This is a genomic window from Ectorhizobium quercum (genome assembly GCF_026552795.1).
In the GTDB taxonomy this organism is placed as follows: Bacteria; Pseudomonadota; Alphaproteobacteria; order Rhizobiales; family Rhizobiaceae; genus Ectorhizobium; species Ectorhizobium quercum.
In genome coordinates this window covers 622,694-680,364 of the sequence record NZ_JANFPI010000002.1, presented here as the reverse complement: position 1 = coordinate 680,364, position 57,671 = coordinate 622,694, and the positions used below count along the sequence as shown (strand labels likewise).

At 65.6% G+C, this 57,671-nt stretch carries 46 protein-coding genes (2 of these 46 running past the window's edge); 31 read left to right on the top strand and 15 right to left on the bottom strand.

Annotation, left to right across the window (positions count from 1 at the left end; genetic code table 11):
* From NOF55_RS07830 to NOF55_RS07805, 6 genes are all read left to right on the top strand, one after another.
* Positions 1–312, top strand: partial view of a polysaccharide deacetylase family protein gene (locus NOF55_RS07830; RefSeq protein ID WP_306410783.1) — the end only. 612 nt of this gene lie to the left of the window's left edge; only the last 312 of its 924 coding nucleotides appear in the window; its start codon lies off the left edge, out of view; the stop codon is at positions 310–312.
* Between the two features lie 13 nt (positions 313–325).
* Positions 326–1,501, top strand: coding sequence for an amidohydrolase (locus tag NOF55_RS07825; RefSeq protein WP_306410782.1), 1,176 nt, complete (start codon positions 326–328; stop codon positions 1,499–1,501).
* A gap of 175 nt (positions 1,502–1,676) precedes the next feature.
* A complete protein-coding gene (locus NOF55_RS07820) occupies positions 1,677–2,873 on the top strand; it encodes a Gfo/Idh/MocA family protein (protein WP_306410781.1) in 1,197 nt (398 codons plus the stop codon).
* Positions 2,874–3,258: 385 nt separating this feature from the next.
* Positions 3,259–4,185, top strand: coding sequence for a sugar ABC transporter substrate-binding protein (locus NOF55_RS07815; RefSeq protein WP_306410957.1), 927 nt, complete (start codon positions 3,259–3,261; stop codon positions 4,183–4,185).
* Positions 4,186–4,270: 85 nt separating this feature from the next.
* Entirely contained in the window at positions 4,271–5,806 is a 1,536-nt protein-coding gene (locus NOF55_RS07810; RefSeq protein WP_306410780.1) for a sugar ABC transporter ATP-binding protein, read from the top strand.
* Between the two features lie 36 nt (positions 5,807–5,842).
* Positions 5,843–6,856: an ABC transporter permease gene (locus NOF55_RS07805; RefSeq protein WP_306410779.1), complete on the top strand. Its 1,014-nt coding sequence runs from the start codon at positions 5,843–5,845 to the stop codon at positions 6,854–6,856.
* 119 nt (positions 6,857–6,975) lie between these two features.
* Here the strand turns inward: NOF55_RS07805 and NOF55_RS07800 are convergent, their stop codons facing one another.
* The 6 genes from NOF55_RS07800 to iolG form a co-directional block, all read right to left on the bottom strand.
* A complete protein-coding gene (locus tag NOF55_RS07800) occupies positions 6,976–7,860 on the bottom strand; it encodes a MurR/RpiR family transcriptional regulator (RefSeq protein ID WP_306410778.1) in 885 nt (294 codons plus the stop codon).
* 245 nt (positions 7,861–8,105) lie between these two features.
* Complete coding sequence (locus tag NOF55_RS07795; RefSeq protein ID WP_306410777.1) at positions 8,106–9,227, bottom strand: Gfo/Idh/MocA family protein; 1,122 nt, start codon at positions 9,225–9,227, stop codon at positions 8,106–8,108.
* The gene (locus tag NOF55_RS07790; protein WP_306410776.1) at positions 9,220–10,188 is read right to left on the bottom strand and encodes a hydroxyacid dehydrogenase; all 969 of its coding nucleotides are present in this window, start codon (positions 10,186–10,188) and stop codon (positions 9,220–9,222) included. Before NOF55_RS07790 ends, NOF55_RS07795 begins: the two co-directional genes overlap by 8 nt.
* Complete coding sequence (locus tag NOF55_RS07785) at positions 10,188–10,994, bottom strand: HpcH/HpaI aldolase family protein (protein ID WP_306410775.1); 807 nt, start codon at positions 10,992–10,994, stop codon at positions 10,188–10,190. Before NOF55_RS07785 ends, NOF55_RS07790 begins: the two co-directional genes overlap by 1 nt.
* A gap of 10 nt (positions 10,995–11,004) precedes the next feature.
* Entirely contained in the window at positions 11,005–12,435 is a 1,431-nt protein-coding gene (locus NOF55_RS07780; RefSeq protein WP_306410774.1) for an NAD-dependent succinate-semialdehyde dehydrogenase, read from the bottom strand.
* Positions 12,436–12,439: 4 nt separating this feature from the next.
* Positions 12,440–13,447, bottom strand: coding sequence for an inositol 2-dehydrogenase (iolG, locus tag NOF55_RS07775; RefSeq protein ID WP_306410773.1), 1,008 nt, complete (start codon positions 13,445–13,447; stop codon positions 12,440–12,442).
* A gap of 106 nt (positions 13,448–13,553) precedes the next feature.
* Here iolG and iolD point away from each other — a divergent pair, with 106 nt between their 5' ends.
* From iolD to NOF55_RS07750, 5 genes are read left to right on the top strand one after another with little or no spacing between them, the layout of a single operon-like run.
* Positions 13,554–15,425: a 3D-(3,5/4)-trihydroxycyclohexane-1,2-dione acylhydrolase (decyclizing) gene (gene iolD / locus NOF55_RS07770; protein WP_306410772.1), complete on the top strand. Its 1,872-nt coding sequence runs from the start codon at positions 13,554–13,556 to the stop codon at positions 15,423–15,425.
* A gap of 1 nt (position 15,426) precedes the next feature.
* Entirely contained in the window at positions 15,427–16,320 is an 894-nt protein-coding gene (iolE, locus tag NOF55_RS07765) for a myo-inosose-2 dehydratase (RefSeq protein ID WP_306410771.1), read from the top strand.
* Positions 16,317–17,129, top strand: a complete 813-nt coding sequence (locus tag NOF55_RS07760) for an SDR family oxidoreductase (RefSeq protein ID WP_306410770.1) — start codon at positions 16,317–16,319, stop codon at positions 17,127–17,129. Before iolE ends, NOF55_RS07760 begins: the two co-directional genes overlap by 4 nt.
* 1 nt (position 17,130) lies before the next feature.
* Positions 17,131–18,192 (top strand): sugar phosphate isomerase/epimerase family protein, encoded by a 1,062-nt coding sequence (locus NOF55_RS07755; protein ID WP_306410769.1) that lies wholly within the window; start codon positions 17,131–17,133, stop codon positions 18,190–18,192.
* On the top strand, positions 18,189–19,352 hold the full coding sequence (locus NOF55_RS07750; protein WP_306410768.1) for a Gfo/Idh/MocA family protein: 1,164 nt from the start codon (positions 18,189–18,191) through the stop codon (positions 19,350–19,352). Before NOF55_RS07755 ends, NOF55_RS07750 begins: the two co-directional genes overlap by 4 nt.
* 114 nt (positions 19,353–19,466) lie before the next feature.
* On the opposite strand, the gene NOF55_RS07745 is transcribed toward NOF55_RS07750, so the two are convergent.
* Positions 19,467–20,510 (bottom strand): SMP-30/gluconolactonase/LRE family protein, encoded by a 1,044-nt coding sequence (locus NOF55_RS07745; protein WP_306410767.1) that lies wholly within the window; start codon positions 20,508–20,510, stop codon positions 19,467–19,469.
* 379 nt (positions 20,511–20,889) lie between these two features.
* On the opposite strand from NOF55_RS07745, the gene NOF55_RS07740 reads away from it, so the two are divergent.
* The gene (locus tag NOF55_RS07740) at positions 20,890–22,830 is read left to right on the top strand and encodes a methyl-accepting chemotaxis protein (protein ID WP_306410766.1); all 1,941 of its coding nucleotides are present in this window, start codon (positions 20,890–20,892) and stop codon (positions 22,828–22,830) included.
* Between the two features lie 134 nt (positions 22,831–22,964).
* Here the strand turns inward: NOF55_RS07740 and NOF55_RS07735 are convergent, their stop codons facing one another.
* Complete coding sequence (locus tag NOF55_RS07735; RefSeq protein ID WP_306410765.1) at positions 22,965–23,627, bottom strand: TetR/AcrR family transcriptional regulator; 663 nt, start codon at positions 23,625–23,627, stop codon at positions 22,965–22,967.
* A 187-nt stretch (positions 23,628–23,814) separates the two neighbouring features.
* Between NOF55_RS07735 and NOF55_RS07730 the strand changes: the two genes are divergently transcribed.
* The 8 genes from NOF55_RS07730 to NOF55_RS07695 all read left to right on the top strand — a co-directional run bounded on the left by NOF55_RS07730 (position 23,815) and on the right by NOF55_RS07695 (position 35,104).
* Positions 23,815–25,908 carry a hydantoinase/oxoprolinase family protein gene (locus NOF55_RS07730; RefSeq protein WP_306410764.1) on the top strand — a complete coding sequence of 698 codons (2,094 nt, stop codon included), beginning with the start codon at positions 23,815–23,817 and terminating at the stop codon, positions 25,906–25,908.
* Complete coding sequence (locus NOF55_RS07725) at positions 25,905–27,485, top strand: hydantoinase B/oxoprolinase family protein (RefSeq protein WP_306410763.1); 1,581 nt, start codon at positions 25,905–25,907, stop codon at positions 27,483–27,485. Before NOF55_RS07730 ends, NOF55_RS07725 begins: the two co-directional genes overlap by 4 nt.
* Positions 27,486–27,545: 60 nt before the next feature.
* The gene (locus NOF55_RS07720) at positions 27,546–28,562 is read left to right on the top strand and encodes a TRAP transporter substrate-binding protein (RefSeq protein WP_306410762.1); all 1,017 of its coding nucleotides are present in this window, start codon (positions 27,546–27,548) and stop codon (positions 28,560–28,562) included.
* 11 nt (positions 28,563–28,573) lie between these two features.
* On the top strand, positions 28,574–29,140 hold the full coding sequence (locus NOF55_RS07715) for a TRAP transporter small permease (RefSeq protein ID WP_306410761.1): 567 nt from the start codon (positions 28,574–28,576) through the stop codon (positions 29,138–29,140).
* The gene (locus NOF55_RS07710) at positions 29,134–30,429 is read left to right on the top strand and encodes a TRAP transporter large permease (RefSeq protein WP_306410760.1); all 1,296 of its coding nucleotides are present in this window, start codon (positions 29,134–29,136) and stop codon (positions 30,427–30,429) included. The genes NOF55_RS07715 and NOF55_RS07710 overlap by 7 nt, the downstream gene beginning before the upstream one ends.
* Before the next feature lie 5 nt (positions 30,430–30,434).
* Positions 30,435–32,552: a hydantoinase/oxoprolinase family protein gene (locus NOF55_RS07705; RefSeq protein WP_306410759.1), complete on the top strand. Its 2,118-nt coding sequence runs from the start codon at positions 30,435–30,437 to the stop codon at positions 32,550–32,552.
* A complete protein-coding gene (locus NOF55_RS07700; protein WP_306410758.1) occupies positions 32,539–34,284 on the top strand; it encodes a hydantoinase B/oxoprolinase family protein in 1,746 nt (581 codons plus the stop codon). Before NOF55_RS07705 ends, NOF55_RS07700 begins: the two co-directional genes overlap by 14 nt.
* 61 nt (positions 34,285–34,345) lie before the next feature.
* Positions 34,346–35,104 carry an SDR family oxidoreductase gene (locus NOF55_RS07695; protein WP_306410757.1) on the top strand — a complete coding sequence of 253 codons (759 nt, stop codon included), beginning with the start codon at positions 34,346–34,348 and terminating at the stop codon, positions 35,102–35,104.
* A 271-nt stretch (positions 35,105–35,375) separates the two neighbouring features.
* Here the strand turns inward: NOF55_RS07695 and NOF55_RS07690 are convergent, their stop codons facing one another.
* Positions 35,376–36,038, bottom strand: coding sequence for a GntR family transcriptional regulator (locus tag NOF55_RS07690; protein ID WP_306410756.1), 663 nt, complete (start codon positions 36,036–36,038; stop codon positions 35,376–35,378).
* Between the two features lie 153 nt (positions 36,039–36,191).
* On the opposite strand from NOF55_RS07690, the gene NOF55_RS07685 reads away from it, so the two are divergent.
* On the top strand, positions 36,192–37,898 hold the full coding sequence (locus tag NOF55_RS07685; RefSeq protein ID WP_306410755.1) for a dihydroxy-acid dehydratase: 1,707 nt from the start codon (positions 36,192–36,194) through the stop codon (positions 37,896–37,898).
* Between the two features lie 66 nt (positions 37,899–37,964).
* Here NOF55_RS07685 and NOF55_RS07680 read toward each other — a convergent pair whose 3' ends face one another.
* The gene (locus tag NOF55_RS07680) at positions 37,965–38,513 is read right to left on the bottom strand and encodes a YbhB/YbcL family Raf kinase inhibitor-like protein (protein WP_306410754.1); all 549 of its coding nucleotides are present in this window, start codon (positions 38,511–38,513) and stop codon (positions 37,965–37,967) included.
* A gap of 100 nt (positions 38,514–38,613) precedes the next feature.
* Entirely contained in the window at positions 38,614–39,438 is an 825-nt protein-coding gene (locus NOF55_RS07675) for a helix-turn-helix transcriptional regulator (protein WP_306410753.1), read from the bottom strand.
* 200 nt (positions 39,439–39,638) lie between these two features.
* On the opposite strand from NOF55_RS07675, the gene NOF55_RS07670 reads away from it, so the two are divergent.
* Complete coding sequence (locus NOF55_RS07670; protein ID WP_306410752.1) at positions 39,639–40,400, top strand: SDR family NAD(P)-dependent oxidoreductase; 762 nt, start codon at positions 39,639–39,641, stop codon at positions 40,398–40,400.
* A 13-nt stretch (positions 40,401–40,413) separates the two neighbouring features.
* Here NOF55_RS07670 and NOF55_RS07665 read toward each other — a convergent pair whose 3' ends face one another.
* Complete coding sequence (locus NOF55_RS07665; protein WP_306410751.1) at positions 40,414–41,640, bottom strand: MFS transporter; 1,227 nt, start codon at positions 41,638–41,640, stop codon at positions 40,414–40,416.
* Between the two features lie 220 nt (positions 41,641–41,860).
* On the opposite strand from NOF55_RS07665, the gene NOF55_RS07660 reads away from it, so the two are divergent.
* A complete protein-coding gene (locus NOF55_RS07660) occupies positions 41,861–42,643 on the top strand; it encodes a class I SAM-dependent methyltransferase (RefSeq protein WP_306410750.1) in 783 nt (260 codons plus the stop codon).
* Between the two features lie 285 nt (positions 42,644–42,928).
* Positions 42,929–43,759 (top strand): DUF1194 domain-containing protein, encoded by an 831-nt coding sequence (locus NOF55_RS07655; RefSeq protein WP_306410749.1) that lies wholly within the window; start codon positions 42,929–42,931, stop codon positions 43,757–43,759.
* 54 nt (positions 43,760–43,813) lie between these two features.
* Here NOF55_RS07655 and NOF55_RS07650 read toward each other — a convergent pair whose 3' ends face one another.
* The 3 genes from NOF55_RS07650 to NOF55_RS07640 form a co-directional block, all read right to left on the bottom strand.
* Positions 43,814–46,213, bottom strand: a complete 2,400-nt coding sequence (locus tag NOF55_RS07650) for a heavy metal translocating P-type ATPase (RefSeq protein ID WP_306410748.1) — start codon at positions 46,211–46,213, stop codon at positions 43,814–43,816.
* Between the two features lie 185 nt (positions 46,214–46,398).
* Positions 46,399–47,286 (bottom strand): YghX family hydrolase, encoded by an 888-nt coding sequence (yghX, locus tag NOF55_RS07645; protein ID WP_306410747.1) that lies wholly within the window; start codon positions 47,284–47,286, stop codon positions 46,399–46,401.
* Between the two features lie 92 nt (positions 47,287–47,378).
* Positions 47,379–48,233, bottom strand: coding sequence for a MurR/RpiR family transcriptional regulator (locus tag NOF55_RS07640; RefSeq protein WP_306410746.1), 855 nt, complete (start codon positions 48,231–48,233; stop codon positions 47,379–47,381).
* 91 nt (positions 48,234–48,324) lie between these two features.
* Here NOF55_RS07640 and NOF55_RS07635 point away from each other — a divergent pair, with 91 nt between their 5' ends.
* From NOF55_RS07635 to NOF55_RS07605, 7 genes are all read left to right on the top strand, one after another.
* A complete protein-coding gene (locus NOF55_RS07635; RefSeq protein ID WP_306410745.1) occupies positions 48,325–49,347 on the top strand; it encodes a polyamine ABC transporter substrate-binding protein in 1,023 nt (340 codons plus the stop codon).
* 16 nt (positions 49,348–49,363) lie between these two features.
* On the top strand, positions 49,364–50,437 hold the full coding sequence (locus NOF55_RS07630; protein ID WP_306410744.1) for an ABC transporter ATP-binding protein: 1,074 nt from the start codon (positions 49,364–49,366) through the stop codon (positions 50,435–50,437).
* A complete protein-coding gene (locus tag NOF55_RS07625) occupies positions 50,434–51,315 on the top strand; it encodes an ABC transporter permease (protein WP_306410743.1) in 882 nt (293 codons plus the stop codon). Before NOF55_RS07630 ends, NOF55_RS07625 begins: the two co-directional genes overlap by 4 nt.
* The gene (locus tag NOF55_RS07620; protein WP_306410742.1) at positions 51,312–52,139 is read left to right on the top strand and encodes an ABC transporter permease; all 828 of its coding nucleotides are present in this window, start codon (positions 51,312–51,314) and stop codon (positions 52,137–52,139) included. Before NOF55_RS07625 ends, NOF55_RS07620 begins: the two co-directional genes overlap by 4 nt.
* Positions 52,136–53,260: a DmpA family aminopeptidase gene (locus NOF55_RS07615; RefSeq protein ID WP_306410741.1), complete on the top strand. Its 1,125-nt coding sequence runs from the start codon at positions 52,136–52,138 to the stop codon at positions 53,258–53,260. The genes NOF55_RS07620 and NOF55_RS07615 overlap by 4 nt, the downstream gene beginning before the upstream one ends.
* A 93-nt stretch (positions 53,261–53,353) precedes the next feature.
* Positions 53,354–55,168, top strand: a complete 1,815-nt coding sequence (locus NOF55_RS07610; protein WP_306410740.1) for a DEAD/DEAH box helicase — start codon at positions 53,354–53,356, stop codon at positions 55,166–55,168.
* A 168-nt stretch (positions 55,169–55,336) separates the two neighbouring features.
* Positions 55,337–57,671 carry the 5' portion of a bifunctional diguanylate cyclase/phosphodiesterase gene (locus tag NOF55_RS07605; protein WP_306410739.1) on the top strand. It continues 350 nt past the right edge of the window, so the window shows 2,335 of its 2,685 coding nt (coding positions 1–2,335); it begins with the start codon at positions 55,337–55,339; the stop codon falls past the right edge of the window.

The following is a 57,671-nucleotide window of genomic DNA, read 5'->3' as shown; positions in this document are numbered from 1 at the left end:
AACGGCCCGCATCTGGTCATTCCCTATTCCTATGAATCGAACGACAACCGCTTCAACGAGAATTCCGGGTTTTCGACCGCCGATCATTTCTTCCAGTATATGCGGGATGCCTTCGACACGCTCTATCGCGAAGGGCAGGCCGGCGCGCCGAAACTGCTTTCCATCGGCCTTCACGACCGGCTGATCGGCCGTCCGGGCCGCATTGCCGGCCTCCATCGCCTGCTGGATTACATGTGCGCCCATGAAGGCGTCTGGTTTTGCCGCGGCATCGATGTCGCGCGCCACTGGCACGCGCATTTCAGGCCGGAATAGAGGGACGAGGCGAATGTCCGAAGAGCTGTCGAAAAGCGATCTGGATGCTCTGGTGGCGCTTCGGCGCGATCTGCACGCCCATCCGGAAACCGGCTTTCAGGAAAAGCGGACGGCGGCGGTGCTTGCAGGCCTGCTGCGCGGGCGCGGCATCGAGGTTCATGCCGGGATCGGCGGCACGGGCCTCGTCGGCATCATCGAGGGTGAAAAAGGGCCGGGGCCCTCCATCGGGCTGAGGGCCGACATGGACGCCCTTCCCATCGAGGAGGCCAGCGATTTCCCGTGGCGCTCGACTGTTCCGGGGTGTTTTCACGGATGCGGGCATGATGGGCACATGGCCATGCTGATGGCGGCTGCCTGGCTCTTGCGGCAGAAACCGGATTTCGCCGGCCGTGTCGTCCTCATCTTCCAGCCGGCGGAGGAGGGGCTCGGCGGTGCGCGCGCCATGCTCGCCGATGGTCTTTTCGAGAGATTTCCCTGCGACGAGGTCTATGCGCTGCACAATGCGCCGGATCGGCCTTTCGGCACGGTTGCGTTGCGTTCCGGCCCGGTCAGCGCCAGCGCGGATTTCTTCGACATTGCCATCCGCGGCAAGGGCGGCCATGCGGCCTTTCCCTATCGCGCCGTCGATTCGGGGTTGGTGGCCGTGACGCTGGCGCAGGCGCTGCACACGATCGTCGGGCAGAATGTCGATCCGAACGAGGCCGCCGTGGTCGCCGTGACGGCCGTCAATGCCGGCTCGACCTATAACGTCATCCCCGACACGGCCACCGTGTCCGGCACGATCCGGACCTTTTCGCCCGTGGTGCGGCGCGAGATTGCCGCGCATGTCGAAACGCTGGCGAAGGGCATGGCGGCCGCCTACGGCGCCGAGGCGGACGTGGCGATCCGCGATGTCTTCAGCACGCTCGTGAACCGGCCCGTGCAGGCGGCGGCTTTGGCCGATGCCGCCCGTGCCGTTGTCGGCGACGCGAATGTCGATACCGATGCCGCGCCGGTGACGACCAGCGAAGATTTCGCCGACATGCTGATGGCCGTTCCGGGAGCCTATTGCTTTCTGGGGCAGGGCACCGGCGCGGCGCTCCACAATCCGCACTATGCCTTCAACGATGACATCCTCCCGACAGGGGCCGCACTTCTCGCCCGGATCGCCCGGGATCGTCTGAGAACCCAAGGTTCCGGCCGGACGTGACGCAGGGGCGGGCGGGAGGATGCCGGCCGCCTTCAACAGACGAATTTTTGCCGCCGCGCTCCGGTCGGCAATGAAAACATCATATTTTCCAAAACGGCAAAATATATTGCAAATCCTCCGTGGATCGTTTTTCATGCGCCCCTGACGACCCGATTGTGGCCGAGGGAGGAATTTCATGCAGGACAAGAACGAAACGGCGGGAGAATTTCCCCGCCCGGGAAGGAAGCTGCGCCTTGGCGTGGTCGGCGGCGGCGCAGGTGCGTTCATCGGCCAGGTGCATGCCCGCGGCGCGCGGTTGTCGGATCGCTGGGAGATCGTGGCCGGCGCGCTTTCGTCGCGTCCGGATGTGGCGCGTGCTTCGGGGCGGGACTGGGGGCTTGCTCCCGACCGCACCTATATCGACTGGCGGGAAATGGCGCGGGTCGAAGCGGAGCGTGCCGACGGTATCGACGCGGTAGCGATCACCGTGCCGAACCACCTGCATTTCCCGGTGGCGGCCGCCTTCATGGAAGCGGGCATCGACATCGTGTGTGACAAGCCGCTGGTAAATACGCTGGAGGAGGTTTCGAGCCTGATCGAAACGCAGCGCCGGACGGGGGTGGTTTTCGCCGTCACCTATTCCTTCGCCTCGCATGCGATGGTGCGGCAGGCCCGCCAGATGGTGCGCGAGGGCGCCATCGGCAAGGTCACGCAGATCCATGTCGAGTATTTTCAGGAAATGGCGCTTCTGCCCGCCGATCAGGCCTGGTCGGGCACGCCCTGGCGGCAGGACCCCGCCAAGGTGGGCGGTGCCGCGACCACCGCCGACATCGGCACCCATGCCCATCATCTGGCCGAATTCGTTTCCGGCCTGCGGATGACGGAACTGCGCGCGGATTTCCATCGCCTGGGGGCGGAGCAGCCGCTGGAGGACTCCGCTTTCATGACCTGCCGGTTCGACGGCGGCGTGCCGGGAACGCTGCTCGTCTCGCAGGCGGTGGCGGGTGCGCAATGCGGCCTGCGGATCCGCATCTCGGGTACGGACGGTACGCTCGAATGGGATCAGGAAAACCCGGAATATCTCCATCACCGGCCGTTCAACGCCCCGCATATCCGCCTGTCGCGGGGACACGGTGCGGGCATCCTCGGCGATGCGGCCCGTTTCGTCCACTTGCCCCGCGGCCATCCGGAAGCGCTTTCCGATGCATGGGGCAATCTCTACGAGGAGATCGCCGTTGCCATCGAGGCGCGCCGCGACGGACGCGTTCTGCCGGACGGGCTTCTCGCCTATCCCGGTCTTGAGGAGGGGGCGGCCGGCGTTGCCTTCATTCAGGCGGCGGTCCGCTCGAACGCGGCCGGCGGCGCGTGGGTGGCCTGCACCTATGGAGGCTGAACCGCCTCGGCCTTGCCGGACATCGAAAGGGCAGCCCTCATGCGGGCCGCATGACGAGCCGAGATGAAGGAATTTTTGTTGCCATATTCCTTTGCTGCAATTTTTATTGCAAATGCCGATATGGCCGGTTATGGTGACTTTGGGAACGGCGGGTGTGCCTGCCGTTGAAAAGGAGTGCGGCCCCTTGGCGGGGCCGCGAGGAAAACGGGCGTCGCAGGCCTGTGTCATGGGAGGATTCCAGCTTTGCCTGAGGGTCCCGGCAATGTTGTTTGCCGTGGAGGGCGGAGCTTTGTCCGACGATGGCCGGCGTACGTGCCGATCGGATACCCGTGCCGGATCTGTTCAGCCGGGCGGGATTTTTTGAGGAGGAGAAATGAACACCATGATCAGGAAATTCTTTCTGGCGACGGCCCTGTGCGCCGTGATGGCCGGTGCAGCTCATGCGGAGAAGATCGGCGTGGCGATGTCGCTGTTCGACGACAACTATCTGACGGTGCTGCGCCACAATATCCAGCGCCACGCCACGGAGCTCGGCGTCCAGGTGCAGATGGAGGATGCGCAGGGCGACATCGCGCGGCAGCAGTCGCAGATCGAGAACTTCGTCGCCGGCGGCGTCGACGGCATCATCACCATGCTGGTCGATGCCGACTCCGGCCAGGCGATGTCGAGGATCGCCGCGCGGGCAGGCATTCCGCTGGTCTTCGTGAACATGCTGCCCGCCAACATGGATACCTTCCCCGAGAAGCAGGCCTGGGTCGGCTCCGACGAGGAGCAGGCGGGCGAATTGCAGGCGAAGGAAGTGTGCAGGCTTCTCGGCGGCGAGGGTGAGGCGGTGATCCTGATGGGTCAGCTCGGCACGACGGGCCAGCGCGGCCGCACCGCGGCGGCGGAGCGGGTGCTGGCGTCCGACGAATGCAAGGGGATCAGGATCCTCGACAAGCAGACCGCCAACTGGATGCGCACCCCGGCGATGGACCTGACGACGAACTGGATCACCTCCGGGCTGTCGCCGACCGCGGTTCTGGCCAACAATGACGAAATGGCGCTCGGCGCCATCCAGGCTCTGAAGGCATCGGGCCTGGGCGTGAGGGATGTGGTGATCGCCGGCGTCGACGCCACGCAGGATGCTCTGGCGTCACTGGAAATGGGCGATCTCGACGTCACCGTCTACCAGTCGGCCAAGGGACAGGGCGAAGGCGCGCTCGACACCGTGCTGAAGATCGCGCGCGGCGAGCCTTACGAGCAGAGGGTCACGGTTCCCTTCGAACTCGTCACTCAGGAAAATGTGGACGATTACAAGACCAGGAACTGATCCGAAACGGGCGTCCGGGACAAGCCCGGGCGCCTTCCGCATCAGGCCGGGCATGCCCGGACCCCTCGATAAAACGGGAATAGACATGGTTTCCGCGACGACATTGCAGGCCATCGAGCGCTACAAGGAAAAAAACCGGCCGTACCTTCTCGAGATCGAAGGGGTGCGCAAGGAATTTCCCGGCGTCGTGGCGCTCGACAACGTGCAGTTCAGGCTGCGTCCCGGCACGGTCCACGCCCTGATGGGTGAAAACGGGGCCGGCAAGTCGACCCTCATGAAGATCATTGCCGGGATATACACGCCCGACAGGGGAGCGATGCGCCTGCGCGGGGAGGAAATCCACCTGAAGGGGCCTCGCGACGCGCTGGAATGCGGCATTGCCATGATCCATCAGGAACTCGCCCTGATGACCTCCATGACGGTGGCGGAGAACATCTGGATCCGCCGGGAGCCGAGAAACGCCTTCGGGCTGATCGATCATGCGCGCATGGCCGCCGATACGAGAGAGCTTTTCGAGCAATTGAAGATCGGGATCGACCCGCTGGCCGAGATCGGTTCGCTGACCGTGGCCCAGCAGCAGATGGTCGAGATCGCCAAGGCCGTTTCCTACCAGTCGGACGTGCTGATCATGGACGAGCCGACCTCGGCGCTGACCGAGACGGAGGTCGAGCATCTTTTCGGCATCATCCGCGACCTTCGCGCCCGCGGCATCGGCATCGTCTACATCACCCACAAGATGAACGAGCTGTTCGAGATCGCCGACGAGTTTTCGGTTTTCCGCGACGGCACCTATGTCGGCACGCATGCCAGCACCGATGTGACCCGCGACGACATCATCCACATGATGGTCGGCCGCGAGATCACCGAAATGTTTCCCAAGGAAGAAGCCGAGATCGGCGATGCCATACTCGAGGTCGAAAACCTCGGTCTGCCCGGTGTTTTTCACGGCATAAGCTTCACCCTGCACCGGGGCGAAATCCTCGGCGTGGCCGGTCTGGTGGGGTCGGGACGCTCCAACGTGGCGGAGGCGCTTTTTGGCGTCGTTCCGGCGAAGGAAGGGACGATCCGGGTGAACGGCCGCGAGGTCACGATCCGCTCGTCGGCCGATGCGATGCGCGAGGGCATGGCGCTCCTGACCGAGGACCGCAAGGAAACGGGCTGCTTCCTGCCGTTGTCCATTCTGGAAAACATGCAGATCGCCGCCCTGCACGAAGGCCATGTGCGCTTAGGCTATGTCGACGAGGCGGGGCTGACGGCGCTGTGCGACGACATGCGGAAGCGCCTGCGGATCAAGACGCCCAATCTCGACGAGCGTATCGAGAACCTGTCGGGCGGCAACCAGCAGAAGGTGCTGATCGCCCGCTGGCTGCTGACCAAACCGAAAATCCTGATCCTCGACGAGCCGACGCGCGGTATCGACGTGGGTGCCAAGGCCGAAATCCACCGCCTGATCTCGCGGCTGGCGCAGGACGGCGTTGCCGTCATCATGATCTCGTCGGAACTGCCTGAGGTTCTCGGCATGTCCGACCGGATCATGGTCATGCACGAAGGGCATATGACCGGCATTCTCGACCGCGCCGAGGCGGATCAGGTGAAAATCATGGAACTGGCGGCCCGTTGAGGCCGAAACGGCGTTCACGCCGGGGAGGAAAACAGGATGGACAATGTGCAGGTCGAACCGGTGGTGCGGACTGGACGCAAATTGCCGCAGGAGGTGAGCATCCTGACGGTGCTGGTCGGCGTGGCGCTGGCCTTCGAGTTGCTCGGCTGGATTTTCCAGGGGCAGAGCTTCCTCATGAATTCGCAGCGCCTGACGATCATTATCCTTCAGGTCTCGGTGGTCGGAATCATCGCGGTCGGGGTGACGCAGGTCATCATCACCGGCGGCATCGATCTGAGTTCCGGCTCGGTGGTCGCGATGACGGCGATGATCGCGATGAGCTTCGCGCAGAGCGCCGACTATGCCCGCGCCGTCTACCCGAGCCTGACCGGCCTGCCGGTCATCGTGCCGCTCGCCATCGGCCTGGGGATCGGTCTTCTCGCCGGCATCATCAACGGCACGCTGATCGCCAGGACGGGCATTCCGCCCTTCATCGCCACACTCGGGATGATGGTCACGGCGCGCGGCATCGCCAAGTGGTACACGAAGGGGCAGCCGATTTCGTTTCCGACCGAGAGCTTCTCGGCAATCGGTTCCGGCGCGTGGCCGGTCGCGATCTTCCTGATCGTCGCGATCGTCTTCCATATCGCCCTGCGCTATACGCGCTACGGCAAGTTCACCTACGCCATCGGCGCCAATGCGCAGGCGGCGCGCGTGTCGGGCATCAATGTCCCGAGCCATCTCACCAAGGTCTATGCGATTGCCGGCCTGCTGTCGGGACTGGCGGGGATCGTCACCGCCGCCCGCGCCGAGACGGCGCAGGCCGGCATGGGCATGATGTACGAGCTGGATGCGATCGCGGCGGCCGTCATCGGCGGAACCTCGCTCGCCGGCGGGCGCGGCCGGATCTTCGGCACGGTGATCGGAACGATGATCCTCGGCCTGATGATGTCCGGCTTCACGTTCCTGCGCGTCGACGCCTACTATCAGGACATCGTCAAGGGCGTGATCATCGTCGCCGCCGTCGTCGCCGACGTCTATCGGCAGAAGGCGCGCAGCAAGAAGGCCTGACGCGCCGGACGGAAGGGACCGTCGCGCACTTTTCCTGAAACTGCTCTACCGGCCCGCAGCTTCGCGCTGCGGGCATTTTCGTGGGGGTCGATTGTCCGGAAATGTTTGACGCGCCTGCGTCAGGCGCCCGTCACGGTGGGGATGCGCGGTGCGGTCATGTTCTGCTGTACCCGGGCCGCGACCGCGACGGTGAGGGCCTGGGCGAGACACATCGGCGCGGCGAGCGAGCGCGAAAAAGTATAGTCATGCTCAGGCACGGCGAACAGAACCCTGGCCGATTTGGCCAGCGGCGAAAGCGTGCTGTCGGAAATCGCCACGATGGGAACGCCGGTCTTTTCCGCCTCCTCGACGATGTTGACCACTTCCGTGGCGTAGAACCGGAAGGAGACGGCAATCAGCACATCGCCCGGCCGCATGGTGCGCGCCATGTGGGTCGCCAGTCCGCCCCCGGGGTCGAGCAGCACGCAGCGCTTGCCGAGCATGGTCAGAATGTAGCGCAGCAGATCGACGACCGGCGCCGAGCGGAGCTGGCCGATCAGGTACACCGTGTCCGCCGCCTCGATGAGATCGGTCGCCGTCGACAGGTCTTCGGCGCCGATCCGTTCGAGCATATCCTGCAAGGAGGCGATGTCGCGGACGACAAGATCGTGCAGGAAGCCGTATTCGGACCTGTCCTCGCGGTTTTGCAACTCGTTGCCGAGGGCGCGCACCCTGGCCTCGAAACCGGGGGCGGCGGTCGCCAGGCGCTTCTGGAAGAGGGCCTGCAATTCCTTGAAACCCTTGTAGCCCAGCGCCTGGGCAAAACGCACGAAGCTCGATGCGTGAATGCCGCAATGCTCGGCGATGGTGTTGACCGACTGGACGGCGACATCGTTCGGATTCTGCGTCAGGTAGACCGAGATGCGCTGATAGGTCTTGCTCATCTGATCATGGCGCTCATGAATCAGGCGGATCAGATCCTCATAATCCTTGGGCGGGTCTTCTGCGTGCGCTTGCTGCTTCATGACTGGAACTTGCAATAATTGTTGCGAAATGCCAAGCGAAATGATCTGCGATGCGGGGGCAGGAAGAGGGGCCTTCAAGGCTTCGTCCCGACGGTTCTCCTGCCGATTGCGCCTATGGCCGGCATCGCGCAGCTATTCGAAAGGGATGGGCGCCCGGAGGGAGAGCCGGGCGCCCGGCCTGTGGGGGCCGAAGCCCCCGGCGGCGGCCGCCACGGGAGGGATGTGGGCGGCCGATTTCGGTGGTCTCAGGCGACGCTCATCCATTGCCGCGCGGCGGAGGACCTCTGGATGGTCTCGACCAGCTGCTGGATGCGCAGCCCGGCGGCGAAGCCGAACGGCTCCGGCGTTTCGCCTGCGATGGCGCGCATATAGCCTTCCACCTCGATCGCCTTCAGATCGTTGAAGCCGAGCTGGTGCCCCGGCGCGACGCAGAAGCGGCCATAAGGCTGGTGGTCCGGCGCGGCCTCGATCCGCCGGAAGCCACGGCGTCCGGCAGGGTCGGCGCTCGAATAGAAATGCAGCTCGTTGAAGCGTTCCTGGGTGAAGGCCAGCGCGCCTTTGGTGCCGTAGACCTCGAAATCGTGCTGCATCTTCCGGCCCGTGGCGATCCAGTTGCCCTCGATGGAGCCCTGCGCGCCGTTCGCGAACCGCACGAAGGCGCGGCCGACGTCGTCGACCTCTATCCTGCGGGTGCCGCCCTTGCCGTCCGGACGCTCGGGAATCAGGGTGACACAATCGCCCATGACCTCGGCGATCGGGCCGAGCAGGAATTCGGCCGTGGCCAGCGCATGGCTGCCGATGTCGGCCAGCGCGCCGCCGCCGGCCGGATCGTGGCGGAACGTGTAGGGGCCGGAGGCATCGGCCATGTAATCCTCGGCGTGAAGGCCGCGATAGCCGCGAATCTCGCCGAGTTCGCCGGCGGCGATCATGTCGCGCGCCAGCCGCAGCATCGGGTTGCAGAGGTAGTTGAAGCCGACCTGCGTCTTCACGCCCCGGGCCGCCGCCGCTTCCGCCATCTCCCGCGCATCGGCGGCGAGCGGTGCCAGCGGCTTTTCGCAATAGACGTGCTTGCCGGCGGCGATGGCGGCCAGCGCCATTTCCTTATGGAGCGCATTGGGAGCGGTGATGTCGACGAGGTCGATTTCCGGGTTCGAGACCAGTTCCCGCCAGTTCGCCGTCGAGTGGGCGAAGCCGAAATCGGCGGCGGCGCGGGCGGCGGCCTCCCCGGTCACGTCGGCAACGGTGTGCAGCTCCAGGCGATAGGGCAGGTCGAAGACCTTCTCGGCCGAAGCGAAGCCGAAGACATGGGTCTTGCCCATGAAGCCGGTGCCGATCAGGCCGATGCGGAGGACGGGTTTTTCAGGCATGTGCGAAATCCGGATTGACGACGAGGCGCGGGTCGATGGTGCCCGCAAGGTAATTGACAGCGTTTTCGATGGAGAGGATGGCCATGCGTTCGCTGCATTCGGCGGTGAGCCCGGCGATGTGCGGCGACAGGATCACGTTCGGATGCGCAAACAGCGGCGAGCCGTCGACCGGCGGCTCCTCGTCGAACACATCGACGCCGGCGGCGCCCACATGCCCGGAGGCAAGCGCATCCGCCAGCGCCTGCTCGCAGACGACGCCGCCGCGCGCGGTGTTGGCAAGGATGACCCCGCCTTTCATGAGCGCGATCTCCGCCTGGCCGATGGCGGGCCTGTCGCCCCTGGGAATATGCACCGAAATGCAGTCCGCCCAGCCAAGCCCTTCTTCGAGCGTAACGGGCCGCACCGGGCCTTCCGGCCAGCCGGCGCGTTCAAGGAAGGGATCGTAGGCGCGAATCTGCATGCCGAAGCCGCCGGCCATGCGCGCCAGATGCCGGCCGATTCGCCCATAGCCGAGGATCAGCAGGTTCTTGCCCGAGATTTCCTGCTGTTCCAGCCGGTTGCGCCAGCCCCAGTGTTCCGGCTCCCGGACGGCGCGGTCGGCGAGAAGCGCGCGCTTCGCCCCGGCGAGCAGTTGCATCATCGCATGCTCGGCTACCGAAACGGAGTTCACATCGCCGACGATGGTGAGCGCTATCGCGCGCGCGTTCAGCGCCGCAAGATCGACGGAATCGTAGCCGACGCCGTGGCGCGAGACGACCTTGAGCTTTTCGGCCCGGGCGATCGTCGCCGCCGAAAGCGGCTGCGTGCGGATGACCAGCGCATCGGCCTTGTGGATCAGCGGTGCGTAAGAGGGCTCCGAGACGTCCTCTACATAGTCCACGCCGAAGCCCCGGGTTTCGAGCTCCCCGAGCAGGGCGACGCCCGAGGGATGGAGTTTACCGGCGACCAGAAGATGCGGCATCAATACGCTCCTTTCGTCGCTTCGACGGCGGCCGCCTTGGTCAGGTCGCGCCACGTCTTCACCGAGGCGGCGGCGGCGGCGGAAAGCAGCCGTGAATCCCCGGAAACGGTGGTCAGGTCGAAGCCCCACTCCACCGCGCGGGCGGCATATTCGGCGGTGCCGCAATGCAGGCAGGCACGAATGCCGTTTTCCTTGCAGGCGGCGAGAATGTGCCGGATCAGTTCGATCATCTCCGGCTCCTCGCGGTCGAAGCCCGGCGGCAGCCTGCCCTCCTGCGTGCCGAGGGTGAGGTCGGCGGGACCGACATAGATGCCGTCGAGGCCGGGCGTGGCGGCGATGGCCTTCAGGTTCTCGACGCCCTGTCGGGTCTCGATCATCGCCAGAGCCAGAACCTCGTCGTCCGCGGTAACGCCGTAGCCGCCATAGGCGAAGGCCGCGCGGGTGGGGCCGAAGCTGCGCTGGCCGTGCGGCGGATAGCGCATGTAGCTGATGAATTCGGCGGCTTCGTCCGCCGAGTTGACCATCGGGCAGATGATCCCCTGCGCGCCGGCATCGAGCGCCTTCATGATGGCGCCCGGCTCACGCCAGGGCACGCGCGCCATAGGGGTGACGCCCGAGGCCCGCATGGCCTGGAACATCGGCAGGACCGAGCCGTAGTCGAGCGCCCCGTGCTGGATGTCGATGGTCACGGAATCGTAGCCCTGCGCGGCCATGATCTCGGCGGTGAAGGCATTGCCGATCGACAGCCAGCCGTTGATGGCGGGCTTGCCCTCGGACCATTGCTGCCTGAGCTTGTTGGTGAACATCGGGCCCTCCTCAGAACACGATTTGCGCGAGCTTGGTATCGAGATAGTCCTCGATCCCTTCGATGCCGCCTTCGCGCCCCATGCCGGAATGGTTGGTGCCGCCGAACGGCGCCTCGGATGCGGCGAGCGCGAAGCTGTTGATGCCGACCATGCCGGATTTCAGCGCAGCGACGGTGCGCCGCGCCCGGTCCGGCGAGCGGGTGAAGGCATAGGCGGACAGGCCCATGTCCGAGGCATTGGCGCGTTCGAGCGCCTCCTCCTCGGTCGAAAAGCGGGTAATCGCCGCAATGGGCCCGAAATTCTCCTCGGCGAAGACCTTCATGTCGTCGGTGACGTCGGTCAGCACCGTCGGCTCGAAGAAGAAGCCGCTGTTGAGATGGGCGGGACGCTTGCCACCGTGGGCGATCTTCGCGCCGGCGCGGACCGCATCCTCGACGATGGCTTCGATTTCCTTGAGCCGGCCGGCATTGATCAGCGGCCCCATGCCGGTTTCGGAATCGAGGCCGTCGCCCAGCCTGATCTTTTCGGCACGCGCGACGAACCCGTCGACGAAGGCGTCGTGCAGGCTGTCATGGACGAAAATCCGGTCCGGCGTGACGCAGACCTGGCCGCAATTGGCGAATTTGGTCGGCACTGTCAAGTCGAGGGCATTTTCGAGGTCGGCGTCGTCGTAGACGATCAGCGGGGCGTTGCCGCCGAGTTCCATCGACACTTTCTTCACCGTAGCCGCGGCATCGCGGATCATCTGCTGGCCGACGCGCGTCGAGCCGGTCAGCGAGACCTTGCGCACGCGGGTATCGGCCATGATCGGCTGATAGGTGTCGGCGGTCGCGCCGACGACGAGGTTGACGGCACCGTCCGGCAAGCCGGCGGCGCGCAGGCAGTCGACCATCACCATCGCGACGCCCGGCGTCTGCGAGGAGGGGCGGAGCACGACCGGGCAACCGGCCGCCAGGGCCGGCGCCAGTTTCCGCGCCGGCAGGGCGGCGGGGAAGTTCCAGGCGGTGAAGGCGCCGACGATGCCGATCGGCTCGCGCGTCACCTCGAAGCGCCCGCCCGGCACCCGGCTGTCGACGATGCGGCCGTAGATGCGCCGGGCTTCCTCGGCGAACCAGCGGAACTGGTCGCAGGCGAGCCCCCATTCGCGGCCGGACTGGACGAGCGGCTTGCCGGTTTCGATGGAGATCATCCGCGCCGCCTCGTCGGTGCGGCGGATCATCTCGTCGGCTGCCTTGTGCAGGGCCTCGGCACGGGCGAAGCCGCCCAGCCGGCGCAGTTCCGGCAGGGCGCCGGCGGCGGCGTCGAGTGCTGCGCGCGTATCCTTTTCGGTGGCGAGCGGCACGAGGCCGAGCGCCTTCTCGCTGACCGGAGAGACGACTTCCCCCGTTACGGTGCCGGCTGTCCAGCGACCGTTTATGAACAGTCCGAATTGTGCGTACATGGGCTTACCCGATCTCGCTGGTTCTTACGGTTCTTCCCTCGGCGATCGAGCGGATCGCCGCCTCGGCGAGGATGAGGGCCTGACGGCCGTCCTCGAAATCCACTTCCGGCGCCTTGCCCTGTTCGACCGCATCGACGAAAGAGTCGATTTCGGCGGCGAAGGCTTCGGCGTAGCGCTCGATGAAGAAATTCAGCAACGGCGCGGCCTGGTCGGTGTAGCTGTCGCCGTAGAGCCTGAGATGATTGAGCGGATGGTTCTCGGAGATCGCCATGCCCGCGCTGCCGAACGCCTCGACCCGCTGGTCGTAGCCGTAGACGGCGCGCCGCGAGTTGTTGATGATGGCCTGCCGGCCCGAGGCGGTCTTGAGGATGACGCTCACCGTATCGTAGTCGTCGCACCGTTCCATCAGCGCCGGATCGACCAGACGCGAGCCGGTGGCGGTGACTTCGGCCACGTCCTCTCCCAGGATGAAGCGGGCCATGTCGAAATCGTGGATCGTCATGTCGCGGAAGATGCCGCCCGAAACCTCGACATAGGCATCGGGCGCCATGCCCGGATCGCGCGACGTGATGACGACCTGATGCAGTTCGCCGATCTTGCCGTCCTCGATGGCGCGGCGGACGGCGCTGTGCCCGCTGTCGAAACGGCGCACGAAACCGAGCATGACCGGCACGCCGCTTCCTGCTATAGTCCGTGCGCAGGCGTTGACGCGGTCGAGCGACAGGTCGATCGGCTTCTCGCACAGGATCGGTTTTCCCGCCGCCGTCGCCTGCTCGATGAGGTCGGCGTGCGTTGCCGTCGAGGTGGCGATCAGCACGGCGTCGACGTCAGGGGAGGCGAGCACGGCCTCCACCGAATCGAAGCGGATCGCGCCGAGTTTTTCGGAGACCTCCACCGCCGCCGGCGCGAGGACGTCGAAGACGCCGGCCAGTTCCGCGCGGGGATGGGCCGCGATGTTTTCCGCGTGCATGCGGCCGATGCGGCCCACGCCGAGCACTGCAATTTTCAGCATTCAAATCTCCTCCCGAGAATTTTCGCAATAATCATTGCAAAATATTGCGCTTGTCAATATGTATTCCGATGCAAGATCACATACCCCATCCGCAGGAGGAGGCGAGATGACCCGTAAGACCGTGCGACTGACTATGGCTCAGGCTCTTGTCCGTTACCTATGCAACCAGTTCACAGAGATCGACGGCGAGCGCGTGCCGCTTTTCGCAGGCGTGTTCGGCATCTTCGGCCACGGCAACGTGACGTGCCTGTCCGAAGCGCTGGAAACGGTGCAGGACACGCTGCCGACCTGGCGCGGCCAGAACGAGCAGTCGATGGCGCTGGCGGCCATCGGCTTCGCCAAGGCGAAGCGCCGCCGCCAGATCATGGTCGCCGCGACTTCCATCGGCCCCGGTGCGCTGAACATGGTGACTGCCGCCGGCGTGGCGATGGCCAACCGCCTGCCGGTGCTGCTTCTGGCCGGCGATACGTTCGCAAATCGCCTGCCCGATCCGGTGCTGCAACAGGTCGAGCATTTCGGCGATCCGACGATCACCGTGAACGACGCCTTCAAATCGGTCGTGCGCTACTGGGACCGGATCGTCCTGCCCGAACAGATCCTGCAATCGCTGCCGCAGGCGGTGGCGACGATGCTCGATCCAGCCGATTGCGGCCCGGCCTTCATCGGGCTGGCGCAGGACACGCAGGAGATCGCATTCGACTATCCCGAAGTGTTCTTCGAGCCCAAGGTCTGGAAGATCCCGCGCCCGCGCGCGGACCGCGAGACGGTGGCCGCCGCCGCGGAGCTTCTGAAGACGGCGAAGCGGCCGCTGATCATTTCCGGCGGCGGCGTGCGCTATTCTCTCGCCGAGGAAAAGCTTGCGGAATTCGCCGCGAAGCACGGCATTCCGGTGGTGGAAACCATCGCCGGCAAGGGTGCGCTGACGCATGAGCATCCGGTTCACGCCGGCCCGATCGGCATCGTCGGCTCGACCTCGGCCAATGCGCTGGCCAAGGAGGCGGACGTGATCCTCGCCATCGGCACGCGCTTGCAGGATTTCACGACCGGCTCGTGGACGGCCTTCTCCCAGCAGGCGCAGTTCATCTCGATCAACGCCGCGCGTTTCGACGCGGTGAAGCACCGGGCGCTTTCGGTGATCGGCGATGCGCTGGAAACCGTGACCGAACTCGACTCCGCGCTCGGCGACTGGAAGGCCGACGAGCGGCTGCTGCCGCAGGCGAAGGCCCTGTTTTCCGAATGGAACGCGCTTCTCGACGAGCATCAGCTTCCCACCAACGTGCCGGTTCCCTCCTATGCGCAGGTCGTCGGCGTGCTGAACAGGGTCGCCCGTCCCGAGGATACGCTGATTGCCGCGGCGGGCGGCACGCCCGGCGAGGTGGTCAAGGGCTGGCGGGTGAAGAACCCGAACACCTTCGATTGCGAGTTCGGCTTCTCGTGCATGGGCTACGAGATTTCCGCCGGCTGGGGATGCGCCCTGGCGCAGGAAGGCCCCGGCGGAACGGGCGGAACGCCGATCGTCATGCTCGGCGACGGCACCTACATGATGATGAATTCGGACATCTATTCGGCGGCGCTGACCGGCCACAAGATGATCGTCGTCGTCTGCGACAATGGCGGCTTCGCGGTCATCAACCGTTTGCAGCAGGCCAAAGGCGTTCCGGGCTTCAACAACCTGCTGGCCGACAGCCGCATCCAGAACCGTGAAAACCCCCTCCACGTCGATTTCGTCAAGCATGCGGAAGCGATGGGCGCCAAGGCGCGCAAGGCCGAAAGCCTCGCCGATCTCGAGGACGCCCTGAAATGGGCGCAGGACAACGATGGCGTCACCGTCATCTCCATCGTGTCCGACGCCTGGAAATGGGTGCCGGGCGATGCCGACTGGGATGTCGGCGTTCCGGAGATCTCGACGTTCGAGACCGTCCGCGCCGCACGGGCGGCGCAGGAAAAGATCCGTTCAGCGCAGCGCGTGGGTGTCTGACATGAAGGCAAGACTTGGGATCGCGCCGATCGCGTGGTGGAACGACGATCTGGCGGAGCTTTCGGACGACGTGAGTCTGGAGGAGTGCCTTCGCCAGGCCTCCGAGGCGGGGTTCACGGGCATGGAGACGGGGCGCCGTTTCCCGATGGACATGAAGGAACTGGGACCGATTCTCGACCGCTACGGGATTTCGGTCTGCGGCGGCTGGTTCTCGGGCCTGCTGCTCGACGGCGACATCGAGGCCGAGAAGGAGCGTATCGCGCAGCAGATGGACTTCTTCATCGCTGCGAAAGCGCCCTGCATCGTCTACGGCGAAACCGCACGCTCCATTCAGGGCGTGCGCTCGGCGCCGCTTGCGACGAAGCCGAAGCTTTCCGAAGACGAGATGGCCGCCTATGGCCGCAAGATTTCGGATTTCGCCGACTGGTGCGCGGGGCAGGGCATGCCGCTTTCCTATCACCACCACATGGCGGCGGCGGTGGAGACCGAGGCGGAACTCGATCTGCTCATGAAACATTCCACGGTGCCGCTGCTGTTCGACGCCGGCCACATGGCCTTTGCCGGCGGCGACGTCATGCGGGTGATCGAGAACCACCATGCGCGGATCACGCATGTCCATACCAAGGATATCCGCCGGAACGTGGTGGAGGGACTTGACCGTGCGAAAGAAAGCTTCCTCGATGCGGTGATCAAGGGCGCGTTCACCGTGCCCGGCGACGGCGACCTCGATTTCGAGGCGATCGTCAAGGCGCTGGCCGCCAAGAGTTACGAGGGGTGGTTCGTGGTCGAAGCCGAGCAGGACCCGGTCGCCAATCCGCCGCTGGACATGGCCCGCAAGGGACACAGGGAATTGTTGCGCGTCATGGACGCTGCCGGTTACGAGGTCGTGAAATGAACCGTATCGATGGAAAGATTGCCGTCGTCACTGGCGGTACGCAGGGGCTGGGCGCGGCGGTTGCGCAACTCTTCGCCGAGGCAGGGGCCGGGGGGATCGTGATCGTCGGCCGCGGAGTGGAAAAAGGGCGGACGGTGGCGCAGTCCATCACCGGGGCGACCGGTGTGCCGGTCGAAATGGTGCCGGCCGATCTCGAGAATATCGACGATGTGCGCGGTGTCATTTCCTCCGCCGACAAGCGCTTCGGTCGCGTCGACATCCTCGTCAACGCGGCCGGCCTGACCGACCGCGGTAATATGCTGAATACCACGCCCGAGCTTTTCGACCGCATGTTCGCGGTGAATACGCGCGCGCCCTTCTTCCTGATGCAGGACGCCGCGAAGGTCATGATCCGCGAGGGAGTCGAAGGCCGGATCGTCAATATCGGATCGATGTCCGGGCTGGCGGGGCAGCCTTTCCTCGCCCCCTATGCCAGCTCGAAAGGGGCGCTCGCCACGCTGACCCGTCATGCCGGCTTTTCCCTGATGCGTCACCGCATCCATGTGAACCAGCTCGATATCGGCTGGATGAATTCGGATCACGAGCGCGCGCTGGTGCTGTCGGAAACGGGCGATCCGACCTTCATCGACCGTGCCGCCGCCGCCAAGCCCTTCGGCCGGATCCTCGATCCGAAAGAGGTCGCGCGCGCCGTCCTGTGGATGGCTTCGGACGACAGCGGCATGATGACCGGTGCGGTGATCCCCTTCGACCAGTCGGTCTACGGCGGCTATGACGACGCGCCGGTGCCGGCGGCCAAGCTGGAGGCCTGACATGCGCACGATCAAGGGACCGGGCGTTTTCCTGGCGCAGTTCGCGGCGGACGACGCCCCCTATAACTCGTTGCCCAGCCTGGCGAAATGGGCGGCGGACAAGGGCTTCAAGGGCGTGCAGATCCCGACCTGGGACACACGCCTCATCGATATGCAGAAGGCGGCGGAAAGCGACGCCTATTGCGACGAACTCAAGGGCATGCTGGCCGATCACGGACTGGAAATCACCGAGTTCGCCTCGCACATCACCGGGCAGCTCGTGGCCGTCCATCCCGCCCACGACACGATCATGGACAGCTTCGCGCCGGCCCATGTCCGGGGCAACCCGGCGGCGCGGCGGGCCTGGGCCGAGGAGCAGTTGCGTTTCGCGGCGCGCGCCTCGAAGCGGCTCGGCATCGACCGGCACGTCACGTTCTCCGGCGCGTTGCTCTGGCCCTATCTCTACCCCTATCCGCAATGGCCCGAAGGGCTGATCGAGGAGGGGTTCGGCGAGCTTGCGAAGCGCTGGATGCCGATTCTCGACGATTTCGACGCGCATGGCGTCGACGTCTGCTACGAGATCCACCCTTCAGAGGACCTGCATGACGGCCATAGCTGGGAAATGTTCCTCGACAGGGTCGACGGGCATCCGCGCGCCAACCTGATGTACGACCCCTCGCATTTCGTGTTGCAGGCGCTGGACTATCTCGCCTTCATCGATCATTACCACGACCGCATCCGCACCTTCCATGTCAAGGACGCGGAGTTTCGTCCCGACGGCAAGTCGGGCGCCTATGGCGGCTATCAGCCGTGGTCGAAGCGGGCCGGGCGTTTCCGCAGCCCCGGTGACGGGCAGGTCGATTTCGGCGCGATCTTCACCAAGCTCACCAGCTACGGCTTCGACGGCTGGGCCGTTCTCGAATGGGAATGCTTTGTGAAGAACCCCGAGGACGGTGCGGCGGAGGGTGCGCGTTTCATTGCCGACCACATCATCCGCGTGTCGGACCGCGCTTTCGACGATTTCGTGAAATCCGGCGCCGATCGCAGCGCCAACCGGGCCATGCTCGGACTGGAGGACGCATGACTTTTCAACGACCCCTTCGCCTTGGCATGGTCGGCGGCGGCGACGGCGCCTATATCGGCAACATCCACCGTCTGGCCTCGCGGCTGGACGGACAGTGGCAGCTGACAGCCGGCGCTTTCGACGTGGACCCGGAACGGGGACGCGCCTTCGCGACCGCGCAGGGCCTCGATCCCGCCCGCAGCTACGGCACCTGGCAGGACCTGATCGCCGGCGAGCGGGAACGCGAGGACCGCGTCGACGCCGTGGCGATCTGCACGCCGAACTTCACCCATTATCCCATCGCCCGGGGACTGATCGAGGCCGGCTTCGAGGTGATCTGCGAAAAGCCGCTCACCGCGACGCTGGAGGATGCCGTGGCACTGGAGGCGCTCGCCCGCGAATCCGGCCGGTTCGTCGGCGTGACCTACACCTATTCCGGCTATCCGCTGGTCCACGAGGCGCGCGTGCGCGTCGCGCGGGGTGAGATCGGCACGGTCCGCACGGTGCAGGTGGAATATCCGCTCGAATGGATGGCGAAGCCCATCGAGAAACAGGGCAATGCCCAGGCCGCCTGGCGCACCGATCCGAAGAAGAACGGACGGGGCGGCTCGATCGGCGACATCGGCACCCATGCCTATCATCTGGCCGGCTTCGTCACGGGGTTGAAGCTGCAATCGCTGACCGCCGATCTGGCGACCTTCGTGGAAGGCCGGGCGCTGGATGACAATGCCCATGTGATGCTGCGCTACGAAGGCGGCGCGCGCGGCCTGTTGTGGTCGTCGCAGGTCGCGCTCGGAAACTCCAACGGCGTGCGGCTCAGGGTTTTCGGCTCGACGGGTTCCCTGCAATGGTTCCAGGAACAGCCGAACGAGCTGGTCTACACGCCGCTCGACGGGCGGGTGCAGATCATCAAGCGCGGTGCCGACGATCTGTCCGAGGATGCCAAGGTGCGCACCCGCACGCCGCCTGGCCATCCGGAAGGCTACCTGGAAGCGTTCGCCAATCTCTATGCCGGGTTTGCCGAGGCCATCCGTGCCCACCGGCAGGGCCGGGAGCCGGGGCCGCTCGGCCGTAACGTTCCGCTCGCCTATGACGGCCTGAAGGGCGTGGCCTTCGTCGAAGCCGTGGTGGACAGTGCCGAGGCGGAAGACCAGCCGTGGATCACGCCCGTCGCGGTGTGACGCCATCCGCCCGCGGGAGAGGGCCTTCCGCGGGCATTCTTCGGGCGGGCGGAGCCGCCCGTTGTGTGACCTTGCGGCCGAACCGGATGGCTGGCCGCAAGGTCCTGTCATGCCTCAGACGGCGCCCCGCGCTTCCACATAGAGCGCGTAGACCGAATGGCTGCTTGCCATGTAGAGACGGTTTTTCTTGGCGCCGCCGAAAACAAGGTTCGGGCACCGCTCCGGCAGGCGGATGAAGCCGATTGCCTTGCCGGTTGCATTGAAGACCTTGACGCCGTCCAGATCCTCGGGCTTCGCACCGGGCGCGCCGCTGCTGCCCCAGCCGCACCAGATATTGCCGTCGACATCGACCTTGATGCCGTCGAGACCGCCATTGTCATCGGCGGTGACGAGGGCCGTCTTGTTCGACAACGTGACGCCATCGGCCCCGACGTCGTAGCTCCAGATGATGCGGTGCGGCGTTGCGCGGCCCTCGACGATATAGAGCTTGCCTTCGTCCGGAGAGAAGGCGAGGCCGTTCGGTCCCTTTAGCTCGTCGGTCACGAGGTCCAGTTCGCCGTCCGGGGAAATGCGGTAGACGGAATGGGGCAGTTCGGCCTCTGCCTTCCGGCCTTCCCACTCGCCGCCGATGCCGAAGGGCGGATCGGTGAACCACAGCGAGCCATCCGACTTGCAGACGATATCGTTCGGCGAATTGAGCGGCTTGCCTTTATAATTATCCGCGAGGACCGTGATGCTGCCGTCGTATTCCGTGCGCGTGACGCGGCGCGTCAGGTGCTCGCAGGACACCAGCCGGCCCTGACGGTCGCGCACGTGCCCGTTCGTATAGTTCGCGTTCTCGCGATAGACGCTCCAGGTGCCGTTCGCTTCGTCGTAACGCATGATGCGATTGTTCGGAATGTCGCTGACCAGCAGGTAGCGGCCATCGCCGAACCAGACCGGTCCTTCCAGCCAGCGGGCGCCGGTCGCCACCTGCTCGAGCGTGCTGGAGCTGATGCGGTATTTCGCGAAGCTGGGATCGAGAATTTCGATCGCCGGGTCGGGATAACGCTGGTTGGGCGTGAAGGGAAAGGATTGTGCGGCGCCGATCCTGGGGAGTGCGGAGGTTGCGAGCACTGCGGCCGACGCGGCCATCATGTTGCGGCGTGTGTAATTCAATCTAGCCTCTCAAGAATGGATAGTGACTTCATATCATGTCATCCCGGCGGGGCGGGCGGACCGCAGACATGGCCCCTGCTCTTGTTAGCGGGTGCAGCATTTTTCGGAACTGCCAAGTTTCGGTTTCCCGTAACGTGGTGAATAAAGAATTTCCAATATATAACAAAAACTTACAGGAACGATCATTTGGCCGGCGAAAGGCATGATCTCGCATTTGCCGCTTAAGCGTTTTTTAAAGTGGAGGTGGTTCCTTGCAATGCGGGACATATGACCTACGGGTCGAAACCATGTGCATGATGTGCGGTGTCCAAACGGAAGGAGCGTCAGCTTCTTCATGCCCTCCCAAGCCCTTCCCCATCGCTATCCAGCAAGGTATCCCATGCTTAAGAACTGGAAGATCAAGACCAAGTTCCTGCTGTCCATTGCCATTCTGGCCTTTATTTCCCTCGCCGGGCTGATGTATGTGACCAACCGGTTCGACGCGGCCAACCAGGCCTATAGCGGCTTCCTCGAACGTGAAAGCAATGCGGCGACCTTCGGTCCGCGTGGCGCCGCCGGAATGTGGACCGCAACGACCTGGCTGACGCGTGCGCTCGCCCAGGACCCCGGCTCCCCGGCCTTCGACGATCTGTCCGGGCGCTTCTCCAAGGAATTCGAGGGCGCGCGCAATCGTCTCGTGCAGATCCCCGAGTTGGTCCCCAGCCGAAAGGCGGCGATCGACGACCTGCTTGCCGGCGCCGACAAGCTGAAGGCCGTCGGCGACGAGATGCTGAAGGCGCATGTTTCGGGCGATCCGGACAAGGTGCGGGCGCTGGGTGTCAGGCTTGACGAAGCCATCGTGGAGCTTTCGCCCAAGTTCGGTGCGAACAACGCGGCTATGGCTGAGATTTTGAACACGGGCGCGAAGACGCTGTCGGATTCCGTTTCGTCCACCATCGTCAATGCGTTCTGCGGCCTGCTGGCCGGCATTGCCGCCGCCATCGCCATTGCCATGACGATCGCTCACAAGGGCATCACCGCGCCGATGGTGAGGCTCCGCGAGCGGATGGTCCATCTGGCCAACGGCGAAACGACCGCCGAAATCGACGGCATGGACCGCAAGGACGAAGTCGGGCAGATGGCGCAGGCCGTGCAGGTGTTCCGGGAGAACGCCATCGAGCGCATTCGCCTTGCGCAGGAAACGGACGCCAACCGCTCCCTGAGCGAAAAGGAGCGCATCGAGCGCGAGAAGGCGAGAGCCGAGGAAGCCGCGAAGGTGACGTTTGCGGTCGAGAGCCTCGCAACCGGCCTGTCCAAGCTGTCGGAAGGGGACGTGTCCTACCGGATCAGCGAGCCGTTCATCGCCTCGCTCGACGCGGTTCGCGACAATTTCAACAGTTCCGCGGAAAAGCTCCAGGTCGCGCTGGAACGGGTGGCGCAGAATGCCCGCGGTATCGAGGCCGGCGCCAACGAGATCAAATCGGCGGCCGACGATCTGGCCAAGCGCACCGAACAGCAGGCCGCATCGGTTGAAGAGACCGCCGCGGCGCTGGAAGAGATCACCACCACGGTCAAGGATTCCAGCAAGCGTGCGCAGGAAGCCGGCGAACTCGTCGGCCGCGCCAAGGCCGGTGCGGAACAGTCCGGCGAAATCGTCCGCCAGGCCATCGTCGCGATGGAGCGGATCGAGAAGTCGTCCAACGAGATTTCCAACATCATCGGCGTGATCGACGAGATCGCCTTCCAGACGAACCTCCTGGCGCTCAATGCGGGCGTCGAGGCGGCACGTGCCGGCGATGCCGGCAAGGGCTTCGCGGTCGTGGCGCAGGAAGTGCGGGAACTGGCCCAGCGCTCGGCCAATGCCGCCAAGGAGATCAAGTCGCTGATCACCACGTCGAACGGGCAGGTGCAGGAAGGCGTGCAGCTCGTCGGCGACACCGGAAAGGCACTGGAAACGATCGTTTCGGAAGTGCAGGCGATCAACCGCCACGTCGCGGCGATCGTGGAGTCGGCGCAGGAGCAGTCCTCCGGTTTGCAGCAGATCAACACCGCCGTGAACCAGATGGATCAGGACACGCAGAAGAATGCAGCGATGGTCGAGGAATCGACGGCGGCCAGCCACGGCCTTGCCCGGGAAGTCGCTTCGCTCAACCAGTTGCTTGCCCAGTTCAGGCTGTCGCAGGCCGGCCAGCAGCATTTCGCTCCCGCGCCGGTTCGCGAGACCGTCGGCCGGGAAGAGCCGGTGGCCTCGCCGGCGCGCGCGCTCGGCCGCAAGATCGCATCGGCCTTCTCCGGCAATGCCGCGCTCGACATGCGCAAGGACAACTGGGAGGAGTTCTGACCGGATCGGGCCCGCACCCGTATCCGTTTCGCTCCCGCATTTTTCCCATAGCGTTCCGGCAGCCCTGTTCCCGCGAGCAGGGCTGCCGGTTTTTTATCGGCGCCTCGCCCGCAGGGGCGCGGGCAACGCTGCTTTCAAATTGGCGGCAGCCTTTCGGGGCGCAGCGCGTAGCGGCGGATGACGTCCTTGATGACGGCCAGCCGGGCCTCGGCCTCCGCCGGCTGGTGGATGTTGCGGCCGAAGGTGATGTCCACGGTATAAGCGCCTGCAACGCTGAACCAGCACAGGCTGGAAAGGGTCAGCCAGAGATCGACTGGGTCGAGACCGGGCCGGAAGGCGCCGGCCCGTTCGCCCTTCGCCAGCAGGCCGGTCACGACCCGGATGAGCTTGCTGATGGCGAGTTCCTCGCGCGCGACCGAGCGCAGGTTTTCGCCCTTGTGGAGGTTTTCGACCCCGACGAGGACGAGGAAGTTCGGATTCTCGAGATAATAATGAAGGGTGAAGCTGCATAGCTCTTCAAGGGCTGCGACGGGGTCGTCGGAAAATTCGAGATTCGCCTCCATGTCGCGCAGGCGCCGGTAGGCCATGACGAGAACGCGCTGGAAAAGCAGTTCCTTGCGTTCGAAATGGCGATAAACGAGTGCCTTGTTGACGCCGGCGGCCTTCGCGATGCTTTCCATCGTGGCGCCGCTCAGGCCGTTGGCCACGAATTCCTGCTCGGCGGCGGCCAGGATCGCCTCGCGGGTGCGGCCCGTCCGTTCTTCATAGCTTGCTGCCCGCCTGGCTATAGCGACCACTTTAACCCCATCCATATCCGTATCTCATTTCTCAGCACCCATTATCACGGAACGGCGAAGTCCGCCAAACTGTCAAATTTCCTGAGGTGAAAAATATCTGCCTATCAATGATTCTACTTTACAGATCGTCAAACCTGTGATGACCTGTAACGCAAACGTTATCGTTATACAATAAACGGGGAACCATATGAGCGCGCGAATTCGTGTCGCCTCGGATGTCGGGGGCACGTTCACGGACAGTATCGCCTATGACGAGGCAACGGGAGCCATCACCGTTTCCAAGGTTTCGACGACGCCGGACAACCGGGCGCGGGGCACCGTGCAGGGATTGAAGCGGGCGATTGCCTTGCAGGGCGCGACGGGGCGGGACGTTACCTATGTCGGCCACGGCACGACGACGACCACCAATGCCGTCATCCAGCGCAAGGGGGCGACGACGGCCTTCATCACCAATCGCGGTTTTCGCGATCTTCTCCTGATCGGCCGGCAGAACCGTCCAACGCTTTTCGACATTGCCATCGTGCGACCCGAGCCGCTCGTTCCCCAGGAGCTTTGCCTCACGGTCCGCGGCCGCCTCGGCCCCGGCGGCGAGGAAATCGAGCCGCTGAACGAGGATGACGTTCGCGAAGCGGCCGCATTCCTCGCCGGACACGGGGTCGAGGCGGTAGCCATTCTCTTCCTCCATTCCTATGCCAATCCGTCGCACGAGCAGCGCGCCCGCGATCTTCTCGAGACGCTGCTGCCGGACGCCGCGGTCTGCATTTCGACGGACATCAATTCCGAGTTCCGCGAATACGAGCGTGCGAGCACCGCCGTCCTCAACGCCTATCTGCGCCCGGTCATGCACAAGTATCTCGCTTCCCTCGGCGAGATGCTGGCCGACGACGGCGAGGGGCTCGGGCTGCGGCCGGGCAGGCCGGTCATGGTCATGGACGCCGCCGGCGGGCTGATGAGCATCGACAGCGCCCGCGTCAAACCGGTCCACACCGTTCTTTCCGGCCCGGCGGGCGGCGTCGTCGCCAGCGCGCATGTCGCCGAAATGGCCGGGATTTCCGACATCATCACGATGGATATCGGCGGCACGAGCACCGATATCAGCCTGATCCGCAAGGGTCGGCCGGAGATCACCCGCTCCACCACTCTGGAGACCGTGCCGATCCGGTTGCCGGTGATCGACATCAATGCGATCGGCGCCGGCGGCGGCTCGATCGCCTGGATCGACGACGGCGGCGCCCTGCGGGTCGGCCCGATGAGCGCCGAAGCCGTTCCGGGCCCGGTCTGCTACGGGCGCGGCGGCACCCGCCCGACCGTGACCGACGCCAATCTGGTGCTTGGCCGCTTCGACGACAGGTCGCGGCTCGGCGGCGATCTCGGTCTCGACGCCGAAGCGGCCAGAGCGGCCATCGAGCGCGAGATCGCCACGCCGCTCGGCCTCGACCTCTACGAGGCGGCGGCGGGCATCCTGCGCGTCGCCCATGCCAATATCGTGCGTGGCATTCGCGTCGTCTCCGTCGAGCGCGGATACGATCCGCGCGAATTCGCGCTCGTGCCCTTCGGCGGGGCCGGGCCGATGCACGGCAGCCCGGTTGCCCGCGAGCTGAGGATGCCGCGGGTCATGGTGCCGCCGACGCCGGGCATTCTCTGCGCGATGGGACAGCTCATTTCCGACCTGCACCACACCTTCGCCGAAACGCATATCGCCGCCTATCGCGAGGACGGCGCCGAAGAGGCGCTCGCGGCCATCCGCACTCTGGTCGAACGGGCGCAGAACCATCTGGCCGCGGACGGCGTGGCGATGGAACGGCGCGAGATCGAGGTCAAGATCGACGTCCGCTACATCGGCCAGAGCTACGATCTTCCGATCCCGGTGGATATCGACGCCGCCGGTTTCTGGCGCGGGCTTCCGGCCCGGTTCCATGCCGCCCACGAGGCGCGCTTCGGCCATGCGGACCCGTCGAGCCCGCTCGAAATCGTCGGGATCGTCGTCACCGGCATCGGTCGGATCGACAAGCCGGTTCTGCCGGCGCTGCCGAAAGGCGACATCGTTCCTTTGGACGAAGCGCTCAAGGGATCGCGGCGGATCCATTTCGAGCCGTTCGATCCTTCGGCGCCTGTCCTCGCATATGACGCGCCGATCTACGACCGGGCCGGTCTCAGGGCCGGCGATGTCATCCGGGGGCCTGCCGTGATCGAGGAGATTTCGGCGACGACCATCGTCTATCCCGGCGACGTGCTGACCGTGCATGCATCCGGCAATCTCATCGTGGAGGTCGCGCAATGACCCGATTCGACCCGATCCGGCTGGAAGTGCTCAAGAACGCGCTGGAGGCGACGGCGCAGGAAATGGGCGTGGTGCTGAAGCTGACCTCCTTTTCGCCGAACATCAAGGAGCGCATGGACGCGTCCTGCGCGATCTTCGACGTGCAGGCGCAGCTCGTCGCGCAGGCGGAGCACGTGCCGGTCCATCTCGGCTCGATGCTGCGGGCCGTCGGCCCGACGCTCGCCATGCTCGATCCGCTCGAGGACGGCGACGTGGTCGTGGTCAACGACCCTTACATCGCCGGCGCCCACCTGCCGGACATCACGCTGATCGCCCCGGTCTTCGTCGAGGCCCGCTGCATCGCCTATGTGGCGAGCCGCGCGCATCATTCGGATGTCGGCGGCATGGAGCCCGGATCCATGCCTGGTCGCTCGACCGAGATCTTTCAGGAAGGGCTGATCATTCCGCCCGTGCGGCTTTACCGCCGCGGCGTCGAGCAGAAGGACATCATGGCGATGATCCTCGCCAATGTCCGCACGCCCGAGGAGCGCAAGGGCGACATCAACGCCCAGCTCGCGGCCCTGCGCGTCGGCATCCGCCGCGTCGAGGAACTGGCGGAGCGGTTCGGCGCAGCGATGCTGGAAGAAGGGCTGGCCGCCATTCTCGACTATTCCGAGCGGCGCATGCGCAGGCGGCTGGCGGATTTTCCGGCCGGACGCTGGTCGGGGGAGGATTGCCTCGACGATGACGGAAGCAGCGACGATCCGGTGCTGATCCGTCTGGCGGTGGAGGTCACTCCGGACAGGATGATCTTCGACTTCGAGGGCAGCTCGCCCCTCAGGCGCGGCAACATCAATGCCGTTCAGGCGATGGTGCATTCGGCGGTGTTCTACTCGATCAAGATCCTGATGGATGCGACCCTGCCGCCGAATGCCGGCGTCATGCGTCCGGTGGATATCCGCATTCCCGAGGGCTCGTTTCTCGACGCCCGCCGTCCGGCTGCCGTCTGCGCGGCCAATACCGAGACGACGCAGCGTCTTGCCGACACCGTGCTCAGGGTCTTTTCGCAGTTCGCGCCGGAGCGGATCGCCGCTGCAAGCCAGGGTACGATGAACCTGATCGGCATCGGCGGGCGCGACCCGCGCAACGGCAAGCCCTACACCTATATCGAAACGATCGGTGGCGGGCAGGGCGGCCGCCCGATGGGGCCCGGCATGAGCGGCGTGCATGCCAACATGTCGAACACGCTCAACACGCCGATCGAGGCGCTCGAGATCAGCTATCCCTTCCGGGTCGAGCGCTACGAGCTTCGCGAGGGGTCAGCGGGCACCGGCCTCAACCCCGGCGGAGAGGGCGTGGTCCGCGCGCTGCGCATCATCGGTCACGAGGCGCGCGTCTCCTTGCAGACCGACAGGCGCAAATTCCATCCCTACGGTCTTCATGGCGGCGGCAAAGGTGCTACCGGCGTGAACTGGATGGAGGATGAGACCGGTGCCCGCCACCGTCTCGCCGGTAAGGGATCGCTGACCTTGCAGGCCGGTGAAGTCATCGTCGTCGAAACACCCGGCGGCGGCGGATGGGGGGCCGAAAACGCCTGAATCCGAAGCAGTCAATCCTTGCAGTGTAATTGAACTTCTTAACAAAAAGGGGAACCGATCATGAAGTTTGAATACCTGAAAATGACCGCATTCAAGACGATTGCCGCAACCATGCTCGTTGCGGCGACGGCCCTCGGCTCCGTCGCCGAAGCTGCCACCACCTGGCGTTTTGCCACGAAACAGCCGGCCGACAGCCCGGAAGGCAAGGCCTTCCAGTATTTCGCCGACAAGGTGCAGGAATATTCCGGCGGCGACCTCGTCGTGCAGGTCTATCCCTCCGAACAGCTCGGCAAGGAAGCCGCCATTCTCGAGCAGCTCGAGCTTGGAACGGTCCAGCTCTATGCCGAGGACGCATTCTTCCTCCAGAAATGGGTCCCGGACATCAAATGGATCGCGCCGATCTTCCTGTTCCAGAACCGCGACCAGTGGACCAAATTCGTCAACAGCGACCTCGTGCAGGGATGGCTGACGCAGGTGGAGGAGACGGCGGGCATCCGCCCGCTCGGCGATCCGACCGCCTTCGTCCGCGGCCCGTATCGCGTGCTCATCACCAAGACGCCGCTCGACGACTACACCAAGATCAGGGGCATGCAGCTGCGCATGTATCCCGACCAGCTGGCGATCTCCGTCTGGTCGCATCTCGGCGCGGACCTGCGCATGCTGGCCTGGACCGAGACCTATGAAGGCCTGAAGAGCGGCATCGCCACCTCGGTCACGAGCCCGGCCGCCCTGGTCGAGGCGATGCGGTTCTACGAAGTCGCGCCCTACATCACCCGCACCAACGAGTTCTGGCAGGGGCTGATGTTCTCGATGAACGGCGAGGCCTTCGACGAGCTGTCGGAAAAGGACCAGCAGGCCCTCCTGAAGGCGCATGCCGAGGCCGGCGAATACAGCGCCACGCTCATGCAGGAAACCGCCGACAGCATGCAGGCCAGGCTGGAGGCCAGGGGCGTCACCTTCGTCGACATGGACCTCGATCCGCTGTTCGAGGACATGGCGAAGTGGTACGCCGAGGAAGACAAGGCCGGACGCCTGCCCGCGGGCTTCATGGACGCCGCCAACGCGGCGCGGCAGTAAGGCCCGGCATCATGGAAAGCGTGCGCCCGTCTCCGGCGGGAAAGGGGGCGGCGATCCCGCCCCCTTTCCGGATCGCCAACGCATGTCTCGACGGTGCGGCGAATGTCTTCGCCGTCGTGACCGAACTGATGATCTTCGCGATGCTGGCGATCAATGCGGCCAACATCGTCGTCCGCAACCTGGGTTTCAGCAGCCTGCTCTGGGTCTGGCCCTGGACCGGCGTGCTGATGATCTGGAGCGTCTTCATCGCCTTCTTCGTCATGTACCGGCGCGACATGGACATCCGCCTGACCTTCGTCGTCCAGCGTTTCGCGCCGCGCACAAGGAAGATCCTCAAGGTGTTCGGCAATCTGGTCGGCCTCGTCGTGGTCTTCGTCATTCTCCTCGAAGTGCCGCAGATCCTGCAACGCCAGCGCGGCGTGATCGAACTGGTCGGTCTCCAGCGCTACTGGCTGTCGGTGCCGCTGATCCTGTCGTCGGCGCTGCTCTTCCTGCATTTCATTCTCGAAACCGTCGGGGTTCTGCTCGGCTACGAGAGTTCCGAATTTCCCGAGGACGACGGAGCGAACCAATGGTAGCCATCACCATACTCGGCATTTTCCTCGTCCTGATGGTGCTCGGCGTGCCGGTGGTCGTCGCGATGGCGGCCGGCACGCTGGCCGGCTTCGTGCAGCTCGGCTTCGCCGGCAGCCTGTCGAGGCTCTACGTCTTCCCCCTGAACATCCTCGAGGGTATCGACGCGCCGGCCTTGCTCGCCATTCCGTTCTTCATCCTCGCCGGCCACCTGATGACGACCGTCGGCCTCACGGACCGCATCTTCCTGCTTGCCAATGCGCTGGTGGGGCATTTGCGGGCGGGTCTCGCGCAGGTCAACGTCGTCTGCTCGCTGTTCTTCGGCGGCATCACCGGATCGGCGATCGCCGACGTCGCCGGTATCGGCAATCTCATCATCCGCCAGATGGAGAAGAACGGTTATCCGACCGCCTATTCCTCCGCCCTGACGGTGGCCTCCTCGGTGATCGGCCCGACCATGTGGCCGTCCGTGCCGCTGTTGATCTACGCCTTCGGCGCGTCCGTCTCGGTCGAGCGCATGTTCCTGGCCGGCATCGGCCCGGGACTGCTGATCGTGATCTCGCTGATGGTCTACAACCGCATCGCCGCGCGGAAATTCTCGGTTCCGGTGCTGCCGCGCACGCCGGTCGTGCAGATCGCGAAGCTGGCGAGCCGCTCCGGCTGGGCGCTGCTTGCGCCGTTCATCATCATCGGCTCGATCATCACCGGCGCCGCAACGCCGATGGAAGCCGGCGTCGTGGCCTGTCTCTACACGCTTCTGCTCGGCCTCGGCTACCGGAGCCTGTCGATCGTAGGCGTGCGCCATGCGGTGATGGAAACAGGCATCCTGTTCGGGTCGGTGCTGATGGTTATCGGCGTTTCGGCGGCGATGAGCTGGCTCTTGACCTACGACCAGGTGCCGCAGGCGCTCGCCAGCGCGGTGCTGACGGTGACGGAGAACAAGTACGTCTTCCTGTTCATGGTGGTGATCTTCTTCCTGCTCATCGGCACGGTGCTGGAAAACATTCCGGCGATGGTCATCCTGATCCCGATCATGCTGCCGCTGGTCGATCACTTCGGCGTCGACCGCGTCCATTTCGGGCTGATCATGGTCTACGGCCTGCTGATCGGCATCGTGACGCCGCCGGTCGGCGTGGCGCTGTTCATCGTCACCAAGGTGGCGAAAATCTCCTTCGAGGAAATCTGCACGGCGGTGACGCCCTTCCTGCTGCCGCTGATCGTCGTGCTGTTCCTCATCACCTTCTTTCCGGAAACCGTCCTGTGGCTGCCGAACACGGTTCTGGGCGCGGAGTAGCGAAGATGACGAACAAACTGCGCATCGCCGCCGATATCGGCGGAACGTTCACCGACGTGGCCATGATCCGCCACGATCACACGATCGCCACCCGCAAGGTTTCCTCCACGCCGGACGATTACGGGCGGGGCGTGGTCGCCGGCATTCTCGAACTTCTGGAGGCCGAGGGGCTTTCGCCGGGCGATGTCGGCGAGGTCATGCATGCCTGCACGGTGGCGACCAACGTCATTCTGGAGGGCAAGGGCGCGAAGACGGCGCTGATCACGACCCGCGGGTTTCGCGACGTACTGGAAATGCGCCGCATCCGCATCCCGAAGCTCTACGAGCCGCTCTATTGCAAGCCGCCGGCGCTTTCGCCCCGCCGCTGGCGGCTGGAGGTGGACGAAAGGCTGGATTTCGAAGGCCATGTCGTGACCCCGCTCGACGAGGACAGCGTTATGGCTGCGCTCGACGTCATCGCTGCGGAGGGGATCGAGGCCGTGGCGGTCTGCCTTCTGCATTCCTATGCCAACCCCGCCCATGAGCGGCGCATCGGCGCGCTGATCGCCGAACGCTTCCCGGACCTGTTCGTGTCGCTCTCCGTCGACGTGCTGCCGGAAATCCGCGAATACGAGCGCACCAGCACCTCCGTCATCAACGCCTATGTCGGACCGCCCGTGCGCACCTATCTGGAATCGCTGACGGCCGGGCTCAGCGATGCCGGCCTGCCGTCGCGCTTCTTCATGATGCACTCGGCGGGCGGCATCATCGATGCCCGCAGCGTCATCGCGCGGCCGGCGCAGATCGTCGAATGCGGCCCGGCGGCAGGTGTGCTCGGCGCGCGCAACACGATGGTCGCCGCTGGCTACCGCGATGCGATCTCCTTCGACATGGGCGGCACGACGGCGAAGGCCTCGCTCATCGAGAACGGGACCCTTCTGAAGACCGACGACTACGAGGTCGGCGGCGGCATCTCGCTGGCGTCCAAGCTCGCCAAGGGCGGCGGCTATGCGCTGAAACTGCCGGTCATCGACATTTCCGAGGTCGGTGCCGGCGGCGGTTCCATCGTGTGGACCGACCGCGCCGGCGCGCTGAAGGTCGGCCCGCACAGCGCCGGCGCCTTTCCCGGACCGGCCTGCTACGGAAAGGGCGGAACGGAGCCGACCGTGACCGACGCCAATGTCGTTCTCGGCTTTCTCAATCCCGAGGCGCTCGCCGGCGGTTCCGTGCCGGTCGACTTCGACCTTTCGGTCGCGGCGCTCGACCGGGTGGTAGTGGGTCCCCTCGGGATCGATCTCGATCAGGCGGCCTATGGCGTGCATGAACTGGTGACGACGGTCATGACCCGCGCCGTCAAGTCGGTCACGACCTTCCGCGGCCGCGATCCGCGTGAGTTCGCCATGATTGCCTTCGGCGGCAATGGCGGCATCCATTCGGTGTCGCTTGCCCGGGCGCTGGGCATCACCACGGTGTTCGTGCCGCCCGGCGCCGGCGTGTTCAGCGCGCTCGGCCTTCTCTATGCCGATGTCGAGACCGGCGTTTCGATGGCCTTCCTGAAAAGCCTGATGACGGCCGATGCCGCCGCGCTCCGGCAGCGTTACGCGGACCTTTCCGCCAAGGCGGCGGGCGAACTCGGCCGGGCGGTGGAAACCGTCACGCTCGAACGGCACGCCGATTTCCGCTATCGCGGGCAGGCCTTCGAGCTGACGCTGCCCTTCGAGGAAAGCGCGACCCTCACGCCCGAAGGCCGGGCGGCGGTGCGCGAGCGCTTCGACCGCGCGCACGAGCGGACCTACGGCTACCGGCTGGCCGATACCGATGTGGAAATCGTGACGCTCAGGTTGACGGCGCGGGTGGAGAAGACCGGGGACGGCTTGCCGGCCTTCACGCCGCGTCCGCAGGTCGAGCCGAAATGGCGCAGCGTCTATTTCGGGCCGCAGTTCGGGCGCGTCCGCGCCAAGGTCGTCAACCGCTCGGCGCTTTCGGCAACGCCCGTTCCCGGGCCGATGATCGTCGAGGAATACGAGGGCACGACGATCGTGCCGCCCGATTGCCGGGCCTCTGTCGACACCTATGGCAACATCGTCGTGACGCTGCCCGCGCTCGAACGCGGCGGGGAAGGAAAAGACCATGACCGTCATTGATCCCATCCGGCTGGAAGTTCTCAAGAACGCCTTCGATTCCGTCGCGGACGAGATGGCCCTGATGCTGATGCGGGCCGCCTATTCGCCCATCGTGCGCGATTCGATGGACTATTCGACCGCCCTTTGCGATGCGCAGGGCCAGACCCTGGCGCAGGGCGTGACGACGCCCATGCACCTCGGCAGTTTCTACGATGCGATGCAGCACCTGCGCAGCCGCTATGCCGGACAGATCCGCGAAGGCGATGTCTTCATCGGCAACGACCCCTACGCGGCCGCGGGCCAGCATCTGCCCGACATCTACATCGTCGAACCGGTCTTTCATGGCGGCGCGCTGGTGGCGTGGATGACGACGGTCGCGCATCACGCCGATGTTGGCGGCATCGTGCCGGGATCGAATGCGCTCGGCGCGACCGAGATCTTCCAGGAGGGGCTGCGCCTGCCGTTCCTCAAGCTCTACGACGCCGGTGTCGCCAACGACGCGATCTGGGAGATCATCGGCCTGAACGTGCGGGTGCCGGACCTCGTGACCGGCGACCTGCGGGCGCAGATGGCGGCCTGCAAGGCCGGCCGGCGCTCCTTCACCGAATTGCTCGACCGCTACGGTGCGGCGGAGGTGCTCGCCTATGCCGAGGAACTGCACAATTATGCCGAGCGACTGGCGCGGGCCGAGATCGCGGAACTGCCCGACGGCGTCTTCGGTTTTACCGACCATCTCGACGGGCTCGGCCAGAACCCGGAACCTATCGTCATCCAGCTTGCCGTGACCATCGAGGGCGACCGGCTTTGCGTGGATTTCACCGGCTCCTCGCCGCAGGTCAAGGGCGGGGTGAACACGCCTCTGCCCTTCACCAAGGCAAGCGTCTACACCGCCCTGCGCTCGGTGATGAAATCGGAAATCCCGAACTGCCGCGGCTTCGAGCGGGCGATCACGGTGACGGCGCCCGCCGGAACGGTGGTCAATTCCGTGCATCCGGCCCCCTGCGGCGCGCGTGGCATCACCGGCTACCGGGTGATCGACGCCATGTTCGGCGCGCTCGCGAAGGCCTTGCCGGACCGGGTGACGGCGGACGGCATGGGCGGTTCGACCGTGCCGACCTTCGGCGGCTGGCACGAGGGCAAGCCTTTCGTCTTCACCGAGACGGTGATGGGCACCTGGGGCGCCGGGCGGGACCACGACGGTCAGGTCGGCGTTCCCCACATGGGCGCCAACCAGGCCAATGTACCGGTGGAGATGATCGAGGCGAGCTATCCCCTGCGCATCCTGAACTACGGAACGGTGTCCGACACCGGCGGTGCCGGCCGCCATCGCGGCGGCAATTCCTTCATTCGCGAATACCTGTTTCTCGGTAAGGAAGGCGTTTTCTCCCTGCGGTCGGACAAGCGCGCCTTTCCGCCGCACGGCCTGTTCGGCGGCGGGAACGGCTGCGGACCGGACAGTACGATCCGTCGCGCCAATGGTGATGTCGTCACGCTTCCGGTTCTCGTCACCGAGCCCTATACTTTGAAGACGGGCGATGTTTTCCGCCATGTCTCTCCGTCCGGCGGCGGCTATGGCGACCCGCTCGAGCGGGCGCTCGTTGACATTGAGAGCGATCTTGCCGAAGGCACTGTGACGCCGGATCATGCCGCCCGTGCCTACGGGGTCGTCTTTTCCGGCCCGAAGATCGACCCGGCCGCGACGGCGCAACGCCGGGAGGAATTGCGGGCCGCGCGGGACGAGACCGTCTCGTGATGCGGGCGAAGCCTTCCGGCTCAATTCAACCTCTTTCGGTCGAGCGTACAGGAGAATGGCGATGGATCTCAATCTGAAGGACAGGACGGCGCTGGTGACGGGAGCGAGCGCCGGGATCGGCGCCGGTATCGCCCGGGCGCTGGCGGCGGAGGGCGTGCGTATCGCGATCACCGCGCGCCGGGGCGAGCCTCTCGAACGGCTGGCGGCGGAAATCGAGGCTGGCGGTGGACAACGCCCTCTCGTGTTGACGGGTGATGTGACAGACGCATCCACGGTTTCGTCCATCGTCTCGGACGCTGCCGGGACGCTTGGCGGCATCGACATTCTGGTGAATTCCGCCGGCGGCTCGCGGCCGGTTCCGCTCGATGCCTCCGAGGAGGTGTGGGACGAGGCCTTCGCCCTGAATTTCCACGCGATCCGGCGCTTTGCCGCCGCCGTGCTTCCGTCCATGCAGGAGCGGCGCTGGGGACGCATCGTCAATATCAGTGGATCGATGGAGCCGCGCGCCCTCAATGCGGCGATGGCTGCCAAGGCGGCGCTTCACCTGTGGGCCAAGGGGCTGGCCTGCGACGTGGCCGCCGACGGCATCACCGTCAATACCATCGCGCCGGGCCGCATCAACAGCGAGCAGATCCTGACGAAGATGTATCCCACCGAGGAGGCGCGGCAACGGTTCATCGCCGCGAACATTCCGATCGGCTATTTCGGCGATCCAGAGGATATCGCCCATCTCGTGGCCTTCCTCGTTTCGCCGCTTGCCCGCTACATCACCGGCGCGGTCATTCCCGTGGACGGGGCGATGCGCTTCTCGGCGCATTGAAACGGCGGCGACCCGGGGAGGGTATGTCCCGGACCGCCGCCCGCGATGAACGGTCAGAGGGGGCCGGACCGCTCGTGCTTGATGTGAACGGAGTTTGGACAGACAGAACAAAATTGTCAATAATATTATTGATAATACTAAAGTGCCGTTGAACGGCCGGTCGCTCTGATGTGGGGCGTTGGCGGACAGGTGGTCCTGGGTGGCTGGAATGAGCGTCAATCGTGCCCCGGGCCGGCATCGGCGCGGAGGGGACGAGGAGCGTAGGGTAGCGCTAGCGGGTGGCGCGGCGGGCCAGTGGTGCGGTGAGGCGAAGATAGGCTTCGCCGGAGGCGGGCAGATGTTCGCGGCACAGGCGGATCAGGTCGTCGCGCCGCCCCTCGACCGCGGCCGCTATCATCGCATAATGCTGTTCGCGCGCTTCCCGCACAGCGTCCGGATCGCCCAGGGCGGCGAAGCGGATTCCATGCGCGCGGCGCGATGCCATCTCGACGGCTTCCACCAGGAACGGATTGGGGCAAAGCGAAAAGAGCTCCCGGTGGAAGGCGATGTTGGCCCGGAATATCCGGGCCGGATCGTCCGCTTCCACGGCGGCGTCATGGACCGATTGCGCCTCGCGCAGCTTTTCTTCCGCCTCCGGGGTCAGCGGCAGCGGGATTTTCGAGGCGGCTTCGGTTTCGAGCAGCGCCCGCAGGTCGTAAAGGTTGCGGACCTCGTCCGGCGAAAAGGCGCGCACCTGGGCGCCCTTGTTCGGGATGTGCTCGAGAACCCCGGTCGTCGCCAGCAATTGCAGCGCCTTGCGGATGACGTGGCGCTTGGTGCCGAAGCGCTCCATCAACTGGTCTTCCGGCAGGCGCTCGCGCGGCAGGATGCGGCAGAGGACGATGTCCTCTTCCAGAAGCTGGGCAATGTCTTCGGCGGTGTGTTCCAGATCCATAGCTTCGAGCGCTAACCGGGGTGTGGGGTGTTGTCCAGCCAGAAACGGCCGATCTTGTCAAGCAAGGCAGGCCTCGGTTTATTATTAATAATATTATTGACAGTAATGGCGGCAGGTGCAACCACTGTTGCGAAACCATAAGGAGAGCGTGCCATGCCGGAGGGAAAGGGCCTGCGCCGCAACGTTGCGCACTACGGCGATGCGGAGTTCGCGGCCTATCTGCGAAAGGCGTTCATCAAGGCGATGGGCTACACCGACGAGGCGCTGGAGCGTCCGGTGATCGGCATCGTCGACACCGGATCGGGTTTCAACGCCTGTCACCGCAACATGCCCGACCTGATCGAGGCGGCGTCGCGCGGCGTGATGCTGGCGGGCGCCATTCCCGTGCCGTTCCCGGTCATTTCCCTTCAGGAGAGTTTCGCCCACCCGTCGACCATGTATCTGCGCAACCTGATGGCGATGGATGCGGAGGAAATGATCCGGGCCCAGCCGATGGATGCGGTGATCCTGATCGGCGGTTGCGACAAGACGGTGCCGGCCTTGCTAATGGGGGCGGCGAGCGCCGACATCCCGGCTATCATGCTCGTGACCGGCCCGATGATGGCCGGCTCGTGGCGCGGCGAACGCCTTGGCGCCTGCACGGATTGCCGCCGTTTCTGGGGACGGTTCCGGGCTGGAGAACTGGATGCCGGGCAGATCGCCGAGGTCAGCGACAATCTGGCGCCGACGATCGGCACATGTGGCGTGATGGGAACCGCTTCGACGATGGCGCTTGCGGTCGAGGCGATGGGCATGATGCTGCCGGGCGGCGCCTGCGCGCCCGCCGTCTCCTCGGAACGCCGGCGGATTGCCGAGCTGACCGGGACCCGCGCCGTCGAGATCGCGCGCGAGGGGCTGAAGCCCTCCGACATCATGACGGTCCCTGCCTTCGAAAATGCCTTCCGCACGGTCATGGCGGCCGGCGGGTCCACCAATGCGATCATTCATCTCACCGCTATGGCCGGACGTCTGGGGATCAAGGTCTCGCTGGAGACGGTCGACAGGATCAGCCGGGAAACGCCGGTTCTGGTCGACCTGAAACCGTCCGGGCGGGGCTACATGGAAGACCTGCACCGGGCCGGTGGCCTGACGCCGATCCTGCACGCCTTGCGCGGGCTGATGAAGACGGACGCACTCACGATCACGGGCAGGACGCTGGGTGACAACATCGATGCGGCGCCGCCCGCCTGGCCACAGGATGTGGTTCGCGGCACGGACGATCCCGTGGTCGCAGGCGAAAGCATGGTCGTTCTCGGCGGCAATCTGGCGCCGGGCGGCGCCCTGCTGAAGACGGCCGCGGCAAGCCCGGCGCTGCTGAAGCACCGGGGACGGGCGGTGGTGTTCGATTCGCTGGCGGATATGGCTGAACGGATCGATTCCCCGGACCTCGACGTCAATCCCGACGATATTCTCGTGCTGAAGAATGCCGGTCCCATCGGCGCGCCGGGCATGCCCGAGGCGGGTTACATACCGATCCCGAAGAAGCTTGCCCAGCAGGGCGTCAAGGATATGGTCCGCATTTCGGATGCGCGGATGAGCGGCACGGCGTTCGGCACGATCGTTCTCCACATCACGCCGGAAGCTGCGGCCGGCGGTCCTCTGCAAGCCGTGCGCTCAGGCGATATCATTGCCCTCGACGCCGCGGCCCGCTCGCTGTTGCTCGAAGTGGCTCCCGAAGAGATCGCCTTTCGGCTTGCGCAAACGCAGCCGTGCGAGAAGGCCCTCTATGGCTATGCCCGGCTTTACCGGCAATCGATCCGGCAGGCGGACGAGGGGTGCGATTTCGATTTCTGCATACCGCCGGTCCGGGACTGTCTGTGATGCAGAGGCCCCGTCCCGTTTAGCAGGGGGAGATGGCAGCGCGTCGGCTGCCATCCCGGTTGCGGATCAGCGGTTATAGACGGCGGTGATGCGGGCGGTCCCGATCGTGTTGGCGCCGATCATGAAGCCGACCAGTGCGTTGCCCGGATTGTCGGGCAGTTCCAGCCGCTCCGTCGACAGGGCATGCACCGTGAAGATATAGCGATGCACCTCGCCGGGCGGCGGGCAGGCGCCACCGAAACCGGCTGCGCCGTAATCGTTGGCGATTTCGACGGCTCCTTCCGGCATCGCGCCGTGGCCGCTTGCACTGGGTTCGAGGGAGGTGACGGAGGCCGGGATGTTCACGGCATTCCAGTGCCACCAGCCCGAACCGGTCGGCGCATCCGGGTCATAGGCGGTGATCGCGAAGCTTTTCGTGCCCTCGGGTGCGCCCGACCAGGAAAGCTGCGGCGACTGGTTGCCGCCTTCGCAGCCGAAGCCGGTAAAGACATGGGCAGGCGCAAGCTGCGCGCCTTCGGCAATCGACGTGCTGGACAGGTGGAAGTCCTGCGCATTGGCCGCCGAGGCCATCGCACCGGCAAGCATCAGGCCGGCGAACAGGGTTTTTTGAAGCATGGTTGAGCGTCCTTCATCTGAAGCGTTGATCATGCTCCAGAGATAGCCGCCGGCTGGATGCCACGCTTCCGGCAAACAATCAAAGACTGTCGAAAAACGCTCAATCTGCCGCCGAACGGATGCCCTTCGGCTTTATCCCGAACCGTTTCCTGAAAGAATCGGAAAAGTGGGAGGGGGTCTTGAAGCCGCATTCCAGAGCGATCCGGGAAATGGGAATGTCGGTCGTTTGCAGCAGGGCGAGGCCTTTCTCAAGGCGCGTGTTCAGCAGGATCTTCGAGAATGCGTGCCCCGATTTCGCAAGCCACCGGCGAAAGGTCGCCTCGCTCATGGCAAAATGCCCGGCCACCTCCGGGATGCGCCACGGATGGCTGATATCGGTTTCGACCAGGCGCCGCACCCTGCCCAGCGGCTGCTCTTCGTCCCGCGTGGGAAGACGCACCCCGTTGTGCCGCAGCCAGATCAGCGGTTCGAGAAGCCGGTGCTGACGGATCGGCGGCGGCAGGGCCTCGTTGTCGAGCGTGTCCCTGATGAGATCGAGGATTTCGGATGGCCGGTGGCGCGGCGCCCGCAAGACCTGGATGCCGGTCAGGTCGTTGCGCGTCGGCTGGTCGGCGAAGACCGTGTCGACGAGGTCGTGGCTGAAATAGACGCCGTCCGCGCGATAGCTCGCATTCGGCAGCGGGCGGTTTTCCAGCGTCACCATCGAACCGGGCGGAAAGACGAGCAGGTCCCCTTCCTCGCCGATCATCTCGCCATTGACGGGGCAGATCACCCGCTTCGTTCCCGAGCGGATGAAGCACAGGAAGGTGAGGCCGATAAAGAGATCCGTGAAGGTCGCCGCCGTCGCCTGGGTGATGGGCAGCACGGAAACTTCGGAAACCGGGCCGGGTATCTGCGCGCTTCCGGTCTGTTGTCGATGGTCCACGCGAACTCGTCCCTGCGGATTGTGATTACGACCTTATGGCCCGTTTTCTCGAAGGACACAAACAGGCGCGAGGCCGTCATTTCCCGGTTCCGGCCCGACGACAGGGGGCGGGATTCCTCGACGGTCCGGCAGGGCAGACGCCTTGCACCTGCCGGCCGCGAGAGCTTACTATGAACCCGGACAGATCACAGGAGAATATCATGAGCGGATTGCTTGCGGGCAAGGTGGGTTTCGTGACCGGCGCGGCCAACGGAATCGGCAGGGGAATTGCTTCCGTGCTGGCGGAGGAGGGGGCGCACGTCATAGTCAGCGATCTTGCGAGTGCCGAGGCCGAAGGCGAGGCCGTGGTCGCCGGGATCCGGGACAAGGGCGGATCGGCCCGGTTCCTGGCCGTCGACGTGACCTCGCTTGACGATATCGACGCGCTGATCGATACGACGCGGGCGATCAACGGCCGGATCGATTTCGCCGTGAACAATGCCGGGATCGGTCCCAAGGGCACGATCGCGGAAAGCGAGGACAAGACCTGGGATCTGGCGAACGACATCAATCTGAAATCAGTGTTCCGCATCATGCGCGCCACGATCCGGGTCATGCGCGAGCAGGCCAGCGGCGGCATCGTCAATATTTCCTCGGTCGCCGGCGTGACCGGCCTGCCGACCGCGGGCATCTATTCGGCCACGAAGCACGCGATCATCGGCCTGACCAGGACGGCGGCCGCCGAGAACGGCGATGCGGGCATCCGGGTCAACGCGATCCTGCCCAATGCGATCAAGTCGAAACTGCTCGACGGGTCGTCCGAGGCGTTTCTGAAGGCGATCACGGAGCCCCAGGCGATCCGCCGTCTGGGGGAACCCGAGGAGGTCGGCGCGGCGGTGGCGTTCCTGCTGTCGGACAAGGCTTCCTTCATCACCGGCGTCAGCCTGCCGGTCGATGGTGGTTATCTCGCCACCAACGGATAACGGGTAGCGTCCTTCACGCCGGCTCGGGCAGGTCCTGCAATTTCGGCACGCGGGATGCGGCGATGACCAGAAGCTGGACGAGGAATCCGAGCGTCGCGACGAAGAGGCAGGCGGCCACCCCGGAATGGGCGGCGACCGCCGCGCCGATGGCGGCGCCGACCGGTCTTGCCCCGAACGTCACCGTCATGATGAAGGCGGAGACGCGGCCGAGCATGGCGTTCGGCGTCACCGCCTGCCGCAAGGTCATGGTCGAGATCGTCCAGAGGACCGGTCCGGCGCCGAACAGGAAGAAACTGACGGCCACCAGAAAGATCGATGGCAGCCACAGCGTCAGCAGCATGAGCAGGGCGGCGGCGAAGCCGCCGACGGGGCCGAGGACGATCATCGTGCCGAAGGAGACCTGCCGCGAAAGCGCCGGTGCCGCCAGCGCGCCGAAGACCATGCCCGCCCCGGAGATGCCGAGCGTGACGCCGACTTGCGTTGCCGTCAGGCCGAGGTTCTGCACGGCATAGGCAACGTAGATCGCCTGCAACACGAACCAGGCGGTGTTGAAGAAGATCGCGGTAACGAGGATCGGCCGCAGGAGATCGTGCCGCAGGATAAAACCTGCGCCTTCGCGGAGATCGTGCAGGAGATCGCGTTTCTGCCGAACGACATTCTCCTCCCTGCGCAGGCCGGCCAGAAGCAGGACGGCGAGCAGCGAGAGTACGGTGGCGAGTACGTAGGCCGCGGGTGCGCCGGTCCAGCCGACGAGGGCGCCGCCGAGCGCGGGGCCGGCGGCATAGGCGGCGCTGCGGGCAAGTTCCAGCCAGCGGTTGGCATCGGCAAGCTGCGCGCGTGGCACGAGCGAGGGAACCAGCGCCGGTGCGGCGACGCTGTAGCATACGGTGCCGATCGCGCCGGCGAAGCCGAGGAGGGCAAGCAGCGGCAGGTTCAGGGCGCCGAGGACGAGCAGCGCGACGATGGCTGCGAGCGACAAAGCCCGCAGCGCTTCCGACCCGACCATCAGCGCCCGTCGCGAGGCCCGGTCGGCCACCAGCCCTGCCGGGATCGACAGGAGCAGGAAGGGAAGCGTCTGCGCGGTCTGGAGCCAGCCGGTTTGGGAAGGGCTTGCGGAGAGGAGCAGCACGGCGGCGAGCGGGGCGGCGGCGAGCGCGATCTGTTCGGAAAACTGGGCGAGAAGGTTGGACCAGCCGAGGCGCTTGAAGGCGGCTGGCAGGAAAGCGGCGGGCGTCGTCACGGATCGTCCTCATGCGGATTGCTGATGACGGGAATTGAGCTGGATCGCGCGGCCGGAATCCACCCGTTTCTTGCTTTTTCGGCCGGCGTCGAGGCGAGAACGATTGAAAGAGCCCGGCGCCGGGCTACATCCCTATGGAGCATATGACGTGCCGATGTGGACGGGCGCCGCTTCGTTCGGCGGTGACAGATGAAATCGCGAACAGAGGGAGGCCCTCGCCGTGTCTTCCACCCATCAGAGATTCGATGCCAATGCGGGCGGATATGCACGGTTCCGGCCGGATTATCCACCTTCGATCCTCGATCCCCTGTCGCGGGCCATTGCGGCCGTGCCGGGCGCAATAACCTTGCCGGTGATCGATGTCGGCAGCGGCACCGGCATTTTCACGCGGCAACTTGCGGCGAGCCTGCCGGAAAGCGTGCCGGTCGTCGGTGTCGAACCTTCGGCGGCAATGCGCAGCGAGGCCGGGTCCGCGCCGGATACGGATGCGCGCATTTCCTACGTCGATGGAGTGGCGGAGAAACTTCCCGCCGGCGATGCGAGCGTGCGGGCGGTGGTCGCGGCGACGGCCGCGCACTGGTTCGACCGTCCGGCCTTCTATCGCGAAGCGCACCGCGTGCTGGTGCCGTCCGGTGTGCTGGCCATCGTCGAATATGTACGCGACGTCGCGAATTCGCCGGCCGCTGCGGCGATCGAGGCCTTTTTGCGCCATCATGGCGGGCCGAAAGCCTATGTCCGGCCGGACTATCCGGACGAGCTTCGGAACCTCGCCGGTTTCTCCGGCAGCCGCGCGGTCTACAAGGACGTCGTGCTGCCGCTGACGATGGATGGCTTCACGGGGCTGGCGCTGTCGTCTTCCCACGCCCGACCGGTGGTGGAGACGCTCGGCCAGGCGGCGACCGAGGCGGCGCTGCGCGATCTGGCCGCGCCTTTAATGGGGCAGGATGGGACGATCCCTTACGGTTATCGGTTTCAGCTTTTTCTGGCGGTTCGCGGCGCCTGACGCCCGCCGTCCGCGCGGGATGCCGTTTCCGAAGGCCGGCCGTGCAGGCAGGGCAATCCATCTCTTGACCTCGTTTGCGACGCACCGCATCATGACGATTGGCGCCTGACGTGCATTCGCGTGCGGCGCTGGCATGCGCGATACGATAACGGACCGGGATCGACCTTCGTTCATCGACGCCGCCTTGCGGTGAAGATGCCGTATGATTCCGTTACCACTTGGCAGTGTGGGTTTCCTGCGGCGATCGCGACGTGCGGTTTCCGCGCATTATCGGAAGATGGCAACATGCGCAGATATCCGTCACCTCAAACTTTTGTCCTGTTGCTGGCGCTCGTCTGGGTCGCCACGGCCACGTCCACGGTTTCCCAGGCCCAGCAGGGAGATGTCGGCGTCGGGGTCGAGCTGGTGCTGGCCGTCGATGCCTCCCGCTCCATCGACCCGGACGAGCAGATGATCCAGCGCCGCGGTTATGCCGAGGCCTTTCGCAGCCCGGAGGTGCAAAGCGCCATCCTGCACGGCGGATGGGGGCGGGTGGCCGTCACCTATGTCGAATGGGCCGGGGCCTGGACGCAATCGGTGCTGGTCCCCTGGCGGCTGATCGACAGCAAGGAATCGGCCGAGGCCTTCGCCGCCGAGATCGAGGCGAGCAGGCTGACCAGCGCTTCGCGCACGTCCATTTCCGGCGCGATCGATTTTTCGGCAGGGTTGTTCGAGCAGAACGGATTTTCCGGAGAGCGCCAAGTCATCGATATTTCCGGCGACGGGCCGAACAATCAGGGAAGAGGGGTGACGGAGGCGCGGGAGGCCGCGATCGCCCGGGGGATCACCATCAACGGACTGCCCCTGATGACCAATGGCAGCCAGTATGTCGGCTGGGGCACCATTCCCGATCTCGACAGGTATTATGCCGAATGCGTGATCGGCGGGCCGGGCGCCTTCTCGATTCCCGTGACGAGCTGGGACCAGTTCTCGACCGCGGTGCGCCAGAAGCTGGTGCTGGAGCTGGCCGGCCGGCAACCCGCGCGCAACATGGTGGTGCGCGTCCAGGCCCCCGCGCCGGTGGATTGCCTCGTCGGCGAGACCATTTGGAACGAGCGCCAGCGCCGCTGGGACTGAACTTCCGTCATCCTGCCGGCGACCTGCGGATGAAGCCGGCCGGCTACCGCCGGGTCACACCCGGGCGGCGCGCAGCCTCAGCGCGTTGGCGATCACGCTGACCGAGGACAGCGCCATTGCCGCGGCGGCGATGACCGGCGACAGCAGCAGGCCGAAGACCGGATAAAGCACACCGGCGGCGATTGGCACGCCGGCGGCATTGTAGACGAAGGCGAAGACGAGGTTCTGGCGGATGTTGGCCATCGTCGCCTCCGAAAGCCGCCGCGCCCTGACGATCCCGGTCAGGTCGCCCTTGAGCAGCGTCACGCCTGCGCTTTCGATGGCGACGTCCGTGCCGGAGCCCATCGCGATGCCGACATCGGCGGCGGCGAGCGCCGGCGCGTCGTTCACCCCGTCGCCGGCCATTGCCACCACCCTGCCTTCGGATTTCAGCCGCGCAACCACGGTGCTCTTGCGGTCGGGCAGCACATCCGCCTCCACCTCGTCGATGCCGAGCTGCCGGGCGACGGCCTCGGCCGTGGTGCGGTTGTCGCCGGTGAGCATGACGATGCGGATACCTTCGGCCTGAAGCGCGCGCAGCGCCTCGGGCGTTGTTTCCTTGACGGGGTCGGCGATGGCGAAGATGCCCGCCGCCTCACGGTCGACGCCGATATAGATCGCGCTCGCCCCGTCATGGCGGAGCGCGTCGGCCTGTTGCGCCAGCACAGCCGTATCGACGCCGTTCTCCTTCAGGAAGGCGGCGTTGCCCAGCACGATCCGCTTGCCCTCGACGACGCCGAGCGCGCCCTTGCCGGTGGGGGAATCGAAATCGGCGACGGCGGGAACCGCCAGCCCCCGGCTTTCCGCAGCGGTAACGATCGCCTGCGCCAGCGGGTGTTCTGAGGCCTTCTCGACACCGGCGGCGAGGCGCAGCACGCCGTCTTCGTCAAATCCTCCGGCGGCGACGATCTTCGTCACCGCTGGCCTGCCGGCGGTGAGGGTGCCGGTCTTGTCGACGACCAGCGTGTCGACCTTCTCCATCCGCTCCAGCGCCTCGGCGTTCTTGATCAGCACGCCGGCGCCGGCGCCCTTGCCGATTCCCACCATGATCGACATCGGCGTGGCGAGGCCGAGCGCGCAGGGGCAGGCGATGATCAGCACGGAGACCGCGGCGACGAGGCCATGCGCGAGGCGCGGTTCCGGTCCCCATAGTCCCCAGGCCGCGAAAGCCAGCAGCGCCACGAGAACCACGGCCGGCACGAACCAGCCCGAGACCTGGTCCGCCAGCCGCTGGATCGGCGCGCGCGAGCGCTGCGCATCCGCCACCATCTGCACGATGCGGGCGAGCATCGTGTCCTTGCCGATTTTATCTGCCCGGATGACCAGCGCGCCGGTCTGGTTCAGCGTGCCACCGACGACCCGATCGCCCGCCGCGCGCGTCACGGGCATGGATTCGCCGGTGATCATGGATTCGTCCAGCGAGGAGCGGCCTTCCTCGACCGTCGCGTCCACCGGCACGGTTTCGCCGGGGCGAACCCGGAGCCGGTCGCCGATGCGCACGTCGTCGACGGCAATGTCGTCCTCGGCCCCGTTCCCGCCGATCCGGCGCGCGGTCTTCGGCGCTAGGTCGAGCAGGGCGCGGATCGCGCCCGATGTCCGTTCCCGCGCGCGCAGTTCCAGAATCTGTCCCAGCAGCACGAGAACGGTGATCACGGCGGCGGCCTCGAAATAGACCGCCACCGTTCCGTCCGCCGCGCGGAAGGCGTCGGGAAACACGGCCGGCGCCAGCGCCGCGACCATGCTGTAGGCCCAGGCGACGCCGGTTCCCATCGCGATCAGCGTGAACATGTTGAGGCTGCGGTTCTTCAGGGACGCCCAGCCGCGCTCGAAGAAGGGCCAGCCCGCCCACAGCACGACCGGCGTGGCCAGCAGCAGTTGAATCCAGATCGAGACGGGAGCCGGCACCAGATGATGCAGCGCCGGAACCAGATGCGATCCCATTTCCAGCACGAAGACCGGCAGGGCCAGCACCAGCCCGATCCAGAACCGGCGCGTCATGTCGCGCAGTTCCGGGCTGGGCCCCGTCGCGGCGCTGACGACCAGAGGCTCCAGCGCCATGCCGCAGATCGGGCAGCTTCCGGGGCCGTCGCGCCGGATCTCGGGGTGCATCGGGCAGGTCCAGACCGTGCCGTCGGCCGCCGGCGCGGCAACTGTCTCGTGATGGGCGTGATGGTGACTTTCGGCCGGTGTGTCGCCGGAACCGGCTGCCTGCGCGGCATAGCGGCCGGGATCGCCCTCGAATTTGTCCCGGCAACCGGCCGAGCAGAAAAAGAACGTCCGCCCGTCATGAACCGTCCGGTATGCGGCGGTTTCGGGATCGACCCGCATGCCGCAAACCGGGTCGACCACCGGCGGAGCGGCGGATTGCGCCGTGCCCCCGTGGTGGTGCCCGTGGTGATGATCGTGCGATGACATGGCTTGACCCTCTTTGCCGGGCGCGCGAGGCGGCACGGATGGCGTCCGGCTCCGGTTTCACGGCATTCGGCTGCCGCGATCCGCCTTCGGTCATAGGGTATTGGCAGAATCGGGATGGAAAGCAAGTCCGCGACGGTGCCGGGAAAACGGGAAAGCCCTCGAGAGGGCTTTCCCGCCGAGCCTTGTCAGGCCAGATAGCGCTTGAACCAGTCTATGGTGCGGTCCCAGGCGAGTTTCGCCGCCGCCTCGTCGTAGCGGGGCGTGGAATCGTTGTGGAAGCCGTGGTTCGTGCCCGGATAGATATAGGCCTCGTAGGTCTTGCCGTGTTCCTTCAGCGCGGCCTCGTAGGCAGGCCAGCCGGCATTGACGTTGGCGTCGTGCTCGGCGAATTGCAGAAGAAGCGGCGCGTTGATCTTCGGCACCTCTTCGACCGGAGCCTGGCGTCCGTAGAACGGCACCGCCGCCGCAAGCTCGGGATAGGCCACGGCCGCCGCATTCGACACGCCGCCACCATAGCAGAAGCCGGTGATGCCCACCTTGTCGGTGGTCAGGTCGCTGGCGATCAGGAATTCGACGGCGGCGAAGAAATCGTTCATCAGCTTGGTCGGATCGACCTGCCGCTGGAGTTCTCGGCCCTTTTCGTCGTTGCCGGGATAGCCGCCGACCGAGGTCAGCCCGTCGGGGGCCAGCGCCACGAAGCCGGCCTTGGCGACGCGGCGGGCCACGTCCTCGATATAGGGGTTCAGGCCGCGGTTCTCATGCACCACGACCACGCCCGGCACGGCGCCTTCGGCTGTGGCCGGGCGCACCAGATAGCCGCGCACCTCGCCATGCCCGTTGGGCGACGGGTAGGTGATGTATTCGGCAACGATGTCGGGGTCGGTGAAGGCGATCTGCTGGGCTAGCGCATAATCCGGACTGAGCATGTTCAGAAGCGCTACGGCCGTCACCCCGCCGACTGCGAACTTGCCGGCGCGGTCGAGAAATTCGCGCTTGGTGATCCGGCCGTGGGCGTAGAAGTCGTAAAGCTCCAGAAGTTCCTGGGGAAAGTCCTTGGCTGTCAGTCTGCTCATGCTGAGTCCTCCGCATTGTGGGGCGGCCAGTATAGGAATTTCGCACCCCGTGTGAATTCACGGTTTCGAAAGCGGCGGTGATCCGGTCCGTTTCAGAACAGGCCCAGCTCGCGCAGCATCGCCGGCCAGGCGGCGAGGCGGGCCTTGGCGCGCTCGGGGTCGCGGGCGGCGACGGCATGGGTGACGAGGTTGAGAAGCGAGGCGAGCGGCCCGGTGCTTTCGACGAAGGCTCCGGCCGCGCTGGTGACGAAGAAAACGAAGGGCGTATGCCGCGTGGCCCAGGTGTTGAGTTCGTCCGTCAGGACGACCACGTCCATCTTCGCCCCGGCGGCCATGCGGACGATGCCTTCCGCCTCGCGCGCATAGGGCACGGTGTCGACGAGCACCAGACAGCGGCGCGCATCGGCGGAGGGGAGCCATTCGGCAAGGCCGGAATCGTGCGGGGTCAGAAAGCGGACGCGCTCGTGGACGATCGAAAGACGCCGGGCGAAATCCTCCGCGACGCCCTTCACCGACTGGAAGCCGGCGACGAAAACCTCGTCGGCGGCGTGGATCGCGGCCACCGCCGCCTCCCATTCCGGGCGGGCGACCTGGGCCGAGATGGCAAGCACCGCCTCCGCATCGCGGCGGATCAGGGCGGCCGTTTCCCCGTCGAGCAGGCGGACATAGGCATCGGCGCCCGGCAATTGTGCCGCACCGCGCGTCTGGAGGTCTTCCTTCAGCGCCTGAAGCCCCTTGTAACCCAGCCGGCGCAGGAAACGGCTGACGGTGATCTCGCTGACACCCGTCTTCGCGGCAATGGAAGCGCCGGTTTCGAGGCCGAGGATTGCCTCGTTTCGCGTCAACCACTGGGCAATGACTGCCTCCGATTTGGTCAACTCACCGGAAAGTGCCTGCAAACGCAGCACAAGCGGGGAGGGTACTCTGTTTTCAGCGGTTTCGGTCATGTTTATTATTGCGTCAAAATTAAATTATGTTAGCGTTCTGTCATTCATAACATAAGAAGCCCAACGGGCCAGTCAACCAAAGGGGAATTCCATGCGTCGTCATTCTCTCACCTTCGCCTTTTCCTTCGCGCTTCTGGCGGGCGCCGCCCATGCCGAAACACTCGCACTTTACAACTGGGGAGACTATATCAATCCCGAAGTTCTGAGCAGGTTCACCGCTGAAACGGGAATCGAGGTCACGCTCGACACCTATTCCTCGAACGAGGAGATGCTGGCCAAAATCCAGGCCGGCGCCACGGGCTACGATATCGTCTTTCCCTCCGTATGGATGCAGGACATCATGGTCAAGCTCGATCTTCTGAACGAGACGAAGATCAACGACCATCCCGATTTCAAGAACATCGAAACCGGCTTCCTGCGGTCGAAGGAGGACCCGGAGTCGCGCTTCTGCCTGCCCTATGCCTGGGGCACGGTCGGCGTCTTCTACAACGAGAACGTCACCGGTCCGGTCGAAAGCTGGGCGGATTTCTTTGCCATTCCCGACAAGACCGGCGCGCGGATCAGCCTTCTCGACGACATGCGCGAGGTTCTCGGCGTCGGGCTCATCATGACCGGCAAGTCGGTCAATTCCACGGATGCCGGCGAAATCCAGGCGGCGGCGGACTATGTCATCGGCTACAAGGACAAGGTGACGGCCTTCACCTATGAATCGATGGCGCTGGTCGCCTCGGGCGATCTTGCGGCGGCGCAGTATTTCGTCGGCGGCAACGTCTTCTTCACCGCGACGCCGAACATCAAATACGTCATCCCCGCCGAGGGTGCGACGATGTATCAGGAGAACATCTGCGTGCTGGAAAGCGCGCCGAACAAGGCGGCCGCGCAGAAATTCCTCGAATTCTACCTCAAGCCCGAGATCGCGGCGCTGAACGTCGCGCAGCAGTTCAACGGCACGCCGAACGGTCCCGCCAACGCGCTCACGCCCGACTTCATCAAGAGCAATCCCAACATCAACGTGCCGGAGGAAACGATGGCCCGGTTGCAGATCTTCGAGGATCTGGGTCCGGCGCTCAGGGCATACGACCGGGCGTGGAACGCGATCCGCACCGCCCAGTGACCGGGGAGCCGCATCGGTGAAGACCTTCCTCGACGTCCGCGCCGTGTGGCGCAGCTTCCTCACGCCGGAGGGATCGAGCTTCCAGGCCCTAGGCGGCATCGATCTTTCCGTCGGCGACGGCGAGTTCGTCACGCTGCTCGGTCCCTCGGGCTGCGGCAAGACCACGCTGCTGCGGGCGATCGCCGGCTTCGAGCAGATCGACAGCGGGGCGATCCTGCTGGACGGCGCCCATCTCACCGGGCTTCCGCCGCACCGGCGGCCTGTCAACACGGTGTTCCAGTCCTATGCGCTCTTTCCCCATATGACGGTGGCTCGCAACGTGGGCTATGCGCTGGAGGTGCGCGGCGTCGAGCGCGGCCGGCGCAGGGCGGAGGTGGAGGACGCCCTCGCAAAGGTCGGGCTCCTTGGGATGGAAAACCGCAAGCCGGGCCAGCTTTCGGGCGGCCAGCGCCAGCGCGTGGCGCTCGCCCGCGCCATCGTGGCGAAGCCGCGCCTGCTTCTTCTCGACGAGCCGCTTTCGGCGCTCGACCGCAACCTGCGCCAGCAGATGCAGATCGAACTCAAGGACCTGCAACATCGCCTCGGGATCGCCTTCGTCTTCGTCACCCACGACCAGGAGGAGGCGCTGACCATGTCCGACCGGATCGTGGTGATGCGCGCCGGCCACGTCGAGCAGGCGGGCACGCCGCGCGAGATCTTCCGCCGCCCGGCGACGCGCTTCGTGGCGGAGTTCATCGGCGAGACCAATCTCTTTTCCGGCACCGTGGCGCGCATCGACGGCGAAAGCGCCGAGCTGCGCACGCAGACCGGGCTGGCGCTCGCCGTTCCCGCCGCCGGCCTTTCCGCCGGGGCGAAGGCCACGGCCGTGCTGCGGCCGACCGATTTCACGCTTGCCGCCGCCGGCCTTGCCGGCATCGTGACCCGCGCCGTCTATCTCGGCGCCGACCTGCATCTTCGCGTCGCGCCGGAGGACGGCGGGCCGGAAATCGGCGTCGTCGCCCGCGACAGCGCCGCTGCCCCGCGCGAGGGCGAAAGGGTGAGCCTCGGCTACGACGCTGCCACCGTGCATGTGATAAGGGATGGGGCATGACACACCGCCGGAACGTGCAGCTTTTCCTCCTGCTGTCCCCCGCCACCCTGTTCCTCGGCGTCTTCTTCCTGATGCCGCTCGGCATCATCGCGGTCTATTCCCTGCTCACCCCCGGCCTCTACGGCGGTGTGGAATGGACCTTCTATCACTGGAACTACGGCCGCATTTTCGGCTGGGCCGACGGGATGATGGAGCTTTTCGATCCCGTCTATCTGCGCATTCTCGGTCGGTCGCTGCTTCTGGCCGCGTTCACCGTCTTCGTCTGCCTCGTCGTCTGCTATCCGGTCGCCTTCTGGATTGCCGGCCTGCCGCAGCGCTGGCGCATGATCTTCCTGTTCCTGATCGCGCTGCCCTTTTTCGCCAGCCTCATCGTCCGCCTGTATGCCTGGCTCCTGATCCTGAAGCCGTCCGGCTTCCTGGGCACGGCGCTCGCCGCGCTGGGCTTTGCGGGCGCGTCGGTCGACATTCTCTATACGCCGGCGGCGGTCGTTCTCGGCATGGTCTACATCTACATTCCCTTCATGTTCCTGCCGCTCTTCGCATCGGTCGACAATCTCGACCGGGCGCTCATCGACGCCTCGGCGGATCTCGGTGCGAAGCCCTGGCAGACCTTCCTGAAAGTCACCCTGCCCATGACCCTGCCGGGGATCGCGGGCGGATCGGTGATCGTCTTCATTCCGGCGGCCGGCAACTTCATCGTGCCGGACGTGCTCGGCGGCGCGAGGGGGCTGATGACGGGCAATCTGATCGAGCAGCAGTTCCTCTCCTCGCGCAACTGGCCGTTCGGCTCAGCGCTGGCGATGGTCGTCATGGCGGTGGTGTTCATCGTGCTGGCCACATTCGCCGCCCGGACCCGGAAAGCGGGAGGTGCTGGATGAAACACCCGCTCGCCGCCTTTTCGTTCCTCTTCTTCGTGTTTCTTTATGCGCCGCTTCTGGTCATCGTCGGCTATTCCTTCAATTCGAACCCGGTGAACATGCTGGTCTGGGAGGGGTTCACGCTCGACTGGTACAAGGGACTTTTCGGCATCGGCGAACGCCAGCTCGACCCCAACCAGCGGGCGATCTATCTGGAAAGCACGCCGCAGCTTCTCACGGCCCTGAGGAACTCGCTGATCGTCGCGGCCGTGACGACGGCCTTCTCCTCGGTCGTCGGCACCGCCACCGCGCTTGCCGTCTCGCGCTATCGCTTCCGGGGGCGGGGCGTCTATGCGGGCGGCATGATGCTGCCGATGATGATGCCCGACATCGTCCTCGGCATCGGCCTGCTCATCTTCTTCACCACGATCGGCATGAAGCTCAGCCTGCTGACGATCATCATCGGCCAATGCACCTTTCTCACCTCCTACGTCTTCATCGTGGTGCAGGCGCGGCTCGCCGGCCTCGATCCCGCGCTGGAGGAGGCTTCCGCCGATCTCGGGGCCGACGAATGGACGACCTTCCGCAAGATCACCCTGCCGCAGCTCGCGCCGGGCATCCTGGGCGGGGCCATGCTTGCTTTCATCATCTCGATGGACGATCTGGTGATCACCTATTTCATCGCCGGCACCGGATCGCAGACATTGCCGGTCTTCATCTTCGGGATGATCCGGCGCGGCGTGAAGCCGGAAATAAATGCCATCGCCACCCTCATCATCCTCGCCTCCGTGCTGATCGCGGCGTTGGGACTTTGGCTGCGCGCACGGGGAGAAACGCGAAAATGATCAAGAAGAAACGGGCCCGCGACCTCGGCCTGCCCTTTCCCGGCACGCCGGGACCCTTCAACGCCATCACCGACGTCGCGGGCGTCGAGGTCGGCTTTCTGACGCTGACCGATCCCGCCGACCGCCTGCGCACCGGCGTCACCGCCATCCTGCCGCGCGGCCACGGGCCGGAGCCGGTTCCCGTCTGGGCCGGACACTACGCGCTGAACGGCAATGGCGAGATGACGGGAACCCACTGGATCGACGATGCGGGCCATTTCCTCGGGCCGGTCCTGATCACCAACACCCATGCGGTCGGCGCCTGCCATACCGGGGCCGTGCGCTGGATGATCGACACCTATGCCGATTTCTTCCGCAACGACCATGCCTGGGCGATGCCTGTCGTCGCCGAAACCTATGACGGCGTTCTCAACGACATCAACCGCCTTGCCGTCGCGCCCGAACATGCGCTCGAAGCCCTGCGCTCGGCGCGTTCCGGTCCGGTCGCGGAAGGTTCCACGGGCGGCGGAAACGGCATGATCGCCTACGAGTTCAAGGGCGGCACCGGCACGGCCTCGCGCCGCGTCGAACTGGGGCAGACCTACACCGTCGCCGCGCTGGTGCAGGCCAATCACGGCATTCGCCCCTGGTTCACGGTGCTCGGCCGCCCGGTCGGCGCGCTGATGCCGGAAGACCGGCTGATCGAGAAGGAGACCGGCTCGATCATCGTCGTTCTCGCCACGGATGCGCCGCTTTCGCCGCTTTCGCTGAAGGCGCTCGCCAAGCGCGCCGCCATCGGCATCGGCCGTGCGGGAACGCCGGGCGGCAACAATTCGGGCGATATCTTCCTCGCCTTTTCCACCGCCAACGCTCAGGCGATGCCGCAGCGGCAGGGCCTCGTCCAGTCCTTCGACTGGCTGAACCCGGAACGGATCGACCCGCTCTATCTCGCCGCGGTGGAAGCCGTGGACGAGGCGGTGGTGAACGCCATCGTCGCGGGCGAGGACGTGGCGACCGTCAAGCCCGCCGGGCTGACGTGCCGGGCCATCAGCCACGACCGGCTGGCCGCCCTGTTCCGGGCAGCGGACCCTAGCGGATCGCCGCTGCCGCCCGGGCCGGTTCCGGCGCCGCAATTGCTTTGACTTTTGCGGCGCGGCTCTTTAGGGACAGCGCCAGATCCGGCGATGCGCCGCACCACTTGGCGCCCCGGCGCCGAAAATCCGAAAGACGAACAGATGACCGATCACGAAGGCGCCGTCCCGGCGATCGCCAAGGCGTTGGTGAAGCGCGGCTATGTCACTCTCACCCCCGTACAGCAGGCCATGCTCGATCCCGCGCTCGACGGCGCCGACGCGCTGGTTTCCGCGCAGACCGGATCGGGCAAGACGGTCGCCTTCGGCATCGCGATCGCCCCGACGCTGCTGGCCGGACGCGAGACGCTGGGCCGGGCCGCCGCGCCGCTGGCGATGGTGATCGCCCCGACACGCGAACTCGCCCTTCAGGTCAAGCGCGAGCTGGAATGGCTTTACGAGCTGACAGGCGCTGTCGTCGCGAGTTGCGTCGGCGGAATGGACATCCGCACCGAGCGGCGGACGCTGGAGCGCGGCGCGCATATCGTCGTCGGCACGCCGGGCCGCCTTTGCGATCACATCCGCCGTAATGCCCTCGACATGTCTTCTCTCAGGGCCGTGGTGCTGGACGAGGCGGACGAGATGCTCGACCTCGGTTTCCGCGACGATCTGGAATTCATTCTGGAGGAGGCGCCGAAGGAGCGGCGCACGCTGATGTTTTCGGCCACTGTTTCCGCGCCCATCGCCCGGCTCGCCAAGAGCTACCAGCGTGACGCCGTGCGCATTGCCGCGACGACCGAGGAGAAGCAGCACGGCGATATCGAGTATCGCGCGCTGGTCGCCGCTCCGTCGGATCGCGAGAACGCGATCATCAACGCGCTGCGCTATTACGACGCCACCAACGCCATCGTCTTCTGCTCGACCCGCGCGGCGGTGAACCATCTGACGGCGCGTCTGACCAACCGCAATTTCCCGGTCGTCGCCCTTTCCGGCGAACTCACGCAGAACGAGCGGACCCATGCGCTTCAGGCGATGCGGGACGGCCGCGCCCGGGTCTGCGTCGCCACCGACGTCGCCGCGCGCGGCATCGACCTGCCCGGCCTCGATCTGGTCATCCATGCCGACCTGCCGACCAATCCGGAAACGCTGCTTCACCGCAGCGGCCGCACGGGCCGCGCCGGCCGCAAAGGCATCAGCGCGCTGATCGTGCCGGTCAACCAGCGGCGCAAGGCGGAGCGGATCCTGGGCGGCGCGGGCATCGAGGCCACCTGGGCGCGTCCGCCTTCGGCCGACGAGGTCGCGCGCCGGGACGACGAACGGCTGCTGGCCGATCCGGTGTTTTCCGAGGCGCCGCGCGAAGAGGAGCGGGAACTGGTCGGGCGTCTCGTTGCGGATTACGGCGCCGAAAAGCTCGCCGCCGCCTTCGTCAGCCTCTATCGCGCCCGCTATTCCGCGCCGGAAGAACTGATCGAGGTCGCCGTTTCTCCGGAAGGCGGCCGCAAGCCGCGTGACGGCAAGGGACCGCAAGCGGACTTCGTGCCGCGCACGCCGCGTGGCGAGTTCGGGCCGAGCGTCTGGTTCTCGCTGTCGGTCGGCCGCAAGCAGAAGGCCGAGCCGCGCTGGCTGATCCCGATGCTGTGCCGCAACGGCGGCCTGAGCAAGGGCGAGATCGGCGCGATCAAGATGCAGCAGGACGAAACCTTCGTCGAGATCGCCGAGGGCCATGCCGACAGCTTCCAGCAGTCGATCGGCAAGGACAAGGTGCTGGAGCGCGGCATTCGCGTCACGCGTCTCGATGGGGTGCCGGATCTCGGCCGTCCGCGCAACGAGGCGTTTCGCGACGACAGGCCGAAGGCCAAGCCCTTCCGCAAGGCGGACGGCAAACCCGGCGGCGGTGCCGGCCCGCGGGACGGCAAGCCGTTCAAGGACAAGGGCAAACCCGGGGCGAAGGGCGGCAAGGGCTTCGAGCGCCGCAAATAGCGTCACCCGCATTCTCTCCGTTTCGCAATGCACAACCGAAGAGTATCATGCCGGAAGGTTGCGGCCGTGCGTCGTCGCCGATGGCCCGGCGGCGCGCGGTCTCGCAGTGGTCCGGCGGCGTAAACATTAACGATTGCGGAGTAGATTGAGGGCCTGGAGGCCTGCGCTATGGGTTGGCATAGACCGGACAACGGATTCTTCGACCGGGAAAGGGCCATCGCCCTTTTTGGCTTTCTGCCGGCCATCGTCGCATTCGCGGTGGTTGCAGCCGCGGTCTGGCGCATCGACCGGGAGCGGACGGAGCAGTTTCGCGAAGCCCGGCGTGCCGCCGTCGAAGACCGGTTGCTGGCCATCAGCGGCAGCCTTTCGTCGACCGTCAGGACCGATATCGCCCTGTCGCAAGGGCTCGTTTCCGCGCTCAGCGTGGAGCCGGACATGACGCAGGCGAAATTCGAGGCGCTGGCGAGCGGCCTGTTCGGGGCCGAGACCAGCCTCAACCACCTCGCCGCGGCGCCGGACCTCGTGGTGAGGCTCCTCTACCCGCTGGAACCCAATCGCAAGGCGCTCGGGCTGGACTACCGGACCAGCGAGCACCAGCGCGATGCCGTGCTGCTGACCCTTTCGCAGCGGCGGCCGGTGGTAACGGGGCCGGTCGATCTGGTGCAGGGCGGCATCGGGCTCATCATTCGCTACCCGGTCTATCGTCACGACAATGGCGAACTGTGGGGCCTCCTGTCGTCCGTGCTCGACCTCGACAAGCTCTATCGGTCCTCGGGGCTGCTGGCGTTCGGCGAGGTGTATGATTTCTCGCTTGCGAAGACCGAGAACGGCGCGCCGCCGCTGACGTTTTTCACGGAGGGCGATATCGCCGGACGCGATCCCGTCTCCGTCGGGCTCGATCTCGGCGACGTCCACTGGAGCCTTTCGGCCGTCCCCAAGGCCGGATGGGAGGTCAGTTCGCCGCAATTGACTACCGCGCGGCTCGAGGCATGGGGCGTCGCCATCTGCATTCTTCTGCCGCTCGTCTGGACGGGAGTGCTGCTCAACCAGCGCTACCGCCGGACGCGGATTCTGCAACAGCGCGAGGCGGACATGCTGAGGCTCTCCCAACGTCTGGGAATGGCGCTGTCGGCCTCGTCGATCGGGGTCTGGGAACTTGACACGACAGACGGCAGCCTCGAATGGGACGACAAGCTGCGGGAACTGTTTTCCGCCCCGCCCGGCCGGGGCCGGTTCGATTACGACGACTGGCGCAGGGCGGTTCATCCCGACGACCTGGAGGAGACGGAACGCCAGCTTCGCACCGCAATCGAGACCGGACGCAATTTCAGCGGCCAGTTCCGCATCGTTCGCCCGGATGGCGAAATCCGCCACATCCGGGCGATGGGCCACATGTATGCCGTGGCCGACGGGGTGCGGGTCGTGGGCGTCAACTGGGACGTCACGGAGGATATGCTGCTCACCCAGGCCCTGCGCGATGCCAAGGCGCAGGCCGATGCGCAGAATGCCGAGTTACGGCTCGCCCGCCACAGTCTCGAGCATCTTTCGATGCACGATGCGCTGACCGGCCTGCCGAACCGGCGCTATCTCGACCTGCATCTTTCCACGCAGGAAAATTACGCCGGCGGCGGGGCACTGGCCCTGCTGCATGTCGATCTCGACCGTTTCAAGGAAATCAACGACACGCTCGGCCACGCGACGGGCGACCACCTGCTGGTGAAGGTGGGTGAACGCCTGTCTGCCGTGCTTCAGCCGGACGAGTTCGCGGCGCGCGTGGGCGGCGACGAATTCGTCGTGGTCATTCGCGCCGACGCACCGGCGGAGCGCGCCCAGGAACTGGCCAACGCCATCATATCCGGCATGGCGCAGCCTTTCGACATGGGCGGCACGACGTGCCGGATCGGATGCAGCGTCGGCGTCGCCATCCAGTCGCTCGGCACGGATACCATCCAGGATCTGCTGATCAATGCCGATATCGCGCTTTACGAGGCGAAGAAGCAGGGCCGAAGCCGCGTGGAGCAGTTCACCGACCAGTTGCGGCTGACGGTCGTGCGGGTGAAGGCGATTTCGGACGAACTGGTTTCGGCCATCGAGCGGGACGAGTTCTTCCCCGTCTACCAGCCGCAATTCGATGCGCATACGTTCGCGATCGTCGGCGTCGAGGCGCTGGCCCGCTGGAACCACCCGACCCGCGGCATCCTGCCGCCGGGCGAGTTCCTCTCTATCGCCAACGATCTCGGTCTGGTCGGCAAGATCGACGAGGCGATGCTGGAAAAGGGGCTGCGCCAGCTTGCCGACTGGCGCGGCCGGGGGCTCAGCATTCCCAAGCTGTCGGTCAATATCTCGTTCGCACGCCTTCAGGACGAGGAATTGTTCCGGCACATATCGAGGCTGTCGTTCGAACCGGGCTCGCTCTCGTTCGAACTGCTCGAATCCATCTCCTTCGATGACGGGGGAGAGGATCTGAAGGCCGCCATTGCCCGCCTCAAGGAGGCGAATATCG

Coding starts and splice junctions, on each gene's coding strand:
- NOF55_RS07625 (WP_306410743.1), top strand. CDS start 50,434: ATGACACACCGCCGGAACGTGCAGCTTTTCCTCCTGCTGTCCCCCGCC.
- NOF55_RS07685 (WP_306410755.1), top strand. CDS start 36,192: ATGCCGGAGGGAAAGGGCCTGCGCCGCAACGTTGCGCACTACGGCGAT.
- NOF55_RS07655 (WP_306410749.1), top strand. CDS start 42,929: ATGCGCAGATATCCGTCACCTCAAACTTTTGTCCTGTTGCTGGCGCTC.
- NOF55_RS07705 (WP_306410759.1), top strand. CDS start 30,435: ATGACGAACAAACTGCGCATCGCCGCCGATATCGGCGGAACGTTCACC.
- NOF55_RS07700 (WP_306410758.1), top strand. CDS start 32,539: ATGACCGTCATTGATCCCATCCGGCTGGAAGTTCTCAAGAACGCCTTC.
- NOF55_RS07750 (WP_306410768.1), top strand. CDS start 18,189: ATGACTTTTCAACGACCCCTTCGCCTTGGCATGGTCGGCGGCGGCGAC.
- NOF55_RS07825 (WP_306410782.1), top strand. CDS start 326: ATGTCCGAAGAGCTGTCGAAAAGCGATCTGGATGCTCTGGTGGCGCTT.
- NOF55_RS07710 (WP_306410760.1), top strand. CDS start 29,134: ATGGTAGCCATCACCATACTCGGCATTTTCCTCGTCCTGATGGTGCTC.
- NOF55_RS07755 (WP_306410769.1), top strand. CDS start 17,131: ATGCGCACGATCAAGGGACCGGGCGTTTTCCTGGCGCAGTTCGCGGCG.
- iolD (WP_306410772.1), top strand. CDS start 13,554: ATGACCCGTAAGACCGTGCGACTGACTATGGCTCAGGCTCTTGTCCGT.
- NOF55_RS07820 (WP_306410781.1), top strand. CDS start 1,677: ATGCAGGACAAGAACGAAACGGCGGGAGAATTTCCCCGCCCGGGAAGG.
- NOF55_RS07730 (WP_306410764.1), top strand. CDS start 23,815: ATGAGCGCGCGAATTCGTGTCGCCTCGGATGTCGGGGGCACGTTCACG.
- NOF55_RS07760 (WP_306410770.1), top strand. CDS start 16,317: ATGAACCGTATCGATGGAAAGATTGCCGTCGTCACTGGCGGTACGCAG.
- NOF55_RS07620 (WP_306410742.1), top strand. CDS start 51,312: ATGAAACACCCGCTCGCCGCCTTTTCGTTCCTCTTCTTCGTGTTTCTT.
- NOF55_RS07695 (WP_306410757.1), top strand. CDS start 34,346: ATGGATCTCAATCTGAAGGACAGGACGGCGCTGGTGACGGGAGCGAGC.
- NOF55_RS07790 (WP_306410776.1), bottom strand. CDS start 10,188: ATGCCGCATCTTCTGGTCGCCGGTAAACTCCATCCCTCGGGCGTCGCC.
- NOF55_RS07785 (WP_306410775.1), bottom strand. CDS start 10,994: ATGTTCACCAACAAGCTCAGGCAGCAATGGTCCGAGGGCAAGCCCGCC.
- NOF55_RS07690 (WP_306410756.1), bottom strand. CDS start 36,038: ATGGATCTGGAACACACCGCCGAAGACATTGCCCAGCTTCTGGAAGAG.
- NOF55_RS07800 (WP_306410778.1), bottom strand. CDS start 7,860: ATGAAGCAGCAAGCGCACGCAGAAGACCCGCCCAAGGATTATGAGGAT.
- NOF55_RS07635 (WP_306410745.1), top strand. CDS start 48,325: ATGCGTCGTCATTCTCTCACCTTCGCCTTTTCCTTCGCGCTTCTGGCG.
- NOF55_RS07720 (WP_306410762.1), top strand. CDS start 27,546: ATGAAGTTTGAATACCTGAAAATGACCGCATTCAAGACGATTGCCGCA.
- iolE (WP_306410771.1), top strand. CDS start 15,427: ATGAAGGCAAGACTTGGGATCGCGCCGATCGCGTGGTGGAACGACGAT.
- NOF55_RS07780 (WP_306410774.1), bottom strand. CDS start 12,435: ATGTACGCACAATTCGGACTGTTCATAAACGGTCGCTGGACAGCCGGC.
- NOF55_RS07805 (WP_306410779.1), top strand. CDS start 5,843: ATGGACAATGTGCAGGTCGAACCGGTGGTGCGGACTGGACGCAAATTG.
- NOF55_RS07715 (WP_306410761.1), top strand. CDS start 28,574: ATGGAAAGCGTGCGCCCGTCTCCGGCGGGAAAGGGGGCGGCGATCCCG.
- NOF55_RS07680 (WP_306410754.1), bottom strand. CDS start 38,513: ATGCTTCAAAAAACCCTGTTCGCCGGCCTGATGCTTGCCGGTGCGATG.
- NOF55_RS07740 (WP_306410766.1), top strand. CDS start 20,890: ATGCTTAAGAACTGGAAGATCAAGACCAAGTTCCTGCTGTCCATTGCC.
- NOF55_RS07640 (WP_306410746.1), bottom strand. CDS start 48,233: ATGACCGAAACCGCTGAAAACAGAGTACCCTCCCCGCTTGTGCTGCGT.
- NOF55_RS07650 (WP_306410748.1), bottom strand. CDS start 46,213: ATGTCATCGCACGATCATCACCACGGGCACCACCACGGGGGCACGGCG.
- NOF55_RS07610 (WP_306410740.1), top strand. CDS start 53,354: ATGACCGATCACGAAGGCGCCGTCCCGGCGATCGCCAAGGCGTTGGTG.
- NOF55_RS07795 (WP_306410777.1), bottom strand. CDS start 9,227: ATGCCTGAAAAACCCGTCCTCCGCATCGGCCTGATCGGCACCGGCTTC.
- NOF55_RS07725 (WP_306410763.1), top strand. CDS start 25,905: ATGACCCGATTCGACCCGATCCGGCTGGAAGTGCTCAAGAACGCGCTG.
- iolG (WP_306410773.1), bottom strand. CDS start 13,447: ATGCTGAAAATTGCAGTGCTCGGCGTGGGCCGCATCGGCCGCATGCAC.
- yghX (WP_306410747.1), bottom strand. CDS start 47,286: ATGAGCAGACTGACAGCCAAGGACTTTCCCCAGGAACTTCTGGAGCTT.
- NOF55_RS07810 (WP_306410780.1), top strand. CDS start 4,271: ATGGTTTCCGCGACGACATTGCAGGCCATCGAGCGCTACAAGGAAAAA.
- NOF55_RS07615 (WP_306410741.1), top strand. CDS start 52,136: ATGATCAAGAAGAAACGGGCCCGCGACCTCGGCCTGCCCTTTCCCGGC.
- NOF55_RS07670 (WP_306410752.1), top strand. CDS start 39,639: ATGAGCGGATTGCTTGCGGGCAAGGTGGGTTTCGTGACCGGCGCGGCC.